50 protein-coding genes and 1 riboswitch (1 of these 51 only partly in view) are annotated in these 57671 nt (G+C 51.9%); of the genes, 24 read left to right on the forward strand and 26 right to left on the reverse strand.

Annotation, left to right across the window (positions count from 1 at the left end; genetic code table 11):
• Nucleotides 1–355: the 3' end of an excinuclease ABC subunit UvrA gene (gene uvrA, locus AC5FXQ_RS18455; RefSeq protein ID WP_493603891.1), read on the forward strand. 2189 nt of this gene lie to the left of the window's left edge; the window shows 355 of its 2544 coding nt (coding positions 2190–2544); the start codon falls outside the window, past its left edge; its stop codon occupies nt 353–355.
• A gap of 15 nt (nt 356–370) precedes the next feature.
• Here the strand turns inward: uvrA and AC5FXQ_RS18460 are convergent, their stop codons facing one another.
• Complete coding sequence (locus AC5FXQ_RS18460; protein ID WP_493603892.1) at nt 371–1129, reverse strand: hypothetical protein; 759 nt, start codon at nt 1127–1129, stop codon at nt 371–373.
• Between the two features lie 213 nt (nt 1130–1342).
• Between AC5FXQ_RS18460 and AC5FXQ_RS18465 the strand changes: the two genes are divergently transcribed.
• Entirely contained in the window at nt 1343–1864 is a 522-nt protein-coding gene (locus tag AC5FXQ_RS18465) for a hypothetical protein (RefSeq protein ID WP_493603893.1), read from the forward strand.
• Between the two features lie 81 nt (nt 1865–1945).
• Here the strand turns inward: AC5FXQ_RS18465 and AC5FXQ_RS18470 are convergent, their stop codons facing one another.
• The 7 genes from AC5FXQ_RS18470 to ggt form a co-directional block, all read right to left on the reverse strand.
• Nucleotides 1946–3262: a RagB/SusD family nutrient uptake outer membrane protein gene (locus AC5FXQ_RS18470; protein WP_493603894.1), complete on the reverse strand. Its 1317-nt coding sequence runs from the start codon at nt 3260–3262 to the stop codon at nt 1946–1948.
• A 27-nt stretch (nt 3263–3289) separates the two neighbouring features.
• The gene (locus AC5FXQ_RS18475) at nt 3290–6301 is read right to left on the reverse strand and encodes a SusC/RagA family TonB-linked outer membrane protein (protein ID WP_493603895.1); all 3012 of its coding nucleotides are present in this window, start codon (nt 6299–6301) and stop codon (nt 3290–3292) included.
• Between the two features lie 52 nt (nt 6302–6353).
• A complete protein-coding gene (locus AC5FXQ_RS18480; RefSeq protein ID WP_493603896.1) occupies nt 6354–7553 on the reverse strand; it encodes an anhydro-N-acetylmuramic acid kinase in 1200 nt (399 codons plus the stop codon).
• A gap of 147 nt (nt 7554–7700) precedes the next feature.
• Nucleotides 7701–8381, reverse strand: coding sequence for an ABC transporter ATP-binding protein (locus AC5FXQ_RS18485; protein WP_493603897.1), 681 nt, complete (start codon nt 8379–8381; stop codon nt 7701–7703).
• A 23-nt stretch (nt 8382–8404) separates the two neighbouring features.
• A complete protein-coding gene (locus AC5FXQ_RS18490; protein ID WP_493603898.1) occupies nt 8405–9664 on the reverse strand; it encodes an ABC transporter permease in 1260 nt (419 codons plus the stop codon).
• A gap of 2 nt (nt 9665–9666) precedes the next feature.
• The gene (locus AC5FXQ_RS18495; protein WP_493603899.1) at nt 9667–10743 is read right to left on the reverse strand and encodes an efflux RND transporter periplasmic adaptor subunit; all 1077 of its coding nucleotides are present in this window, start codon (nt 10741–10743) and stop codon (nt 9667–9669) included.
• Between the two features lie 242 nt (nt 10744–10985).
• Nucleotides 10986–12578, reverse strand: a complete 1593-nt coding sequence (ggt, locus tag AC5FXQ_RS18500; RefSeq protein ID WP_493603949.1) for a gamma-glutamyltransferase — start codon at nt 12576–12578, stop codon at nt 10986–10988.
• A 274-nt stretch (nt 12579–12852) separates the two neighbouring features.
• Here ggt and AC5FXQ_RS18505 point away from each other — a divergent pair, with 274 nt between their 5' ends.
• Both AC5FXQ_RS18505 and AC5FXQ_RS18510 read left to right on the forward strand, forming a co-directional pair.
• Nucleotides 12853–13857, forward strand: a complete 1005-nt coding sequence (locus AC5FXQ_RS18505; protein ID WP_493603900.1) for an amidoligase family protein — start codon at nt 12853–12855, stop codon at nt 13855–13857.
• Complete coding sequence (locus AC5FXQ_RS18510; RefSeq protein ID WP_493603901.1) at nt 13845–14771, forward strand: gamma-glutamyl-gamma-aminobutyrate hydrolase family protein; 927 nt, start codon at nt 13845–13847, stop codon at nt 14769–14771. The genes AC5FXQ_RS18505 and AC5FXQ_RS18510 overlap by 13 nt, the downstream gene beginning before the upstream one ends.
• Before the next feature lie 8 nt (nt 14772–14779).
• Here the strand turns inward: AC5FXQ_RS18510 and yjjX are convergent, their stop codons facing one another.
• Nucleotides 14780–15340, reverse strand: a complete 561-nt coding sequence (gene yjjX, locus AC5FXQ_RS18515) for an inosine/xanthosine triphosphatase (RefSeq protein WP_493603902.1) — start codon at nt 15338–15340, stop codon at nt 14780–14782.
• Nucleotides 15341–15526: 186 nt separating this feature from the next.
• Nucleotides 15527–15630: riboswitch (SAM riboswitch) on the forward strand.
• A gap of 344 nt (nt 15631–15974) precedes the next feature.
• On the opposite strand from yjjX, the gene AC5FXQ_RS18520 reads away from it, so the two are divergent.
• The 6 genes from AC5FXQ_RS18520 to AC5FXQ_RS18545 all read left to right on the forward strand — a co-directional run bounded on the left by AC5FXQ_RS18520 (nt 15975) and on the right by AC5FXQ_RS18545 (nt 23310).
• A complete protein-coding gene (locus AC5FXQ_RS18520) occupies nt 15975–16958 on the forward strand; it encodes an ATP-grasp domain-containing protein (protein ID WP_493603903.1) in 984 nt (327 codons plus the stop codon).
• Between the two features lie 2 nt (nt 16959–16960).
• Nucleotides 16961–17983 (forward strand): LLM class flavin-dependent oxidoreductase, encoded by a 1023-nt coding sequence (locus AC5FXQ_RS18525; RefSeq protein ID WP_493603904.1) that lies wholly within the window; start codon nt 16961–16963, stop codon nt 17981–17983.
• A gap of 221 nt (nt 17984–18204) precedes the next feature.
• On the forward strand, nt 18205–18666 hold the full coding sequence (locus tag AC5FXQ_RS18530) for a DUF2267 domain-containing protein (protein ID WP_493603905.1): 462 nt from the start codon (nt 18205–18207) through the stop codon (nt 18664–18666).
• Between the two features lie 147 nt (nt 18667–18813).
• On the forward strand, nt 18814–19584 hold the full coding sequence (locus tag AC5FXQ_RS18535; protein ID WP_493603906.1) for a glucose 1-dehydrogenase: 771 nt from the start codon (nt 18814–18816) through the stop codon (nt 19582–19584).
• A gap of 112 nt (nt 19585–19696) precedes the next feature.
• On the forward strand, nt 19697–22486 hold the full coding sequence (locus tag AC5FXQ_RS18540; protein ID WP_493603907.1) for a cation-transporting P-type ATPase: 2790 nt from the start codon (nt 19697–19699) through the stop codon (nt 22484–22486).
• Nucleotides 22487–22506: 20 nt separating this feature from the next.
• A complete protein-coding gene (locus tag AC5FXQ_RS18545) occupies nt 22507–23310 on the forward strand; it encodes an alpha/beta hydrolase (protein WP_493603908.1) in 804 nt (267 codons plus the stop codon).
• Nucleotides 23311–23326: 16 nt separating this feature from the next.
• Here AC5FXQ_RS18545 and AC5FXQ_RS18550 read toward each other — a convergent pair whose 3' ends face one another.
• Nucleotides 23327–23818, reverse strand: a complete 492-nt coding sequence (locus AC5FXQ_RS18550; RefSeq protein WP_493603909.1) for a hypothetical protein — start codon at nt 23816–23818, stop codon at nt 23327–23329.
• Between the two features lie 222 nt (nt 23819–24040).
• Here AC5FXQ_RS18550 and AC5FXQ_RS18555 point away from each other — a divergent pair, with 222 nt between their 5' ends.
• The 3 genes from AC5FXQ_RS18555 (at nt 24041) to AC5FXQ_RS18565 (ending at nt 26842) form a co-directional block, all read left to right on the forward strand.
• Nucleotides 24041–25141 (forward strand): AI-2E family transporter, encoded by a 1101-nt coding sequence (locus AC5FXQ_RS18555; RefSeq protein WP_493603910.1) that lies wholly within the window; start codon nt 24041–24043, stop codon nt 25139–25141.
• A gap of 51 nt (nt 25142–25192) precedes the next feature.
• Nucleotides 25193–25654: a tellurite resistance TerB family protein gene (locus tag AC5FXQ_RS18560; protein WP_493603911.1), complete on the forward strand. Its 462-nt coding sequence runs from the start codon at nt 25193–25195 to the stop codon at nt 25652–25654.
• Between the two features lie 69 nt (nt 25655–25723).
• Nucleotides 25724–26842, forward strand: coding sequence for a tetratricopeptide repeat protein (locus AC5FXQ_RS18565; protein ID WP_493603912.1), 1119 nt, complete (start codon nt 25724–25726; stop codon nt 26840–26842).
• 44 nt (nt 26843–26886) lie between these two features.
• Here AC5FXQ_RS18565 and AC5FXQ_RS18570 read toward each other — a convergent pair whose 3' ends face one another.
• From AC5FXQ_RS18570 to AC5FXQ_RS18580, 3 genes are all read right to left on the reverse strand, one after another.
• On the reverse strand, nt 26887–27864 hold the full coding sequence (locus AC5FXQ_RS18570; protein WP_493603913.1) for a GlxA family transcriptional regulator: 978 nt from the start codon (nt 27862–27864) through the stop codon (nt 26887–26889).
• A 176-nt stretch (nt 27865–28040) separates the two neighbouring features.
• Complete coding sequence (gene msrB / locus AC5FXQ_RS18575) at nt 28041–28505, reverse strand: peptide-methionine (R)-S-oxide reductase MsrB (protein WP_493603914.1); 465 nt, start codon at nt 28503–28505, stop codon at nt 28041–28043.
• 49 nt (nt 28506–28554) lie between these two features.
• Nucleotides 28555–28980, reverse strand: a complete 426-nt coding sequence (locus AC5FXQ_RS18580; RefSeq protein ID WP_493603915.1) for a DoxX family protein — start codon at nt 28978–28980, stop codon at nt 28555–28557.
• Between the two features lie 231 nt (nt 28981–29211).
• Here AC5FXQ_RS18580 and AC5FXQ_RS18585 point away from each other — a divergent pair, with 231 nt between their 5' ends.
• Nucleotides 29212–29550 (forward strand): hypothetical protein, encoded by a 339-nt coding sequence (locus tag AC5FXQ_RS18585; RefSeq protein ID WP_493603916.1) that lies wholly within the window; start codon nt 29212–29214, stop codon nt 29548–29550.
• 88 nt (nt 29551–29638) lie between these two features.
• On the opposite strand, the gene dacB is transcribed toward AC5FXQ_RS18585, so the two are convergent.
• The 4 genes from dacB to tcmP form a co-directional block, all read right to left on the reverse strand.
• Nucleotides 29639–31033: a D-alanyl-D-alanine carboxypeptidase/D-alanyl-D-alanine endopeptidase gene (gene dacB, locus AC5FXQ_RS18590; protein ID WP_493603917.1), complete on the reverse strand. Its 1395-nt coding sequence runs from the start codon at nt 31031–31033 to the stop codon at nt 29639–29641.
• A 123-nt stretch (nt 31034–31156) separates the two neighbouring features.
• A complete protein-coding gene (locus AC5FXQ_RS18595; RefSeq protein WP_493603918.1) occupies nt 31157–31900 on the reverse strand; it encodes a hypothetical protein in 744 nt (247 codons plus the stop codon).
• Between the two features lie 135 nt (nt 31901–32035).
• A complete protein-coding gene (locus tag AC5FXQ_RS18600; protein WP_493603919.1) occupies nt 32036–32599 on the reverse strand; it encodes a DUF1543 domain-containing protein in 564 nt (187 codons plus the stop codon).
• 506 nt (nt 32600–33105) lie between these two features.
• Nucleotides 33106–34230, reverse strand: a complete 1125-nt coding sequence (gene tcmP, locus AC5FXQ_RS18605; RefSeq protein ID WP_493603920.1) for a three-Cys-motif partner protein TcmP — start codon at nt 34228–34230, stop codon at nt 33106–33108.
• A gap of 71 nt (nt 34231–34301) precedes the next feature.
• On the opposite strand from tcmP, the gene AC5FXQ_RS18610 reads away from it, so the two are divergent.
• Nucleotides 34302–34736: a hypothetical protein gene (locus tag AC5FXQ_RS18610; RefSeq protein WP_493603921.1), complete on the forward strand. Its 435-nt coding sequence runs from the start codon at nt 34302–34304 to the stop codon at nt 34734–34736.
• 207 nt (nt 34737–34943) lie between these two features.
• On the opposite strand, the gene AC5FXQ_RS18615 is transcribed toward AC5FXQ_RS18610, so the two are convergent.
• From AC5FXQ_RS18615 to AC5FXQ_RS18645, 7 genes are all read right to left on the reverse strand, one after another.
• Nucleotides 34944–35150 carry a hypothetical protein gene (locus AC5FXQ_RS18615; RefSeq protein WP_493603922.1) on the reverse strand — a complete coding sequence of 69 codons (207 nt, stop codon included), beginning with the start codon at nt 35148–35150 and terminating at the stop codon, nt 34944–34946.
• Between the two features lie 86 nt (nt 35151–35236).
• Nucleotides 35237–36046: a DUF4097 family beta strand repeat-containing protein gene (locus AC5FXQ_RS18620; RefSeq protein ID WP_493603923.1), complete on the reverse strand. Its 810-nt coding sequence runs from the start codon at nt 36044–36046 to the stop codon at nt 35237–35239.
• Between the two features lie 44 nt (nt 36047–36090).
• Complete coding sequence (locus AC5FXQ_RS18625; RefSeq protein ID WP_493603924.1) at nt 36091–36960, reverse strand: DUF4097 family beta strand repeat-containing protein; 870 nt, start codon at nt 36958–36960, stop codon at nt 36091–36093.
• Between the two features lie 4 nt (nt 36961–36964).
• A complete protein-coding gene (locus tag AC5FXQ_RS18630; protein WP_493603925.1) occupies nt 36965–37777 on the reverse strand; it encodes a HEAT repeat domain-containing protein in 813 nt (270 codons plus the stop codon).
• Nucleotides 37774–38340, reverse strand: a complete 567-nt coding sequence (locus AC5FXQ_RS18635; RefSeq protein WP_493603926.1) for an RNA polymerase sigma factor — start codon at nt 38338–38340, stop codon at nt 37774–37776. The genes AC5FXQ_RS18630 and AC5FXQ_RS18635 overlap by 4 nt, the downstream gene beginning before the upstream one ends.
• 166 nt (nt 38341–38506) lie before the next feature.
• A complete protein-coding gene (locus tag AC5FXQ_RS18640) occupies nt 38507–40957 on the reverse strand; it encodes a TonB-dependent receptor domain-containing protein (RefSeq protein WP_493603927.1) in 2451 nt (816 codons plus the stop codon).
• Nucleotides 40958–41316: 359 nt separating this feature from the next.
• Nucleotides 41317–43743, reverse strand: coding sequence for an ABC transporter permease (locus tag AC5FXQ_RS18645; protein WP_493603928.1), 2427 nt, complete (start codon nt 43741–43743; stop codon nt 41317–41319).
• Between the two features lie 232 nt (nt 43744–43975).
• On the opposite strand from AC5FXQ_RS18645, the gene AC5FXQ_RS18650 reads away from it, so the two are divergent.
• The 9 genes from AC5FXQ_RS18650 (at nt 43976) to AC5FXQ_RS18690 (ending at nt 56170) form a co-directional block, all read left to right on the forward strand.
• Nucleotides 43976–45334: a sigma-54-dependent transcriptional regulator gene (locus AC5FXQ_RS18650; RefSeq protein ID WP_493603929.1), complete on the forward strand. Its 1359-nt coding sequence runs from the start codon at nt 43976–43978 to the stop codon at nt 45332–45334.
• A complete protein-coding gene (locus AC5FXQ_RS18655) occupies nt 45324–46679 on the forward strand; it encodes a sensor histidine kinase (protein WP_493603930.1) in 1356 nt (451 codons plus the stop codon). The genes AC5FXQ_RS18650 and AC5FXQ_RS18655 overlap by 11 nt, the downstream gene beginning before the upstream one ends.
• Nucleotides 46680–46732: 53 nt before the next feature.
• The gene (locus AC5FXQ_RS18660; protein ID WP_493603931.1) at nt 46733–47368 is read left to right on the forward strand and encodes a phosphatase PAP2 family protein; all 636 of its coding nucleotides are present in this window, start codon (nt 46733–46735) and stop codon (nt 47366–47368) included.
• A 433-nt stretch (nt 47369–47801) separates the two neighbouring features.
• Nucleotides 47802–48434, forward strand: coding sequence for a hypothetical protein (locus AC5FXQ_RS18665; protein WP_493603932.1), 633 nt, complete (start codon nt 47802–47804; stop codon nt 48432–48434).
• Between the two features lie 66 nt (nt 48435–48500).
• Nucleotides 48501–49301, forward strand: a complete 801-nt coding sequence (locus AC5FXQ_RS18670; RefSeq protein ID WP_493603933.1) for a hypothetical protein — start codon at nt 48501–48503, stop codon at nt 49299–49301.
• A 33-nt stretch (nt 49302–49334) separates the two neighbouring features.
• On the forward strand, nt 49335–49856 hold the full coding sequence (locus tag AC5FXQ_RS18675; RefSeq protein WP_493603934.1) for a hypothetical protein: 522 nt from the start codon (nt 49335–49337) through the stop codon (nt 49854–49856).
• Nucleotides 49857–50078: 222 nt separating this feature from the next.
• Nucleotides 50079–50966: a dienelactone hydrolase family protein gene (locus tag AC5FXQ_RS18680; RefSeq protein WP_493603935.1), complete on the forward strand. Its 888-nt coding sequence runs from the start codon at nt 50079–50081 to the stop codon at nt 50964–50966.
• Nucleotides 50967–51001: 35 nt separating this feature from the next.
• On the forward strand, nt 51002–51508 hold the full coding sequence (locus AC5FXQ_RS18685) for a GNAT family N-acetyltransferase (RefSeq protein WP_493603936.1): 507 nt from the start codon (nt 51002–51004) through the stop codon (nt 51506–51508).
• A 207-nt stretch (nt 51509–51715) separates the two neighbouring features.
• Entirely contained in the window at nt 51716–56170 is a 4455-nt protein-coding gene (locus tag AC5FXQ_RS18690) for a DUF7619 domain-containing protein (protein WP_493603937.1), read from the forward strand.
• Between the two features lie 96 nt (nt 56171–56266).
• On the opposite strand, the gene AC5FXQ_RS18695 is transcribed toward AC5FXQ_RS18690, so the two are convergent.
• Entirely contained in the window at nt 56267–56680 is a 414-nt protein-coding gene (locus tag AC5FXQ_RS18695) for a VOC family protein (RefSeq protein ID WP_493603938.1), read from the reverse strand.
• Entirely contained in the window at nt 56681–57610 is a 930-nt protein-coding gene (locus tag AC5FXQ_RS18700; protein ID WP_493603939.1) for a 2-hydroxyacid dehydrogenase, read from the reverse strand.
• Nucleotides 57611–57671 lie beyond the last annotated feature (61 nt).

A 57671-nucleotide genomic window follows, 5' to 3' on the forward strand; every position in this document is an offset into this window, starting at 1 on the left:
GCCCGCCACTGAGCTGTCAGGCGGTGAGGCGCAGCGCATCAAACTGGCCACCGAACTGCAACGTTCCCAGCGCGGCAATACGCTATACATCCTCGACGAACCTACTACCGGGCTGCACCCCGCAGACGTAGACAAGCTCATGACCCAGCTCCATCATCTGGTAGATGCCGGCAATACCGTCATTGTGGTAGAGCATGATATGCGCGTCATGGCTGCCAGCGATTGGGTGATCGATATCGGGCCGGGTGCAGGAGAAGAAGGCGGCAGTATTGTCGCAGCGGGACCTCCAGCTCTTATCGCCAAATCAAAGGAAAGTAAAACAGCGCCTTTTTTGAGGGCGCTGTCAAACAGGTAATCAATCGTGCTTCTTCTATAACGAAAACAGGACATTCGCTTGCAGGATCGACTCGTTTAGTCCCGCTATACCTACCACGTTGCGCCAGTAGCGCCACTCCGAGCCGACGTATACCTTGCCGGGTTTGTCCCAGAAATTGCCCAGGTCCACGTGCAGTTGCGGCTGTGTCAGGAACTGCGTGGTGCCGGGCCCGCGGTCACCGATAAAATCCATGAAGCCCCGGAAGCGGAAGCGGAGCCGCTCTGCAACAGGTATAGGGATGTCCCAGCTGGGTGTGAACTGGTAGGTGCCACTGTACTCACTGCCGTGCTGTTTGTAGTAGTAGGTCTCCAGCTGCAGCAATCCCTGCCCGGGCAAGCGGAACTTAAAAGCCGGCCCCGCCGTGTAGACAAAGAAATCCTCTTCACCGCCAAACAGCACGTTAATACCACCCCCTACCAGCACATCGCTGATCGGGCCGAGGCTGACATTATGCCCGGTCGCACGGCTCAGGCTCAGTTTGGGGTACCACTCCAGGTACAGGTTCGGAGCAGCCAGGCTGGCGTCATTGAACAGGTCGGCAAAACCAAACTGCTCGAAAGCACCCAGATCTCCAAAGTGCTCCAGTGTGATGGTGGCAAGCTGACCGGACTGGTTCAGGCTGCGGCCATAGAGCAGTTGCACATTGGAGCCGCCTTTGTAGTTTACCTGCGCCAACGCCGGGCTGCTGAATACTAGCGCTAGTACAAAAAATATGATTTTACTGCCAAATCTGTTAAGTAGCTTTCTTTTCATTCCTGACTGCGTGATGACTTATTGGAAAATCCCAATGCGATTGCAATTTAGTGTTTACGGTCCGAATAGATAATATTGTAAAAATCGAATGCTGTAATCAGACTATTTTATTCCTACATCACCATAAGTACTTCTCAAATTGATATTTAAGCTATTGGACCGATATTGTATAAATGTCTAAATTTGTAAATTATCATTTTTTTACTTTGTGCGATGGAATACAGATTCGTGCATCATTGGAATTATGCGCTTCGGGAGGATGAGCACCGGATACTGGAATCCGCTATCTCGCTGACCACGCAGCCGCGCGACGAGTCATTCCTGCAGCAAGCCGCAGACTTTATAGCAGCGCACACACAGGTACAGTACGTGCTGATCGGCAGCTTAAGTTTTGATGGCAGGCATGTCGTGACAAACGTATTTCTCAAAAATGGGGAGACGCAGCCTACTATCTCCTACCCCCTGCAATACACTCCTTGTGATTCTGTTATTACCCAGCGCTTCTGCTACTATCCGAACAATGTGCAGCGCTACTTTCCGCGCGACTTGGAACTGCAGGAGTTAAATATCGAGAGCTACCTGGGCAGCATCTTCCTGTCAGAGGACAGTGAGCCGGTTGGACTGATCGCCTTAATGAGTGACAAGCAAATGGAGAATGCCGCCTTTGCCGAACACCTCGTGCTGGTGCTGAGCCCTGCTATTGAGGAGGAGTTGATTCAGCAGCATAAGCTTTAAATACAGACATTAATCAAAAAAAAAACCTCTACTGCTGGAGCAGTAGAGGTTTTTTTTCAGAAACAGGTATAGCGCAATGCTTTAGATAGCAGGATCGTTCGGTGTGTTCGGGTTGTTGCGACGCTCCTGATCCGGATACGGATAGAAATTGCGGTTGCGTTCCGCCAGGTTATCAGGTGGTCCCGGCCGGTCGAAACGGCGGCTGTCTTCCCACTTCTGTCCGCTCAGGTATAGCTCTGCTGACCGCTGCTTGTATACCTCCAGCAGCAGGGCCTCTCTTGTCATCGGACCACTGTAGGCAGGTAAGCCGGCATGCACATTAAAAGGGTCACCTGATGTCTGGGTCCTTACCTGGTTGATCAATGCAAGTGCCTCGTCCAGGGAGCCATTGTTACGCAACAGGGCTTCCGCCTTGATCAGCTTCATCTCGTCTGGCAGGTATACCGGAATGCTGGATGTTTGTGTATTGAAGAAACCTGCCAGTGTCATCACCCGGTCCCCTAACACATCAGCGCCCGGCTCGGTCATATAAAACTCATACCGGTCATCTCCTTCCTCAAACAGTGCATCGGGCAAACCGAATTGATCTCGTGGCCTGAAATAGGCGAGGACAAAGACAGTATTGTAGATCGGGTTCGGGCTCAGCGTGCTGTACACAAACTCAGAACGGACTGTCAAGTCCACTTTATCGGCATTAGAAATGGCTGCTTCATAATTGCCCGCATAAAGGTTATAGCGGGCATTGTAAGCGTAGAGCGTATTACGGAGGTCGAAAGAAGGACCTGTAACCTGCGTCGTAAATTCCTGTGAGATGGGCGTAGCCTCAATCAAGGCGATGCCCTCGTTCAGGTGGGCAATCGCGGCTGCCAATACCTCCGCCCTGGAACTGAATGTTACTCTATCGGTCCGGCTGGTTTCAAGGTTTGCCTGCTCAAAAGCGATAGCCAGGTTACCCAGTGCCATGGCATTGAACAGGTGCGCATGTGCCATCACCCCGCTCAGCGTCCCTCCCGTCAGGGTTGGTATATTGGGAGCGTTCTCAAGTATCTGCTCACTCATCACCATAACACGCTGCATGCGTGACCAAAGTCCCAGTATGTTGCCATTGAATGTTGGCAGGTCAGATCCACCGGCTTCCAGTTCAAGCACGTTGGTAAAAGTGGCCACCCCTTTCATTTCACGCCCCGTCACACCCGTGTAGAGAACGGCGGCTTCCAGCCCTGCCGTGGAATAAAACTGACGCATCCCTACACTAAGGGCGATAATGCCTTCACGGGAGTTAAGTACTTCGATGTCACTGGCAGCGTTGGGGTTGGGTATATCCAGCTCACAACCACTCGACAGCAGCAGGCAACCCGAGAGCAAACCTACTTTTAAGAATGAAGCTATATTTTTCATGTTGTTTTTCATTAGGTTGAAGAAGAATTAGAAGGTAAAGTTGAGTCCCAGTGCATAGGTTCTGGGGATCGGTACCTCCACGAAGTCAAAGCCCCTCACGGCGTTGGTCTGACCAGCGGCATTTATCTCAGGATCATAGCCACTGTAGTCGTCAATCGAGAACAGGTTACGCCCAGCCAGGCTGAGGCGCACATTGTTGCCTCCTAAGAAGGCCGGCTTAAAGCTATAAGCCACTGACACCTCTCTCAATTTGATGAAGGAGCCGTCTTCTATGTAATTCTCAAATATCCCAAACAGCGCAGCAGAGGTTCCTTTTGGCACTTCTCCCCTTAGCTCCGGCTCATAACCGGCCAGTCCGCCATACAGGTCGCGCTCACCCACGCGGCGCGTGAAGTTGAACACATCGAAACCGTAAACCGCATCAAACTGGGTTCGGAATGACAGGCGGTCGCCTACCGATATGTCGTTCACCCACGAGCCTGTCCAGTCGGGGTTAGGGTCACCGATCACTTTAGGAACTGTGGCGCCGATGGGCTGCCCGTTTTCGGGGTTGCGCCCTGCACGCTCAGGCTGTGGCAGACCGGTGGGGGTCAGCAGCAGCGTTCCATCCGGATTTCGGGCGAAATAGGTGCTATAAAAGGAGCCAAGCGGATAACCGTTTACAGCCGCCACCTGCCCGAAACCACCCGGGAATGGCAACACACCACCAGGTATATCATTCACTTCGTTTCGGTTGCGGGAATAGATCAGGGTCGAGGTCCAGCGTACACGCTCTGTCTGAACAGGTGCGCCTGTCAGCATCAGTTCAAAGCCCCTGTTTGTCATCGTGCCAATGTTAGCGTATTGGTTCAGGAAGCCGGAAGAAGGTGTCAAACCAATGAATAGCAGCAGATCTTTCACATCTTTCTTGTAGACTGAAAACTCGAATCCAAGCCTGCCATCTAGAAAACTCATGTCGGCACCGAATTCTATCTCCACTTGACGTTCTGGTTTTATTCCTGCATTACCCAGCTGAGTAGACGGGACAACGCCCGGGAGACCTGGCAGTGAAACTGGATTAAAGTTGGTGTAGCGATCAAAAGCCCTTAAGGCCGTTAAGTTTCCCGCCTGACCGTAGGATGCGCGTAATTTAAAAATAGGAATAATGTCACTGAGTCCCTGCCAAAAGCTTTCGTTAGAAACCAGGTAACTGGCACTCAATTTCGGATAGAACTGCCACCTGTCTTCCGATCCAAATACTGAAGATACATCGTAACGGCCTGCACCTGTCAGGAAAAAACGGTCACCAACGCCAAAAGTCTGCTGCGCGAAAAAACCCATTATATTGATATCTTCTCGACTATCATTCGAAACCACAGTCGCACCACTCGTACTGGTGCGTGCAATTGGGCCTAATTGGGTACCTGTTATAGCTGTTGTGTAATGTTGTTCGGTCTGAACAGTACCTCCTATACCTGTTGTAGATTCCAGCCAATCGGTCAGGAAGGTGCGGTAAGAAATATTCAGGTCATTGTTCAGCAAATAAGAGGTACGGTCGGAACGACGTGAGTAGCCTGCATCGTAAGAGGGGGTGGTGTTACCGACAGGTATAAATCCGGTCGCAATCTGGGTAGAATTGTCGTATCCGATCACATAATTGATATTCAAGCCATTTAATGGCGTAAGGTTCAGCTGAAAGTCACCGATAAAGCGACTAGTGCGCTGTCCAAAATCAAAGCGGTTGATGGCTTCGAGTGGATTAGTACGCCGCAGGATGGCCGTAGGCGCTGTCGAAGGGTAAATGCCATTCACCGGCTCCGGATTGATAAAATTATTGCTGAAGATAAATCCGGTTAGTGCACCATATGTTTCGAGCAAGCCACCGTTTGGAATTTCTTCGCTGTCACTGAGCACATAGTTGGCTCCTAAGGATACCGATACCCAATTATTTATTGTCTGATCTAAGCGCAGACGAGCTCCTCCCCGTTTAAAAGAAGTATTGTCGACAATGCCCTGGTTGCTTAGAAAATTCCCGCTCATGTAGTACTGGGTATTTGCGCTACCTCCTGAAAGCGACACATTATTCTCAGTACCGAAGGCTGTCCTGAAAATCATATCCTGGAAGTCGTACCGCGTAACGGGCTCCTGGGTAAGATCCGAGGCGACGTTGTTGACAAAGCGGAAAGGGTACTGGTTATAATCGAGCGTCTTGCGCACCTTATTTACGCGAAACTGAGTGGAAACCGTAATTTTAGGTGCACCCTCCACACCGCGTTTGGTAAAGATCTGCACCACGCCGTTGCTGGCCCGAGACCCGTAAATAGCAGCTGCAGCTGCTCCTTTGAGTATCTCGATGCGCTCAATGTCATTGGGGTTGATATCTACCAATCGGTTCTGCGCATAACCACCCAGGTCAATGAGTTCAGGCGAACTGTTGTTAATGATCACACCATCCACAATGTAAAGCGGATCACCGGATCCTACGACCGTGCTGGTACCCCGAAGGCGCACACTGATACCACCTGCGGGGTTACCAGAGTTCTGACTGATCTGGGCACCGGCCACTTTACCTGCCAGGGCCTGGTCTATGGAAGTGGCCAGGCTGTTTTCAAGCGAAGCAGCGGAGACAGTCGAGATCGCATTGCCCAGCTGCTTTTTGCTGGTTGCTACTGATGTTCCTGTCACTACTACTTCATCCAAACCCACAATATCCTCCCGAATCTGCACGTCCACCTGCACCGTTTGCTGATCGCCAAGGGTAATGGGGCGCACCTCTGGCCTAAAGCCTATGAACGAGAACGTGAGCTGGTAAGTACCCGGGGGTAGCGCTGCTGACAGGTTGAATACCCCGTTTGCATCAGTGGCCGTGGCGATGTTGTTGTTCTGGAACTTCACCACCACGCCTGGCAGCGGCGACTTGGTACGGGCATCTGTGACAGTGCCTGTAATGGCGTAGCGTGTGCCCTGCCCTATGGCCAGCTGACACGTAGCAGCCAACAGGAGGAAACACAACAGGATAGCCTTTCCGGAGGCCCTCCCAATCTTGTAAACTTTTCTCATAGTGCCTCTTATTTTGTACTGTGTATAATTATGATGTAATGATGTTCAGAATTTACTCCGGCAAACTGATTTTCCCCATCAGCACAGAGGGCACCCGCCTCTTACCCGGACCGAACTGAATAGGCTCTCCCACCAGGCACTCGTTGGCCAGGGTGGCAAATAGCACCGCCTCTTTCGCATCCGGCGATACGCCCAGCTCGGCTGTGTCACGCACAGTGGCACCTGGCAAAAGCGCCTTTATGTTTTGGATAAGAAGCGGGTTATGCATGCCACCGCCGCTCAGGAAAATTTCAAAATCAGCATCACCGAGTGAACGTGTCAGCGCCCCACTAATGGCCACTGCCGAAAACCGGTTCAGGCTCGCCATCACATCTTCCGGGGACAGGTGCTCCGTATCGGATCTGCGCTGTGCCGCTGCCAGGTATGACAGGTTGAACAGTTCGGGTCCGGTCGTTTTAGGAAAGTCCTGCTCAAAGAAGGGATGGTAAAGAAGAGATGCCACCAGTGCCTGGTTATAAGTACCTTTCAGTGCAATGGCGGAGTCGGCGTCGTAGTAGGTGCCAGGAAATTGCTGCTGCACATAGGCGTCCATCAGCGTGTTGCCAGGTCCTACGTCGGTCGAGAAGATACGACTCGTGTCGAGGTCGCCTGGCAGAAACGTGAAGTTGGCTATACCTCCGATGTTGAGCATGATCCGGTTCTGGTCCTGTTCCGAGAAGAGCAGGTAGTCTCCGTACACCGCCAGTGGAGCGCCCTCTCCCCCTGCTGCCACATGCTTCTGCCGGAAGTCGCTTAGGGTGATGATGCCTGTGCCCATTGCGATATGATCGCCATCGCCGATCTGAAGTGTCGCATCTGGCATGCCTTCTACACCATGCAGCGAAGCTGGAGCGTGGTAAATGGTTTGTCCGTGACTGGCAATCACGTCCACCTCAGCAGATTCCAATCCCCATGTCTGCAGGCTTTTGTTGATGAGGTCGGCGTGGAAGCGCCCGATGTAGGCGTTCAGCAGGCAAACCCGCTCCAGGTCAACTTCCCTTTTAGAAAAGACTGCCTTTACTTCCCGCTTAAAAGTTTCATCGTAGGGCATGGTTACAAATTCACGCAGCTTCATGCGGGTTTGAGTACCATTCCCCTCAAACTCACAGAGTGCAATATCGAGGCCGTCCAAGGAAGTACCTGACATAAGGCCAATAATGGTTCTTTTCTCTTTGTCAGCAACTTTGAAAAGCCGCTCCAACATTTTGTTCATAATTAATTTAATCAAAGGGTGTGAACAGCCTAAAGAACCATAGATTCTTCATACGAAATGTATAAGGCTTGGGTAATATATAAGGGAGCGAATTTCAGCATAATCATGCAGAAATTCACAAAGAGGCTATTGCTTTGACCTGTTTTCTTAACTCCGGATAATCCGCCCGTCCTCCATCTCGATGATGCGGTGCGTGTTTTCGGCGAACTCAGGATCGTGAGTCACAATAAGCAGGGTCTGGTTGTGTTCTTCGGTGAGTTCCTTGAAAATATCGAAAACGATGTCGCTGTTACGCTTGTCGAGGTTACCGGTAGGCTCATCGCCCATGATGATGTGCGGGTCGTTGATGAGGGCCCGGGCAATGGCTACCCGCTGCTTTTCCCCTCCCGAAATGCGGTAGGCGGACTGCTTGGCGAGGTGCTCTATACCCAGCATTTTGAGCCGTTCCATGGCGCGGTGCTCCACTTCCTGCTCGCTATACCTGCCCAGTTTCAGTCCAGGCAGCATGACGTTGCGCAGCACCGTGAACTCATTGAGCAGGTAGTGAAACTGGAAAACAAAGCCGATCTTCTCGTTTCGGATACGAGCCAGCTCAGGGTCCGGACGGCCTGACATGAGTTCATTGTCGATGTACAACTCGCCGGTATAGTCGGTATCCATGGTGGAGAGGATGTAGAGTAGCGTGGACTTGCCGCAGCCCGACTTGCCGATCACCGACACAAACTCTCCTTTGTTCACCGTGAAGGTGATATCGCGCAGCACCTGCACCGTCACAGGATCATGAAACGCTTTGTTGATATTCCTTGCTTCGAGTATGACTTCCTGCATGTTTTCAGTTCTGCTTCCTATACCTATTTGCCTCTGATGATCTCAACCGGGTCTACCTTGCTTGCCTTGCGGGCCGGAAAAAAGCCGGCAAAGTATGTTGTGATGAGAGAAAAGGACCCGCCAATGAAATAATAAATCAGGTCGTAATTAACCGGATAAGTGGTGATGGTAGGCAATGCTGAGGTGTTGAAGGGGATGTTATCGATGATCGTGGAGAATATAAACCCAAAAACCAAGCCCATCATGCCGCCAAAGAAACCGATGCTCATGGCGATCACCAGGAAGACCAGGTTCACATCCCGACCAGAAAAGCCAGTGGCTTTCAGTATCGCAATGGAGTCCATCTTCTCGTAGATCATCATGTTGAGGATGTTAAAAATGCCGAAGCCCGCCACAATCAGCAGCGTCACACCCACAGCATAGGATATGAGCGATCGTACATTACTGCCAGTTTCAAACTGGGCATTGGCGGTCTGTATGTCCTCGGCGTCGATCTGAAAAAGCCGGGCGTACTCGCGGGCCACGGCCGGGGCCTGCTCCAGGTCATGCAGCTTCACCTGGATGTCGGTCATGTAGTTGGCAGGCTTGCCCAGCAGCTTTTGAGTCGTAGCGATGGAGGCATAGCTCTGCACCTTGTCGATCTCCTGTATACCTGACTGAAAATAGCCCACCACTTTCAGCGGAAAGCGCTCCCCCTGTGCCGTGGTCACCTGCACCACATCACCTATATCGGCTACCAGTATTTCTGCCAGGCCTTTACCGAGTATGATACTGTTGGCTACGTTTTTTGCGTCAATGGCATTACCGGATGTTACGTATTCCTGAAAATTGAACAGGCGGCTTTCCTCTTCCACATCCACCCCGTTGATCACACCGGTGATATCGATGGTACCTTCGTTGAAAAAGACCTGCGCCGTGAGTTTAGGAGTGGCTCCCAGCACCCGTTCGTCAGCCTTCACGGTCTGCAAAATAGGGCCGCTGTTGTAGATCTCCTGCCGGGTGATGCCTGCTTTTACAGAGCTGATGAAGTTGTAGGAGCTTTTGTACTGGTCGGCTTCATTCACCGGCTGGCTTTCGCTGGGTTTTATCTCGTTGTAGAGGCGTACATGCGGGGTACGGTTCAGGATCAGGCTATCGAGCATGTCGTTAAGACCGTTCATAAAACCAAGCAGCGTCACGAACATGGCTATGCTGAAGGTCACACCCACAGCAGCTACCAGTGTCTGCCGCCATCGGGCCAGCAGCATGGATTTCGCAATGCTGAATATCAGTCTGAAATTCATCGCTAAGGCTTCACGATCACATCTTCTCTGGACAAACCTTCCACTATCTCCACCTTCTGGTAGTCTTTCAAGCCGGTCTTCACCGGCACCCGCTCGTCTTTTTCTCTCAGCACATAGGCACCGTCCACCAGGTAGTCGCGGGGTATGGTGAGGGCATCCTTTTTAGCCTGAATGATGATGTTAGCCTCTGTAGTCAGGTTGGGGTAGAGCGCATCGGGCATGGTCACAAACTCAGCCTCTACGGTAAAGGAACGGGTGCGCTCGTTCATGGCCGGATTGATCTTGGTGATGCGTCCCTCAAACACCTGCCCCCGGTAACTGTCGAGGTTGAGCAGCACCTGCTGCCCGGGCTGAATGCGGGCAATGTCGTATTCATCCACCTGCAGCTCGAGTATAAACTCCTCGGCATCGCCCAGCACCGCTATGGGTACCTGCGGACTCACAAGTTCCCCCTTCTCGCGCAGCATGCTGTATACCTTGCCGTTGGTCTCGCTGCGGACGGTAAAGTCGTTGCGCTGGGTCTGGCTGATCTGAAGGTTCTTCTGTGACTGACGCGCAGCATAATCGAGCTGCCTTTTGAGGTCGTTGTAGCGTAGGCGGGCTGAGCGGTAGGCTGTCTGTGAATTTTTGTAGGCCAGCTCCCGCTGCTCCAGTTCCACACGGGTGCCGATCTGGTTTTCCCAAAGGTTGCGCTGGCGCACGAGCAGCAGGGAGTCGTTGCGCATGCGACTACGGGCCAGTTCGATGTTTTCCTGCAGCTCGGCCAGTTTTTCAGCATTGGCGTTCACACGGGCATATTCGGCGGCTAGACGGGCGTTCTCGGTGTTCAGCCGGGCAGCCTCGCTGCCAATGCGCACCAGCGGCTCACCCTGTCGCACGGTATCGCCCTCAGTCACCAGTATCTCTTCAATAATGCCGCTCACCACCGGGTATACCTGGTACTGGTTGCGGCTCTTCACCACACCCGATGCGTAGACTGACTCTGTAATATCCTCCACCGTGGGCTGGGTGGTTTCCCTATCCCCGCCACAGGAGGCAAGGCAGACTAACAGAAAGACCAGTTGAAAGTACCGTTTCATCGACTTAATTCTTTGTGCGTCATAAACATAGTTTCAGGTGCTTCCAAGCTTAAACGTAACCGCAGCAAGCGCACCTGCAGCCTGTTTTACCGGGCTTATGTTACGCCTCAAATGTAAGGCATTCAGAATATCAAAGCACTCTGATCAGCCTGAATAATGAAAATTATTTTAATATAAATCACTGTCTGATCCACGTCCTGGCTGACTTGCCTGCAGCACCTCCTAGAGTTTGCCAATGCTTCTTAAAAACCGGCAGCCGCATCGTCTCCCCGGGGGTCTGCCCCACCTTCCAGGCGGCCATCCGGGCGCACCAGTATACCTGCCGCTCTGCCAATCCCTCCTGATTTAGGGGCTATCCTGTGCCCTCTCCACCACATCTTTAGTCCGGTGCCAAAGCCCAGGGCGCCCCACTCGCAGAGAATCCAGTCTGGCTTCCACTGGTGGTGAAAGCGGCCGGCGTTTACAGCCCCCTGCATCGGCATGCCATGCACTGTCACGTTGAGGATGATCTGGTACACAGTGGTGATGATAGTGGAGCCGCCCATGCTGCCGATGATCAGGTGGAGTTTGCCGTTTTTTTCGAGTATGGTGGGTGTCATGGAGCTGAGCATACGCTTACCCGGTGCGATGGCATTGGCCTCACCTCCCACCAGGCCGTAACTGTTCGGGTAACCTGGCTTCACACTGAAGTCGTCCATCTCGTTATTGAGCAGAAAACCAGCGCCGGCCACAAACACCTTAGAGCCAAAGCTACTGTTGAGTGTCGTGGTGACCGAAATGGCGTTTCCTTCCGGATCGACGATGGAATAGTGCGTGGTATTCGGACTCTCTGGAGGAGCCGGAGCACCCGCTGCCACTGCATCACTGTCTGTGGCCCTTTGCAGTGACACGCCTTGCATCCGGCTTCTGATATAGGCTGTGTCCAGCAACCCTGCCACCGGCACATCGTAATAGTCGGGGTCACCCAGGTGACGGGCACGGTCAGCGTATACCCTTCGTTCTGCCTCCACCATCAGGTGTGCTGTCTGCGCGGAGTTCCAGCCCCACTCTTGCAGCGGGTAATCCTGGGCGATGGTCAGGAGTTGCAGCAAGGCTATACCTCCACTGGAAGGTGGCGGCATGGAAATCACATGATAGTCGCCAACCTGCCCCGTCAGTGGCTCCCGCCAGACAGATTGGTAAGCAGCCAGATCAGCCTTGGAAATGATGCCGTTGCCCCGCTTCATCTCCTCTGCGATGAGTTCTGCTGTTTCTCCCTCGTAAAAGCCTGCTCTTCCCTGGTCTCGGATCCGCTCTAAGGTATGAGCCAGGTCTTTCAGCCGGAGCGTATCCCCTTCACGCCAGTGGTCTTTGAGCACAAATTCCGGCCGCACGGAGCTGTACTTTATAAAATCCTCCCGTTCATCGTTCAGCTTCTTTGCTTCCTTCCGGGTAAGAGGGAAACCATTAGCGGCCAGCTCCACTGCCGGTTGCACCAGCTCGGCCCAGGGCAGGCTGCCATATTTCTGGTGCACCTGCACCATGCCGTCCACGGTGCCGGGTACGCCCGCTGCCAGGTGCCCTTTAAAACTAAGCTCGGTAATTACATCGCCCTGTGCATCCAGGTACATGTCACGGTGTGCTTTGCCAGGTGCTTTTTCACGGTAATCCAGCGCATCCACGCTCCCATCCCGCTGCCGCAGCACCAGGAAACCTCCACCCCCTATGTTTCCGGCATCAGGGTATACTACAGCCAGGGCAAACTGCACGGCCACTGCCGCATCCACGGCATTGCCGCCTCTGCGCAATATGGCAGCGCCCACCTCAGAAGCCAGCGGATGCGCTGTCACCACCATGGCCTTGTCGGTGACGAGCCCGGTTTCGTCGGTATCCCAGCCACCACAGCCGGAAATGCCAATAATAACGAGAAATAGGGTGATCCTGATGAATGTCAAGCCTGCTCTTTCTTTTTTCAGTGTATGAATCCTAGTCTTTACCCAATTGCAGCGCATCGGGTTTTAAAGCAGGAATGGCTGTAAGCTGTAAGGACCGATTATCCTTAGCTCCAGGAGGCGCATCCGAACCGTATCCCTGTATTGCCGTTTTATTAACTTATCAGGAATCTAAAATATGGTATTCAAACATCCTCCCATACTGCACAATGAAAAAGGAGCGCTACGCACCGTGGGCTTTGAGCTGGAGTATACCAATGTGAGCATAGAAGACTCTGCGAAATTGGTTCGGGAGCTGTATGGGGGGAACGTGCAAAAGGAAAACCGCTTTAAGCAAAAGGTAACCGACACGAGACTAGGCGATTTTACGATTGAATTCGACCTGTCGCTGCTGACGGAGAAGCGCTACAAAAAAGTGTTCGAGACCTTCAATCTGCGCATCGAAGATGTAAAAATCGGGAATGGCACTCTGGAAGACGAGGTAGAGGAAACGCTCCGTAACCTGGTCGGCAAGGTGTTTCCAAACGAGATCGCCTGTCCGCCCATTCCCTGCACGGAGCTCGAGGAAATAGAAAAGCTGCGGGAGGCCCTCTACCAACTTCATGCTGAGGGAACCCAGTCTTTCCCCACCAACGCCTTCGGCACTCACATCAATGTGGAGATTCCCCGTCAGGATGCCGATACGCTGCTTGCCTACCTGCGGGCTTTCCTGCTGCTGTACCCCTGGCTGCTGGAAGAAGGCCGGACTGACCTGGCAAGGCAGATCAGTCCCTTTATCGACCCGTACCCGATTGAGTATGTGATCCTTGTGCTTAACCCGGACTACGCCCCTGATCTGGATGGGTTTATCATAGATTACCACACCTACAACCCGGACCGGAACCGTCCGCTGGACTTGTACCCGCTGCTGGCATACCTCAGAGACGACCTGCTGGCACAGTTTACCAAACTCGGCAAGGTAAAGGCCCGCAATACCTTTCATTACAGACTGCCTAACAGTTCGATCGCACAGCCGGACTGGACGCTGGCACAGGAATGGAACATCTGGGTACGGGTGGAGGAACTGGCAAGCGACCCGGGTATGATAGAACACCTCAGCAAAGAATACCGCTATCTCAAAGCCCACACCCTGCTAGGATTTGAAACCAAATGGATTAAAAGAATAAGGGAATGGCTATCCTGAAATCTAAAAATAAAATACACCGAGGCAGACCGACAATCGGCATTACCGGACCGGACAAGGGAGGCGGGGCCGCCTGGTTTTTCACGGCGCTCTCGGTACTTATTGCCGGGGGCAGGCCCGTGCGCATCACGCCTTCCAGGCCCCGCACCGCTGATGGTCTGCAGGGGCTGATCATTGGAGGCGGGGCAGACGTGGACCCAACTATTTATGAACAAGAGCATGTGATGGACGAGTACCTGCAGCGCACGCTGCAGCACCCGAGGAAAAACATTTTTCAGCGGGTGGGCCGTTTTGTGAGCTGGGTCTACTACCCGGCTGTTTTTCTGCTGCGCAAGCTGCTGAGCCGCAAACTGACCTTCGGACTGGACCGTGCCCGCGACCAACTGGAACTGCAGCTGCTGGACCAGGCCGTACAGAAAGGCCTGCCGGTGATGGGCATCTGCCGGGGAGCGCAGCTGATGAACGTCTACTTCCGGGGCACCCTCTATCAGGACATCAACACGTTTTACCTCGAAGAGCCCAATCCGGCGAGTGTGTTTCCGGTGAAGAAAGTGCACATAAAAGCAGGCAGTAAGTTGGCAGAAGTGCTGGGGACGCAGCGACTGCGCGTAAATGCGCTGCACAACCAGGCGGTGAAAGAACCAGGTCAGTCGGTGGAAATTGTGGCCCGTGAACCCAATAAAGTGGTGCAAGGTATAGAGCAGCCGGAGCAGGCCTTTATGATCGGGGTGCAGTGGCATCCGGAGTACCTGCCGCAGAGTAAATGGCACCGCCGGCTATTTAAAGGACTGGTGCAGCAGGCCAGGCTGGTCAATCAGCAGATCGAGGAGCATGACCTGCAGGCTGCCATGTCACAGCCAGCCCTGGAAGCGGAAAAGCAACTGGAACAGCAGTCTGGTGAAACGCAACCCTAGCTGTGCGGCTACTGCTCCAGCGACTTTTGCAGGTATAGCGCTTCGTTCTTGAAGCGCACCAGCGCCAGTGCGACGGCCTGCTCGTATAGCTGCGCCCTGTCGACCGCATTGTCGGTGAGCAGCCCGATGGCGCCGGATGCCTGCTTTGAGTTGGATTTGTTGAACACCAGATCGTCCGCTGCGCCCAGTTCCATCCCCTGCCCCACCAGGTCGGCTACAATACCCGGCAGGTAAAAAGAAGCGGATCTGGCCTTGCCTATACCTGTGGCCGACCGCACCACCACCCAGGCAAAAGCAGCCAGTTCTTCGTCGTGCGTCTCCACACCGCCTTCTATACCTATCCAGTAATCAGCCTCCGGATGTGCTGCTTGTGCATTGTGCACTCTGTTCAGGGCACCGGTCAGGGTCTCCTGGTCTGTCATGGGTTGATCGGCTACGCCAGAAGGCACCGACACAGGTATAGCCTCGAAGTGCACATCAGGAAACATTTTGCGGAAGCCCCCGAGGGCAGCTTCTACTTTGACGGGGTTGCGTGAAGAAACGACAATGGTTTGCTCAATTTTGCTCATCAGGTATATCAACTTGCTCGGCTACAAAGGAAGTGAAGCCACTGCAGAAGTAAAAACCATTCGGCAGAAATAGGCACAGGTATCACTAAAATCAATGTACCTACACTTTTTTTATCAATAATTTGGAATTGCAAAATTCAGCCCCCAACTTTGCATCCGTAAAGTCATAATACCTACACCGTATTTGATTTATAAAGAAGAAGGGAGAGAACAGGCTCTGTGAACTTCTAGCAACCAGTGAACCACACCAGGTGCTAATTCCTGCCTAAAGCATTTAGGGGATATAAATTTTTAAAAATGAAAATTTCAGCGAACATCCTTACTGGTTCAATTATCAACCGAAGCAATTCCACCTCATTCGGTTCATCATTTTCATTTGCTTTTCATACCTGTTGTTGCTGTTGTTGCTAAACCAGCTGCACAGGCTCCTACTACCTTAAATTTTAGGATTTAACACCTCCCTGGGCAGCACACAGGGATAGCTTCGCTCTATGCACCTGTTGCATGCCGGGCCCTGCTTTGTCATACCCATTTTCCCCGGGCATTACTTCCCTGTGTCTCCACCTATTCCTCACCTTGTCTGAGCAGGGTGCACTGTATCTTTTTGTAAACAATTTTTAATCTATACATACTTATGTCAGCATATTCATCAAACAGACCCATAGCTATTTTCCACGAACACCAGGAGTGGTTCCGTCCGCTGTTCAACGAGCTGGAAGCACGCGGTATACCCTATGAGCGCCAGGATGCGGCGGCCCATACTTATGATCTGGCTTCGCCGGAAGCGAGCTACAGTCTGGTTTTCAACCGCATGAGCCCGTCGGCTTACCTGCGCAACAACGAGCAGGGCATTTTCTATACCCTGAACCTGCTCGCGCACCTCGAGGCAAAAGGCGTGACCGTAATCAACGGCCACAAAGCCTTTCTCTACGAAACATCTAAAGCACTGCAGCTGACTTTGCTGGAAAAGCTGGGTCTGCCTTATCCAAAATCACGTGTGATCAACCACGCCTCACAGGCAGTGAAGGCCGCAGAAGGTCTGCGCTACCCGATTGTAGTGAAGGCCAATATTGGCGGCAGCGGTGCCGGTATTGTGCGTTACGATTCTCCTGAGGAACTGGCACTGGCCGTGACCACCGGTCAGGTACAGCTGGGCATTGACCACACCGCACTGGTGCAGGAGTTTATACCTGCCCGTGGCGGACATATTAACCGAGTAGAGACCTTGGGTGGCAAATACCTGTACGCCATCAAGGTATACACCTCCGGCGAGAGCTTCAACCTCTGCCCTGCCGACATCTGCCAGACCACATCGGGCAAAGAGCTGGTACGCAACGCCTGCGCTATTGATGCACCTAAGAATGGCATGCGCGTGGAAGCCTTCACACCGGAGCAGGAGGTAATCGATGCCATCGAGCGCATTGTGCAGGAGGCAGGTATAGACGTGGGCGGTATTGAATATACCATCGACGACCGCGACGGACAGATCTACTACTACGACGTGAACGCACTGTCGAACTTCGTGGCGGATGCCGTGAACGTGATTGGTTTTAACCCACATGTCCACCTGGTGGATTTCCTGGAGAAAAAGGCACAGCTTAAAAGAGAGGAGGTATAAGCATGCAATTCGGATATTGGTTACCTGTTTTCGGCGGCTGGCTACGCAACGTCGAAAACGAGAACATGGCCCCCAACTGGGACTATGTGAAGAAACTGGCGCAACGCAGCGAGGACTGGGGCTACAGCCTCTCCCTTATTGCAGAGCTATACCTGAACGATATCAAAGGCGAAGAGGCTCCTTCGCTGGAAGCCTGGTCAACGGCGGCGGCACTGGCCGCTGTGACGGAGCAGCTGGAGATCATGGTGGCGGTGCGCCCGACTTTCCACAACCCGGCCATACTGGCCAAACAGGCTGCCAACATTGCCCAGATCAGCGGCGACAGGCTGTCGCTAAACGTGGTGTCGTCGTGGTGGAAGGATGAGGCGAGCAAGTACGGCCTGCAGTTTGAGCAGCACGACGACCGCTACGCCCGCACCAAAGAGTGGCTGGATGTAGTGACCGGCGTATGGGAGCAGGATCACTTCTCTTACCAGGGCAATTACTACCAGGTAGAGGACAATGTGCTGCAGCCCAAGCCTGCCAAAAAGCCCTTCCTCTATGCCGGAGGTGAGTCAGAAGCGGCTAAGACACTTATCAGCCGACAGTGCGATGGCTACGTGATGCACGGCGACTCGCCGGAGCTGATCGGCAAGCGCATCGACGACATGAAACGCCGACGCGAGGCCTGGGGCCTGCCACCGATGAAGTTCGGCGTAGCCGCTTACAGCATCGTGCGCGACTCAGAGCAGGAAGTGAAGAAGGAACTCGACCGCATCACCGAGGTAAAGGAATCTGCTGCTGGTTTCAAGAACATGGAGCAGTGGGTAAACGGCACACAATTGGAGCGGCAGCTCTCGCTGCAGGACTATTCTGTGTCAAACCGAGGTCTCCGCTCCGGCTTGCTGGGCACACCGACCCAGGTACAGGACCGCATTTCGGAATTTGAGGCCGTAGGCGTAGACTTTTTCCTGCTGCAATGCAGTCCGCAGCTCGAGGAGATGGAGCGTTTTTCAGAAACCATCATCCAGCAGGTGGTAGCTTAAACACAGAGCCTACCGCGAAAATCAAAATCTCTAAACTAAACCTAACCTGTATTTCCCTGTCGCTCGCTGAGCGGCAGGGATTTTTTGTTGCTACTCTAAGAGCTTTATATAGGTATAATGCATAGTTCTCCTTCTAAGCGAACATCCTCATTTACTACGCGTTAGCATTTACATAAGCACCCGGCAAATACTATATCACAATCATAAAACTATGTAAAGCTATGGCAAACTATTTTGAAAAATTTGCGCAGGAAGGTAATGAGTACCTCAACCAGCTGGCAGCAGACCTGGGGCACCCGGAAGAAAAAGGACAGACCTACATACTGCTGAGAGCAGTCCTGCACACGATTCGGGACAGAATCGCCATCAGTGAGTCTTTTCATGTGCTGTCGCAGCTGCCTATGTTCCTGAAAGCCATCTACACAGAGCATTGGCAGTACCGGGAACAACCGTTGCAGTTCGAAAGCGTGGAAGAATTTAAAGATGCCGTGAAGCAGGAGCAGGCCAGACACGGAGAGCAGCAGTTTAACTGGTCACAGTCCACAGAAGACCTGATCTCGATAGTGCTGACTTCACTGGGTATCCGCTACCTCACCGAAGGCCAGCTGCAGCATATTGCCACACAGATGCCAGAAGACATAAAGCCGCTGTTTCCGGCAGCGCCCGAGAGCCATCGCGGCTAAAGTGTAACTACTGCGGTATTCAGAGCGATAGGGCTCAACATTGATAACTAACGGTTTTATTAGTGACTGGGGTCATTCTTTTGCTTGTGTCTGATATGGACTTTTGTGTTCAACCTAACAAGATCCAAACTCAAAACTCTGAAAAGAATGGCAGAAGCATCACAAAGACAATTGGCAGGCAAAGTAGCCCTTGTAACCGGCGGTTCCTCCGGCATCGGCAAATCCAGTGCAATCCTTTACGCCCGCGAAGGTGCCAAAGTAATTGTGTCCGATATTCACGAAGAAACGGGCATGCAGGTAGTGAGGGAAATAGAACACCTGGGCGGTGAAGCCAGCTTCGTGCTAGGTGATGTTTCGAAACCGGAAGACTGCGAGCGCATGGTGCAGCAGGCCGTGGCGAAATTTGGGCGGCTGGACATTGCCTTCAATAATGCAGGTATAGGCGGTGAGGCCAACCCGATCGGGGAGATGAGCATTGAAGGCTGGAATAAAGTCATCAACGTAAACCTGAACAGTGTCTTTTACTGCATGCACTTTCAGATCAGGCAAATGCTGCAGAATGGCGGCGGTGCCATCGTAAATAACTCCTCTATTTTAGGGCAGGTGGGCTTTGCCAACTCTGCCGCCTACGTAGCCGCCAAGCACGGTGTGGTGGGGCTAACCAAGAATGGCGGCATCGAGTATGCTGCCAAGGGTATACGCATCAACGCCATCGGGCCTGCCTTCATCAAAACGCCGCTGCTTACCGATGCCGGTATGACGGAAGAGGTGTTGCAGTTTCTGGCAGGCAAGCACCCGATCGGTCGTCTGGGAGAGCCCGAAGAGGTGGCTGAACTGGTGATCTGGCTGAGCTCTGACAAAGCGTCTTTTGTGACAGGATCCTACTATGCCGTGGACGGGGCCTACCTCACCCAGTAATTCCCCGTATGACAACAAAGCGTAAGCATGCTTTTTTTTAATTCAAATACTCACCTTGTATTGGAATTAAATGTGCACCCAGCCTGGAAATACCGTTTCCCCCGCAGGGTGCATGGACACGAACTTCAAACTGACTATGAGTGTAACAGAGCAGAAAAGAGTAAGCAAAAGCCCGCTAAACCCTGACCAGCATCTGGACTGGCACAGCCTTGACGCACAGGAGGCGCTTGAGCTGCTGGGGGTATCACCTAAAAAAGGACTGACAGACGAAGAAGTACAAAAGCGGCAGGAGCAATACGGACGTAATGTGATGACGCCCAAAAAGCAGCAGAGTGCCTTTGTGCGCTTCATGCTGCAGTTCCACCAGCCGCTGATCTACATCCTGCTGGCCGCTACGGTGGTCACCTTCCTGCTGGAGGAGTACATTGACTCGGCTGTGATCTTCGGAGTAGTATTCATCAATGCCATCATCGGTTACATACAGGAATCCAAGGCCCTTGCCGCCATCGATGCACTTTCCCGCAGCATGACCGCCAAGGCACAGGTGATCCGCAATGGCAAAAAACAAAACATCAACGCACAGGAGCTGGTCCCCGGCGACATTGTGCAGGTACAGTCCGGCGACAAGTTTCCGGCCGATGTGCGGCTGGTGCATGTGCGCGACATTAAGGTAGATGAATCGGCACTGACCGGTGAGTCAGTGGCAGTGGAAAAGAACGCAAATTCCGTGGCCGCTGACGATGTGCTGGGCGACCGCTTCTCGATGGGTTTTGCCTCCACGGTTGTGACCTACGGGCAGGCAACCGGTGTGGTGGTGGCCACCGGCGACAAGACCGAAGTGGGCAAGATACAGGAGTCGATTTCGAGTGCGCAAAATCTGGAAACCCCGCTCACCAAAAAGATCAAGGAGTTCAGTCACCTTCTGCTCTGGGTTATTCTGGGGCTTGCCGCAGCAGTGTTTATTGTGGAGACCGCACGCGGAGCTGACTGGGGCAATACCTTTATGGTGGCTGTGGCGCTTGCTGTAGGTGCCATACCGGAAGGCCTGCCAGTAGCTGTTACCATTATGCTGGCGCTGGGTGTTTCCAAAATGGCCAAGCGCCGGGCCATTATCCGCAAACTGGTGGCGGTGGAAACCCTTGGCAGCACCAATGTAATCTGCTCCGACAAGACCGGCACCCTCACCGAAAACCAAATGACCGTGCAGCAGATCATGGCCGGAGACAAGGTATACAGCGTGAGCGGATTGGGCTATCGTCCCGAAGGTCAGGTACAGGAAAACGAACAGCAAGTGGATCTGAACACCAACAAGGCACTCGAGCAACTACTCATAGCGGGCCTGCTTTGCAACGATAGTTCGGTGAAGGAGAAAGAAGGCCAGTGGTCTATTGAAGGTGACCCGACCGAGGGAGCACTGGTGGTGGCCGCGCAGAAAGCCGGATTTGAGCGGGGCGAACTGGAACAAAAAATGCCCCGCAAAGATGCCATCCCCTTTGAGTCGGAGCACCAGTACATGGCCACCCTGCACGAAGGAGAACGGCGCGTCATCTACCTCAAAGGCTCCGTAGAAGCCGTGCTGGAAAGAAGCGAAAGCATGCTGCTGCCAGATGGCGAAACCGGCCGTCTGGATACAGAAGGCATCAACAAGCAAGTAGAGCAAATGGCTGGTGAAGGCCTGCGCGTGCTTGCATTCGGAATGGCTGAGGCAGAAGACCTCAATAGTATAGACCACGACAACATGCGCTCCGGCCTGGTGTTCATTGGTTTGCAGGGCATGATCGACCCGCCGCGCAAGGAAGCCGTGGAGGCTGTGAAGCTTTGTCAGCAGGCAGGTATAGACGTGAAAATGATCACCGGTGACCACGCCGCAACGGCCTCTGCCATCGCCAGCCAGATCGGGCTGGAAGGTACCCGTGAGAATGGCAGGCTCAAAGCCATCACCGGAAAGGAACTGCAGCAGATCGAAGACCGGGAGCTGGAGGAGATAGCCGAAAAAACAGCCGTATTTGCCCGGGTAGCTCCTGACCAGAAGCTGCGACTCGTGAAAGCCCTGCAGGCCCGCGACCATGTGGTAGCCATGACCGGTGACGGCGTGAACGACGGCCCCGCCCTGAAACAGGCGAACATAGGTATAGCCATGGGCATCACCGGAACCGACGTGGCCAAGGACGCTTCGGACATGGTACTTACCGACGACAACTTCTCTTCCATAGAAGGAGCCGTGGAAGAAGGCCGCAGCGTGTTCGACAACCTGACCAAGTTCATTGTCTGGACACTGCCGACCAACCTCGGAGAGGGCCTTGTGATCCTGTTCGCTGTGATACTGGGTACGCAGCTGCCGGTGCAGCCGGTGCAATTGCTCTGGATCAACATGACTACTGCGGTGCTGCTAGGCCTGACACTGGCCTTTGAGCCGAAGGAGCCGGGCATCATGGACCGTCCGCCGCGCCCTACCAACGAGCCGATTCTGACCAAAGACTTGATCATGCGGACCATGCTGGTAGGTACGCTCCTGCTGATCGCCGCCTTTGGCCTATACCTGTACGAGCGCCGCATACTGGGCACGGATGTGGCAGAGGCCCGTACTGTGGCTACGACAGTGTTTGTGGTGCTGGAGTCTTTCTACCTGCTGAGCTGCCGCTCCCTGGTGCGGCCTATGCGTGAAATAGGGTTCTTCAGTAACATGTGGGTGTATTATGGTATCGCGGCGATGTTCTTCTTTCAGGCACTGTTCATTTACCTGCCGATCATGAATACCCTGTTTGGCTCTGCTCCGCTGGATGTGATGCAGTTGCTGCGCATCTTCGGTGCCGGTGTGGTATTGCTGATCATTGTGACCATCGAGAAGACCATCCGTTTTAGCATCAACAAACGAAAAGAAAAAGAGGCGGCCAGTAAATAGGCCGCCGCTATACCTAAGCCTTGAAGACCTTAGTTCGCATTGGGATTGTACTGGTTTCACTATACCTGTTGCTTATGGGCATTTTATCGTTTCAGCAAGAGAACCTGATCTTTTTCCCGGAAAAGCTGCCCGCTGACTACCGCTTCGGGTTCAGGCAGGAATTCGAGGAGCTTACTATACCTGCCAGCGACGGCACCAAACTGCACGGTGTGCTTTTTAAAGTACCTGACCCGAAAGGGCTTGTGTTTTACCTGCACGGAAACGCCGGCTCGGTGGACTCCTGGGGCTGGGTATACGAAACGTATACTGACCTGCATTACGATGTGTTTGTGCTGGACTACCGCGGGTATGGCAAAAGTGAAGGCAGCATCAGCAGTGAAACACAGTTTTATGCAGACGTACAGACGGCTTACGATGTCCTGAAGAACAGGTATAGCGAAGAGCAGATCGTGGTGATTGGCTACTCGATCGGGACAGCCGCTGCGGCTAAACTGGCAGCCGAAAATAAGCCCCGGCTTCTGATCCTGCAGGCTCCTTACTACAGCCTCAGCGACCTGATGCAGAGCCTCTACCCTTTCGTGCCCACCTTTCTGCTCAGGTATAAGTTCGAGACCTTCAGGTTCGTGCAACAGGTCCAGGCCCCTGTCGCCCTCTTCCACGGCATGATAGACGAGATCATCTACCCCGGCTCTTCCGAAAAACTGAAGGCCCACTTAAAACCTACGGACAGGGTCATCTTGCTGGAAGGCCAGGGGCACAACGGTATGAACGAGAACCCGGCTTATAGACGGGAGCTCGCACGTATACTGGCAAAACCGGATTGAGTCAGCAGCTACTACACTAGGGCTTTTCGCCCACTGTCCAGCCTTCTCTCGCCACCGGCTCCCGCTCAGGACCGGAGATGAGCATGTCGGCCACTGCACCTGTAGTGAAAGCATAGATGCCCTTGTGCAGCAAGTCGATCGCCTGCTCGTCCTTTGGCCATGTCCAGGGAGGGGCTCCTACGCCGGTGCCATTTTCAAGGGCTTGGTCATTGAGCAGACGTATGTTCATGAACATAAAGGATCCCACTGGTCCACGGAACCCGTGCTCCGCCATCAGCCCCCGGATCACCCCCATCACAATGCCTTGCCCCCAATGCATGCCCCAGTTAAAACCCAGCCTTTCATCATCGGGTTTGTGCGGCTGCCGGAGCAGCCGTTCCAGCACATGGGCTGGTACATATGAGTTTGGTCGTCTGGTGAAACGCTGCTCGATCTTCTCGGCTAATGTCATGGCTGCTACACCGGCCAGCCCTGCAATTAGTCCGTTTACTACTGCTTTGCCTGTCATACTTGTTGCTTTTTGCCCTGGCATCTGCGTGCCTGGGTTATCCTAAGTTTGTTTTCAGAACGGCTTCCCCACCCCGAAGCATGGGAAAGGGAAATGCCATAATTTTCTACGACTTACCCAGCCCGTAGTTCAGGCACTCACCCGCTCCCGGAAAAATTAATTTTAGCACCTGCCGCTCCGGCAAAACATCACCCCTGCTTTTGCGTTTACCTCTCTTCTAGGATGAATGAAAAAAAGATCAACCTCGGCCGGCTCAACAAAGGTTTATTAGCCATCATACTGGTTTCGGCTATCCTTTACCTGGGTAAGCCCTTTCTTGTTCCTATTGCCATTGCCGCATTCTTTGCCATGCTCCTCTACCCGATGATGCTCCGACTGCAGCGTCGCCGTATGAAGGCGAATTGGGCTGCATTGACTGCCGTCATGATGCTATTAGCGGTACTCACCGGTCTTGGCATCCTGATATACTACCAGGTAAACACCCTGCTATCGGACTTGCCGAGGCTGGAGCAGAAGGTAAAAGAAAGAACCAACCAGCTGCAGTGGGTGCTGTATGAAACCACGGATATCCCGCACCACGAGCAGGAGGAGATCATTGAAGAGAAGAAGCCGGATATAGCGAAGGCAGTCTTTAAAAGTCTGCGTGACTTCCTGGTACAGGGCCTTTCAATTTTTGTATTTCTATTTATCGTGCTCTCCTATACCTTCTTTTTCCTGATCTACCAGCAGCGCATCCGGAACTTCTTTGTCAGGCTGAAGCTGTTTGAGAGTCAGAAGGAGGCCAAGGTGATGCTGGCCAGAACTTCCCGGATCATACATGATTACCTGAAAGGCACCTTCACCGTCATTTCCATTCTGGCTGTGGTATATGCCCTGGGCTTCTGGGCGATCGGGATAGAACATGCCATCCTCTTTGCTCTGCTGACGGCACTCCTGCGCATTGTGCCTTATTTCGGCTCTTTTCTGGGTATAGCCCTGCCTATTGCCTTCACGCTATTGACTAAGGACTCGCTCTGGTACCCGGTGCTGGTGCTGGTGTTTTTCATGATCACGCAGTTGATAGAGGCAAACCTGCTGACGCCCTATATTACCGGCTCCCGCGTGAAGCTCAACCCACTGGCCACGATTCTGGTCATTCTGCTGGGCAGCCTCCTGTGGGGTATACCCGGTATGATCCTGTTTGTGCCGCTTTTTGCCAGCTTGAAAATAATTTTTGACCGGGTGCCGCAGCTGGCTCCCTATGGTTACATCATGGGCAAGGAAGAGGAAGCGCAACCCGCCAATGAGCCTGGGTCAGAGAATGGTGGCAGAGACCTGACATAAAACCATTGCAACACATAGCAAGTACCTACTAATTGAAATATTGAAGAATAGATGGAAGGAGTATTTAACACGACAGGTCGGACCAACGTGCCCGATTCCTATACCTACACCCCACAAAACGAGCAGGAAGCCTGGATCGCCATTATGCACGCCTGCGTAGCCGTGGACGATGATGTAGCAGACGAAGAACTGGATGTGATGGCGCATACCCTGGCCAACAGAAAGCTGTTTGAGGGTCACGACATCATGGCTTACAGCCGATCCGTTTTTTATGCCCACGCCCAGCTTGGCAGCAAGGTACTGATCGACAATTCTGTTGACCTTATAGCCGAAGAAAACCGCCCGACGCTGTTTGCCCATACCATCCAACTGGTGCTGTCAGACTGTGTGGTGACCGAGAGAGAGGAAGAGCTGATACAATACCTTTACTCCGCCCTCGACCTGGACGAGAAGAAAGCGCAGGAAATTGTACGGGTGATTCTGATTCTCAACAAAGACAAACAATGTCCTTGAAACAAGACTAAAAAAGTGCTACTGAATTGACTGCACTTTTCGTTACTTTGCGCACTTTAAATGCAGTGCATGATACGAATTCTACTCAGCTTCCTTCTTTTGTTTCCTGTTTTACAGGTTAATGCCCAGGATCCGGGACCCTCGCCGCTTACGTTAGCAGACCAGCACTTTGACGCCGGTCGCTACCAGGAGGCGGTGGCAGCCTACACGATCGTCATCACCCGCGACAGCTTCACCTTTGAGCCGTTCTACAACCGGGGGCTGGCATACCTGAACCTCAAAAATTACGAAGCTGCTCTAACGGATCTCGACAGGGCCTTGCTCTTGAATGCAGGTAGTAAAGACGGTTTCAGCAACAGGGCGCTGGTGAAGGTGCACCTGAAGGACATGGAAGGCGCTCAGTATGACTATGGCAAAGCAATCCGGCTTGCGCCCCAGGACGCAGACCTCTACTACCAGTGCGCTCTGGCCCTGCTCCTCGATAACAAAACAGCACCCGCCCGACAGCATTTATTGAAGAGCATTGAACTGGCCCCTTCTGCCCCAGCCCACATCGAACTGGGTAAGCTCAGTGATGGTGCCGGAGACTTTGAAGGAGCCAAACGGCACTTTGACAAGGCCATACACCTGGATGCCAGTTCGGCCGAGGCCTACTTTCATAGAGCATTGGCACTGGAACAGCTGGCTCAGCACACGGCTGCAGAAGCAGACTATAGCTCTACAGTTAGACTGGATCCGGCACATGCTGATGCCTATTTTAACAGGGCATTGCTACGTTATATGCGCGAGAACACGTCGGGTGCCATACAGGATCTGACTAAGGTAATCGCCTTAGACAAGAGCCGTTCGGAGGCCTACGCCAACCGCGCCATGGCCTATACCCAAACAGGACAGACGCAGGAAGCCCTGGCAGACTATAACAAGGCAATCAGCCTTAACAGCAGGAACGCCGACCTCTACACAAAACGAGGTGAGCTGAAAATCAAAGTGAAAGACTATGCCGGTGGTGAAAAGGACTTTACGCGTGCCCTGAGTCTGGATGCAAAATCACCTGCCGCATACCTGGGACGCGGCTACTGCTACATGGCCCTGAAGCAAACCGCCAAAGCCTGCACCGACCTAACCAAAGCGCACCAGTTAGGCAACCGCAACGCCATGGAGCTGATGAAATACAATAAGTGCAATTAAGGTATAGCTGACCAGGTATAGCGCTGGCATAAAACCAGCTGTACCTATACTGCCAGCTCCCGGTTATACTTACTGCGGTACTGCAGTGGCGAGAGGCCGGTGATACGCTTAAATGTGGTCCGGAAAGCCTTAGGGTCGGAGTAGCCTACGTTGTACATCACTTCATTCACATTCTCGCGGGAGGTTTCCAGACTCAGCTTAGCCGCTTCGATCTTGACGCGCTGAATGTACTCCACAATGGAGTTGGCAGTGGCTTTTTTGAAGCGGCGCTCCAGGTTACGGCGACTGAGAGCCAGCATATCCGCCAGTTGGTCCACCGTAATCTTTTCCTGGTAGTTCTGCTCGATGTAATCCTGGGCGGCTTTTATCTGCTCGTCGTCGTGCTCTTTCTGGCCCTTGAAAATGATGAAAGGCGATTGGCTGCGGCGCTCGATCTCGATCTGGAAGGCTTTCGACATGAACACAGCTACTTCCCGGCCCACGTACTTTTCGATCAGGTATAGCACAAGGTTCAGGTATGAGAAGGCGCCTCCGCTGGAGTAAATGCCCTGCTCGTCTGTAATGATCTTGTCCTCCACGAGCTGCACATCGGGAAACATTTTGCGAAAATCGTTGGCCGCCATCCAGTGAGTAGCACACTGACGTCCGTTGATAAGGCCGGTGGAGGCAAGCAGAAAAGCACCCACACAAAGACTGGCTACTTCTGCCCCACCCTTATGCTGCTCCACAATCCAGGGTATAAAATCCTGGTTATACTCCAGCGTCTGCGCCAGATCGCCGTCCAGAGCAGGTATGATGATCAGGTCTGTTTTGGAGATCTCGCTTGTCACCTTATCGGTAAACACGGTATAAATTCCGCCTGCCACCGACACCTTGTCGGACAGCCCAACCAGCTGCACATCAAACATGACCGGCCTGCCCATGCTACGCAGGAGCTTGTTCACTTCCGTAAAAACCTGGCGCGGACCTTCCACACTGCCCAGAATAGCACCTTTTGGCACCAGAATAGAAATATGCTTCACCTGTTCAAAATGCTTTTGTAACTGCTTTCATCTTCAAAATGCTTTTGTAACTGCTTTCATCATACCCATGTCACTGCCGCTTGCCTGAAGATCGGTGGCGGCCACCGTCTTAACTTCACCAAGGTATAGAGAATTGCATTTGCAGTCAACCTCTCACACTGTTGTATTTCACTGTTTCAGTGCTGCTCCTCACCACCATCCTCCATCCTCACCATACTCCCTGAGTTGATGCAATAGCGCAAACCACCGGGTTTAGGGCCGTCGTTGAATACATGCCCCAAATGGCCTCCGCACACATTACAGATCGCCTCAATGCGTTGCATATGGTGGCTGTCGTCGAAGGCATAGCGGATAGCACCCCGCCTGGCCGGTTGTGTGAAGCTGGGCCAGCCGGAAATGGCGTGGTACTTTTCTGCAGAGCTGAACAGCACCTGCCCACAGCCCGCGCAGGTATAGACTCCCGGTTCGTAGGAGCGGCAGTAGGCATTGCGGTAGGGCGGCTCTGTTCCTTTCTGGCGGAGCACCTGATACTGTGCAGGAGTCAGGAGCTGCCTCCACTCCTCCTCCGTCTTTTCTACTTTATCGTAAGGTTCCGGATTGCCATATTTGGCGTAGTAGATGATGTCTTTCCAGCGTAGCATGTTCTTTATACGCGGCTATACCTGACCAGTGGAATCCGTTTCTGACCTGTCAGGTATAGCTAGGCTTCCTGTCGGCATCTCGCCTGGTACCTCTGCCCATAGCGGCGTCAATACTCCAGATACCTGCTCCGCGGGCAGCCATATACAGAAACAGAAAGCAGTAGAGCAAGGCCATTTCCCCATTGTTGAGCAGCGGATTCCAGCCTTCGGGTAGGTGAGCCGTGAAATAGGCCACCGCCATCTGACCACTGGCAATAAAAGCAGCCCAGCCAGTCAGGAAACCAAACGCGATCATGAGTCCGGTGACCAGTTCGACTATACCAGCCACACCCATCATCGAAGCCAGCTCAACTGTATTGCCGTCGCCGGGCCAGCCGAAGAGCTTTTGGGTGCCGTGCATGGCAAACATCAGTCCTGCAATAATGCGCAGTATGGCATATAGTTGCGGGCTGTAGGGTCCTAAAAATCTTTCCATAGTTTTTGATTTTTCACCTGCCTTTCTTAGCAGACTGTTAAACAAGTACTTACAAAAGGAGCTAACGTGTTTCGGGGCTTAATGTTAAAATGTACTTGCCTGTCGGCCTGTTGCGTAAAGGCTATAGTACGTATCATGCTCAACCCTTTCGGGGGGCTAGTCCGTACAACTAAGTGACCGAAGCCAAGGCACCCGGTCAATTTATATGTTCTATCTAAAAGAAAACAAACCATGAGCAGCAACAATAGAAATATTTCAGAAGACCCGAATTCAAGAAAAGGTGAAGGCGTAAGCGGACTGGGCAAAGGTAAACAGACCGGCCCTGTGGCAGGAGGCGCTGACAATACCCGCGGCGAGAACAAGCCTAGCCGCGAAGGCAGCAGCGGCGGTGCCAAGCATGGCAAGTCGAACCCGAACGAGCAAAATAGTCCGCAGGGATCCAACGCCAATTCAACCACGACCAGCCGCGGTGCTGACAGCACCGATAAGGAGTTCCGCAACAACCAGCCGAACGCCAGCACGCTGAAAGGCCATAAGAGCAACGAGGGTCTTGGTAACGAGAAAGGATAAGCTAAGCGTGTACTTTAGAAACCGTACTTTAACTAAACAAGAAGCCCCGGAGAGATCCAGGGCTTCTTGTTTTTGAGTTAGCTACACCTTACTTCAGTTCGTCCAGCACCCCATACATTTTCTTCACCAAAGCTGAGGCAGAGCCGTTGTAGTTGTTCACCACGAAAGCAAAAATATACTCCCGCCCGTCCTTCGCTTTATGATAACCAGTAAAGCCTTTCGCACCACGAATGGTACCGCTTTTCATTTTCATGCCGTTGAACGTGGGCAACGAAGCATAGAAACCCGGGTACCAGTTCTGCTGACGGGCATGCTGCAGCAGCCGCACCTGTGCATGGGTGGTCACGCGGTTGAGCGGCGACAGGCCCGAGCCGTCCACCATGGCCAGTTCGGTTTCAGCGACACCCTGCGTCTTCCAGTGCTGCCTGATCTGCTCCAGTCCTTTGCGGGTATCGCTGGTGCCGTTGCTCTTGTAGGCGATGGTCTTCACTAGCGCTTCACCATACAGGTTCACACTCTTGCGGTTGAACCAATACACCACACTATCCAGGGGCGGCGAAGTGACGGTATGAAACAAGGTATAGCCCTGCTGTGGAGAGCCGTTGTGCTGAAGCACGGCTTGGTGCGGCATGCTGATGCCTAGCGTCCGAAGCGTATCGGAAAGCATGCTCACAAACTGATTGGCGCCGGAGGGCAGTGCGCCGGATATCTTAAAGCTGCTCTCGTTGACAGGTATAGTCCCCCGGATGGCAGCCGCACTGGTACCCACCGGGAAGTAGATATAGGCATTGTCGCCTGTTCCTGCTGCGGCAGAGGTCAGCTCGGAGCGCAAGGTATAGCCGTTGAGGTTTGGCACCGTCTTCACGATCGATACCGGATCGCCGATCTGCTTTCCTGATCTCAGGATAACGTCATACTGATTCTCACGCCAGTTGAGCTTGGCAGGACCGGCACCGTAATAGTTGGCAATATCCTGCCACATCCAGCCATCGGGCACCGTTTCTTCGTTCCAGCCTTCATTGCTCACAACTACCTCTCCCACCGATTTTACACCTGTGCGTTGCAGGGCCTGTGTTATCCCTTTCAGCACATTGCCCTCTTTGGTCAGGGACCAGCGCCAGCTCCCGAAGGTCGGGTCGCCGCTTGGCTGTATCAGCAGCGAAGCATTATTACCGCTTTTGCGCAAGGCAAATTTTGTTTCATAGCGGTAGTCTTTGCCCAGCAGTTCGTAAGCGCTGATGCTGGTGATGATCTTCATGGTGGAGGCCGGGGCGAGTCCTAGCTTGCTGTTGCGGTCGAACACAACCTGCCCCGTTTTGGCATCGATGACGTAGAGCGAAGCAATGCCGTTTTGCAATTGAGGGTCGGCTTCAAACTTCTGGAAGGCCGTTGTGAGTTTTGCAGTGGTCGTCTGGGCCAGGGCCAGGGTGTGCGCCAGTGTAAGGGATATCAGGAGGGCGGCTTTTGTAATCGGACGTTTCATAGCCAAAAAATACGCAATTTCAATGGCTATCCCAATAATCTCAAAAATAAAGCAGCCGCATCTCCCTCCGGAAAAGCGGCTGCTCAATATGTATGGCCTGTTTATACCCTGCAGGTAACCGACTTAGTCGTTCCAGTCACGGTAGTTGCGGTCTCTCCTGTCAAAATTCCAGTCATGACCTCCCCGGTTGCTGCGGCGGTTGTCATCAGACCTGCTGTTTCCGCGGTCTTCATTTCTGTAATTTCCGGAGGCGCTGCGCATGCGGTCTTCATCGCGGTTATTGTAGCCGGCAGAGCCGTAGCCAGTGCCGCCAAAGTCGCGGTAGCCACGGTCATAGCCTCTATCGTCGCGGTCACTGTAAGTAGAGCCGGGTCCGGGACGGCTGCCGTAGATGTAACCTGTGCCACGGTAACCAGAGTCGCTGTCGTCGCTCATGCGGCCACTATAGTTGTTACCTCCTGAGCGGCCGTAGTTCTGGCGGCTGTAGTCATCCAGGTGACGGTCATCAAATCCGTGCCGTTCGTCTCCGGAGCGACTTCTGCCAGCATCGCGATAGCGTGGTCCTTCATGTCCCGACATACCGTAGTAGGAATCGCCGTAAGCCGATCCGCCGCCGTAAGTGCTGCCACCTTCGCCGTAGCGTGTGCCCCCGCTGAAGTCGCCGTAAGCGCGTGCATCGGGTGACATACGGCTGCGGCTGTCCCGGCTGTCATAGCCACGGTGCTCGCTGTCATAGTCGCGGCCACTTCCTTCCGGATCGCGTCTGGACAGACTGTTGGTATTGCCGGTACGCGGGTTGCCGTACTGGTCGAAATCAGCGTAATGGTTTTTGCGTCGGTTATCGTTACGATCAAAATCTCTGTTCATAGCTTCATTGTTTTGAGTTGATTATCTCTCTCATAACGCAGCAGCGCAAAGCATGTTTAATCGTAGTTGTTAACAAGCTGGATTTGCAGTGCGCCTTAACAGGACATACAGCGCTCACCGGCTATAACTAAGCTGCTACAGCTTGTGCAGTTGAAAGTAGCCCAGGTGCATGTCATCTTCGGGACCAGTTGCATCTGGGGTAATCGCCAGGCTATACCTTTCTTTGTCTTCAGTAGTCAGGATGTCCTTCACTTCAAACACCTCGTCCACGTCCACGCCAAACTTATCATCGATGTGTGAAGCTGCGCCTTTAAAGCCTGTGTGCTTGTAAAAAGCCGTTTGCTTGGCCTGTTTCACTGCCCCTGCCTGATCGGGTGCCACAGCCAGCATTTTATAGTGGAACTCGTCGAACTCACCAGGCTTATAGCCACCCAGGTTCAGAAAGAAAAGTCCATCGGCGCCATCCGCTGCAGGTATAGTTGTTTTCGGCACCACCTCTACCTGGTAGCCGTTAACCTGCGTCACTTCACGCCAGGCATCGATGTGGATATTGCCTTTCGCCTCCGGCCAAAAAGCCTTGATGGCCGGCACCAGGTCTTTCACCTGTTCGCCAATGGCAAAGAACATATCGTGCTGCTCCGTGTTACGCCCTGCCGGACGACAGCCCAGCATCAGCATGAAGAGTTTAGGGTTTTGCATTAGTGTTTGGTTATGAAATGAGGTTATAGTTATGAAGTATCGGTTGTTTTGATTTAAGCAGCTATTCTACAGGTATAGCTGAATCGGTTCTATTTATGTACACGATTAACCCACCCCTGCCCCTCCCTAGAGGGGATTTTTCTCTAAAGCGTGTTCTAAGGTAGAAGAGCAGTAGTTTTGGTTACACACTACTGGCAGGTATAGCAAAACTAACTTGCACTCCAGCTATGGAACAAATAGCAGTGCCAGGTGCGCCAAATGACTACCCACTGTTTGAGCGTTCAGCGAGTGGGGGTAGGGGCCCTCGATTTGGGGAGTCTTGACTTTTTTGCTTACTTTTTGTGTCAAGACAAAAAGTAAGGCCCGCCCGGCCAGGGCATACCCTGCCCGCCGCATAGGCGAAGCTATGAAACAAGGTAAATTGCTATACCTATACCTGGGCCAGAGGCCCCACCATAGTAGACACGAGCGTGGACGCTCGCGCCATAGCGTGATAGCCCCTCCCCTTATTTATACCCAATAATCGAAGTAAACGAAACCTTCCGCATCGGCTGCCGGGAAACCGGGTTAATCGCCTCTACTACACCTTCAGCCTTCAGCGCCTCAAAGGCTTCTTTGTAATTTCCCCGGATGTAATTCGTGCCGATGTTGTGGTGGCGGTAAATACTGTCAATGGGCAATTCATGGTAATAGCTTCGCTTCTCAGCCAGGTCAGCGATCAGGTTCTTGATCGAGTAGCGGTACTGCTCCTGAAACAGCGACAGCTGGTGCTTGATATTCGCACCGAAAAGCGGTACGCCGTCTTCCTGGTAGTCGCTGTACATGAGCATCAGCTCCTTCATTTTCATGTAAGGCGCATCGTTCTTCGACACAAAAAACAGGTAGTGACTCGTCTGGTTCTTTTTGGGCAGACTGATCTTGAAACGGAACGTCTTGTAATCCTTCTCCCGGAACACATCCTCAAACTGGTCGACCATGAAATCTTCGCGCTGGCCGGCGTCCTGGTAGCGGTCACAAAACTCGCGGATCTTCTGTAAGCGCTCTTTGCTAAATACATCGGCCATGATGCTGTCATCAGCCGCTCCCTGCACAGCTGCCCGTAGTTTGGCCGGCGTGAAAAGCATGAATAAATCGAGTCCCCAGCGGCGCACCGACTGCAACAGCAGTTGCTGCGAAAACTCGTAGCCAAAGGGGTCCAGGTATAGCAAGGTGGGCACATCGTTGCCGAGAAGTTTAGCAAGTGAGGCCAGGCTGGCTTCCTCATGCAGGAGCACGGGCTTGTGCTGCAACTCTTCGTAGTAAGGCAGCTGCTGCAGGTTCTCCTTTAGGCGGGCGGTGACGGTCTTTTTCTCGTCGTTGAAAAAAGTGCGCACCACCTTGTTCAGGTTATACTTATCCGTCGCCCCGAATATGCTGTTGAGTACCCGGACCGGCGTGGCGGGTTTGCCATCCTCGGGCTTCCCGTCGCCCGCGTACAGGTCAATAAAGGCCAGCACCGGGTTAGACTTGTAGCGCTGCCCCTGCAGCTGGGCACTGCACCAGGCCTTGAAGAATTCGTTCAGCAGCTCAGACTTGATCTCGGCGCTGCTGCGTTGCTCTATAAAAAAATCGTTTGTATCGGCAGTAGACATGGAATATAGCCCAATGTTTTATGGAAAGGTAAAGTTAGGGCTTGTTTCAATTATAAGCGTAATTTTGCAGCATGAAACTGACTGGCAACATTCTCAATATAAAAAACAAGCGCGACGACCGCAATGCAGGTATAGCCATCGAGGTGGACAAGATCGAATATGTGACCTACAAGAAGGATGGAAAGTATTATCAGCCTTTCAACATGGAAGTGGAGTTGGAGGAGCCCCTTGTGATCACAGGAGACCAATTGGCCCGTAAGCCGGAGAAACACCTGCAGGAAGGCGAATACGATTTTGATGTGTACGACAAGGAAGACGAAGGCTATGTGCTCAACGAGAACAAGTTTTTGTCGGTGCTGCTGGTGTACGACGAGTTCGAGCAGGAGCATGTGCTATCGTCGGTAGAGTACACAGTCACGCTACCAAACGAAGAGTTTAAAGTACTGAAAGAAGAGCAGCACAAACTCCGGCAGTCCCGCAAAGGATCGGGAAAAAAGAAGAAATAGCCTGCAACTCGCCTGGTATAAAGACAGAAAGACCTGCTTCAAGCATAGCTTAAGGCAGGTCTTTCTTTTTCATGTTCCGTCAAACATGGAAGCAATTCTTCCAAAAGCTTCTACAAGCTTTAATCAGGTTTACGCCTGTCTGAACGATAACATAATGTCTATACCCCATTATACGTAAGTCGGCATAGTAGGTTGATGTCCAAACACTTACTTTTTGTTCATACCCAGGTAAATGCCATAACCGATCAGACCGGCACCCACGGCGAAGAGTACGTACTGCTTTTGTTTGGTGTCAAGGCCATTGTAGGTATCCAGTCCGAACTTGCCGGGGTTCTTCACTACATTTAAGATCTCACCCGGATTGTGCAACAGGTTTTCCAATGGATTTGAGGAGTTTGATGTATTGGTCTTCATAGTCTTTCTTTTTTTCCTTTTGCTTACGGTAATGTGAGCCTAATAGATAGGGAAAATTACAGAAAAGCTATACCTGATGCCGGCGCTTATTTACCGGCTTTTCGAAGGTAGATATTCCCGTTCATGTTCTTGATCATGATCTCAGGCCCGCCCCCATTCACTTTGCCGGTGATAAAGTCGGCGGTGCTTACCCGGTAAAGGCCTTTATCGTTGCGGTTCCCTGTTGGTTGTTGGGCAGCTTCCCGCGTCATGTCGAAATCAGTGTACACCTCTCCCCTGTCGGATCGCAGCTTGGGGTTAAATTTTGAGTTGGCCGGCAGGGTCACATCTACGTTGCCGTTGAGGGTCGAGAACGCCATCGGCGACTTGCCATCCCAGCGCAGGATATTCGCCTTCACCCTGCCGTTTGTTGTGTTGGCAACCGCATTACCTGATACGTTCTCCAGCAAAATGCTGCCATTCACATTAGCGAGCTCCAGGTTTCCGTTCACATTACTCACGACCAGGTCACCATTATTTACAGTTGCAAGCCGCAGGTTAAAGTTCTGGGGTACCTGTATTTCCAGGTTCACTCTCCTGTTCACCGCTTCGGTGCTTACTTTCACCTGGTTATTTTGCTCTGTTACCGTCAGGCCCAAATTGGTGTTAGGTATGCGCTTCAGACCGCCTGCCTCTTCCCGTTCCCGTACCCGGGTCTCGCCTGCACTCGCCTTTATGATCACTTCTTTGCCCTTAGTGCCTGTCACTTTAATGGAGCCTGTCACCAGGCTGACGTCCAGGCTGCCGGTGTCATTGGGTTTTGTAAGCGGAATTGTAATCTCTTCTCCGGTTGTACTCTGAGCAAGTAAAGAGGTGCTCAGCATCAGGAATATCAGAATGATGATGTTGCGTTTCATGGGTTTTTAGGTTGTAGTTGATTTATATGATCAGGCTTGGCAGCTTAGCTTTGTGCCTTCACAATTACTTTTCCGTTAAAGGTCTTCAGATGCAGCACGGCCGCGCCCGCACCTGTTTTATAAGAGGATTCTTTTCCGAGTTTGTAGGTCGTGGTGGCGCCGTTGCTGTTGCTCACTTTCTCTACCCTGGGGGCCAGGTGCTGCAGATCTTCCAGGTCGGTATAGAAGTCGCCGTTGAAAGCACTGAAGTTGATGGTGGCTGAAAGCGACTTACGGTACAGCAGCTCAACGTTGCCGTTCAGCGTTTCCAGCCTCGCCTGCTTTTTTGGGTTTTCACGGTATTTAGCGATCACGCTTCCATTTACTGTTTTGGCATCCACTTCTCCGGAAATATTGTCCAGCAGGATCGCCCCATTGACGTTAGCCGCATGAATATAATTAGCCGAAAGGTCTTTGATCTTCACATCGCCATTGTTGACGGTGGTAAGGGAGATATTCGTGTTCTGCGGTACCTTGATCGTGAAATTGTGCGTGAACCTGTATCCGAGTTCTTTCGTGATGTTCACTCCCCGGTTAGAAGAGCCCGTTCTGTGCGACTGAATGTAAGGCGCTTTCAGGTAGCTGATGATGCTGTCGCCGCTCACTTCAAACTCCAGGCTCAGCTCTTTTGATTTCTCCAGGCCGTCTGCTGTTCTTGGTTTGATGATACGCTCCACTTCGATGAGCACCTTGTCGCTGTTGTGCGTCTCCACATGCACAAAACCATCGATGTTCTCGATCTTAAGCACATTGCCGGGAGACTTGCGGTTGAAGTTCAGCTCTTTCACGATCTTTTCGGTGTGGTGCTGCGCCAGCAGTCCACTGCTGACAGAAAGAAATACCAGCAGCAACACCAGGAATTTAGTGACTTTCATAGTTTTAGATTAAGACGTTTATACTTTCTTTGATTTTATCTTTCACCAGTTCGTTGGTACTTTCATCCTGCAAGAGCTGCTTGAGCTGTGGCACCGCATTTTTCTCCTGCAAAGCCTGCATCAGGTCAGCCAGTGCGATCTGCACCATAGGCGAGTCCTGCTGGTTAATAGACAGGATCAGCCCCGCCCGTACCTCTGGTTTTGCGGTGTGATTTTTAAGCGCCTCCACAGCAGCCAGCCGCACATTCACATTGGGGTCATTGTTGAGGGAGTTAAATAGGGCGTCTATCACCCGGCTGTCGGCGTCTGTCATCTCCTGCGAGATATTCACGGCGCGCAGCCTGTCCACCGCTAGGGGTTGCTCAATCAGCGTCGTAAAGAGCACCTGCTTCATCTGACTCAGTTCCATGGCCAGCATTTTCACATCCGGGTCCTGCTGCTGTTCCTGCTTTGGAGAGAAGGCGAGCCAGGCCACCAAAAAGCCGGCAAAAAAGATAACCAGGGTATAGGCAAACTTCGCCGGGCTCAGAAAGATGTTCAGTTGCTGCCAAAGGTCTCCCCAGGAAAAAGCCGCTCCGCCAGGCCTTACCTTTTGCTTCTCGGCTGCCAGCAGCTGGTTGAATTTGACATCCAGCCCAGGTCCCGGCTCCGGCTCGGGCAGGGTATGGAAAGCATTGTAAGCAGCCTGTGTGGCTTCCAGTTCCACGGCAGGTATAGCGCCCGATGCTACCAGGGCTTCGAACTCCTGCTGTTGCGCTTCGTCCAGGTTACCTGTCAGGTAGTCCAGGATCAGTTCTTCATGTCTCTCGGTGTTCATATGTTTATACCTTTCGCCTGTAATTTTAGAAAGACCTCCCGTAGGTCGTTGATCGCCCGGAACACCCGCACCTTCACATTGGCCTCGGTGCAGTTGTGCAGCTCCGCGATGTCTCTGTATTTCACCCCCTGCAATTTGCTCAGCAGGAGCAGCTCCTTTTTGTCGTGGGGCAGCTGGTCAAGGGCCAGCTCCATTAGCAGCAGATGCTCCTCTTTCTGCTTCGCCTCACCCGGCACGGTCAGGTCCGCCAGCACATCCTGCTTCTCGTCGATGTCTGTGGTAATGCCGGCTTTCTTTGTTTTCCTGATGTGGTCGGCCAGCACGTTGCGGGCCAGGTGAAACAGCCAGGTCACAAACTTGCCATCGCCCCGGAAGGTATGGCGGTACTTGAGCACCCGCTCAAAAACATCCTGCACCAGGTCCTCGCTCAGCTCAGCGTTTCGGGTGAAGCGGAAATAAAAGCCGTACAGGCTTTTGCCATACCGCTTAAAGAGCAGGCTGAGCTTGTCAAGGTCACCAGACTTTACCTTGAGCATCAAAGCATTGTCAGTCAGTAATTCCAAATGAGCAGGTTGTTTTGGTGTTCATGTATAGAAACTCGGGTTTCAGGAAAAGTTACAACATTCTGACGTTTATTTTTCAGGATGGGGAGGGTATGGTAATATGCCTATAAAAAATAAGTGGGGCACAGAATGCCCCATCATAATTCCTAACAAACAATAAAGAATCTTAATTGCCGGTGCGGTTCAGCTCCTCCAGGGTGCTGCGTTTACGCTCTTCCGGCTTATCTCCTTTGCTGAACTTGTAGCGCAGCGTGAAGCCAATGTTGCGCTGCCTGAAATACTGGTTCCAGTCACTGACGTTGCCTTCGCCTACCAGGGCACTGATGATCAGGTCCTGTGTTTTGAAGATGTCATTCGCGTTGATGCTCAGGTCCAGCTTTTCATCCAGAAAGCTTTTCTTCACCCCCACGTTCACCCACCAGCGCGGATCCACCACGTAGAGCGCATACACGCCCGGACCCTGGTATATTCCGTTTACTTCCATTTTTATTTTCTTTGGGAGCATAATGGTGTGGTTCGTCTGCAGCATGTAAAATACCTGATCGTTGATGATCTGTTGCTTGTTTACCACAGCCGAGAACTCGCTGTAAGAAAGCAGCATGGTGTTGTTGCTTTCCCAGTTTTTCATGATCGTGAACGGCACAATGGCAGTCAGACTCAGGTTGCGGGATTTCGGCACGTTGCCCACGTAGTAGATCGTGGTCGATGTCTCAGGTATGATCTCCGGCAGTTCGGCAATCACATCGTAGTTGTGCTGGTAGTTCAGCACCAGGTTGTAAGTCTTTTTGAATACCTGGGTGATGCCGACAGCATGGGTATACTGTGGGCGCAGATTAGGATTGCCCTGCCAGTAGGTATAGGGATCGCGGTAGGCAAAGAACGGGTTCAGCTGCCCATAGTTCGGACGCTGGATACGCCGACTGTAGTTGTAGTTGATCTGATAGTTATCGCTCACTTTCTGCTGCACAAACAAGCTGGGGAACAGGTTCAGGTAGTCCCGCTTGTTTATGTCATTCGTTGTAATCGACTCCCCCCGTGAAGAGGTATGCTCTGCCCGCAAACCGGCCTGCACACTCAACTGCTCACCTAGTTTGGAGTTGAAGTTAACGTAACCGGCATAAATGTTCTCGTCATACACAAAGTGGTTGGTACGCCGCTCATCCAGCTGCAACACATCGCCATTGTTGAAGTAAAAGCGGGAATCATTGTCCGACACCACCCGGCTGGCCTTGGCGCCCAACTCCAGCTTACGGCCATTGGCGATCGGACGCGTAAAGTCCACTTTAGCGGCAATAATATCAAATTCGTTGGGGGTGTCAGTATACAGGAAGTCCTGTGTTGCAGGCGCACTGGTCTCCAGGTTATAGTAGTAATTATAGAAGTTCGCATCTCCCCTGTTCTTTATCTTTACAAAATCCAGGTCTGCTGTGAGCGTCGTGCCCAGTGTATCATACTTGCCCATGTAGTGCAGGTTGGAAGTAAAGTTGGAGAAGCGGTTCTGGTTAAAATTGTCCGCATCGATAAACTGCGTCGGCTGGTTTGGTGCAGGCCCGATATAGGTTTCGGTCAGGAAGTCCGCGTGCAGCTGATTTGTGTTGTAATAACCCATTACGCCCACACTGTGGCGGTCGTCGAAGCTGTAGTCTGTGCCGACCCGAACTGCAGGAGGTCCCTGCACTTCAAAGTTGCCGGTAGCTACCTGGTCGAAATAAGTGGTGCTCTCACCATCCCGGAACACTCTGTTAAAAGTGGCATCACGGCCGCCTACCCGACGCGCCATGTCCAGGTTCAGGAAAGAATTCCAGGGACCGGTTCGGTAGTTGACGTTGCCACCGGTAGAAAAGCCGTACTGCTTGCCATTGTAGTTGGCGCCGGCATAGGTGCTGCCGTTTATACCTTGCTGCGTGTTCTTTTTCAGGTTGATGTTCAGTATACCTGAGGAGCCCTCCGCATCATACTTGGATGATGGATTGGTGATGATCTCGATGTTACGAATGTTCTCGGCTGACATACCCTCGAGCAGGGAGCGCAGGTCACGGGCAGAAAGATAGGTTAGTTTTCCGTCGAGCATGATCGTAACGCCTGCCCGACCGTTGAGTTGTATGTTGCCCTCCTGATCAATGAAAACGCCTGGCGAAGTGGCCAGTACATCATAGGCCGTCCGGCCTGCTGCCAGTGCCGTTCCTTCTATGCTCACTACCATCCGATCCGCTTCCTGGGTGATCGTCGGGCGCAGCCCCTCCACGGTTACTTCCTTTAATTGGGTAGCCGAGGGTACCAGTTTGATGTTGCCAACCGTAGTTTCTGGTTTTGCTGCAGTAACCGCTATCTGGCTGATGAACTTCTTCTGGTAACCCAGAAAGCTGATGGCCAGCTGGTAACTCCCCGGAGGCACACCCATGAAGGCGAAGCGGCCAGTTGCATCGGTGAGTGCGCTCTGCAGTGCCTGTGTAGTGCCCGGCTGCAGCAAGGCGACCGTTGCATACTCAATGGGCTTTCCGGTAAGTGAGTCTGAAAGTGTACCGGTAATTTTACCAGCTTCCTGCGCCCATGCGGCACTTGAAACGGACAGGAAAAGGCATAGCAATCCCATCAAAAAAAGTACGCTTTTTTTCATAGTTTATAGAATTATGATTTTATTTTTTCGCCTTTGTATTAACCGAGTACAACTAAAGACACACATTCCACTACACAGTTGCATCTGCAGCAAATTAAATCTGCTAGTTTGCTGCCTCTCCCCATTATGGAGACGACCGAGTCGCAAAAACCTTACAGGCTTTTGGATTTAAATTTTCAGAAACTGCCAGGGGAAGAGCAGGGTCCGGTTGATGTACACAAAAGGAAACTCCAGTTTAGGAGAAGGTTACAGAATCTTCTCTTATATTTTTTCAGGTAGAAGGTATAAGCAGCGCCTCAGCTTATCCATCCTATAGCATGATGCTACCGGCTGAGGCGCTTCCTGTGTGCAGTGCTAAGTTAATCGAAGCGCAGGTTGGTCACGGGGTTAGCCATGGCCGCTTTCAGTGCCTGATAGCTGATGGTGATGAGCGCTACTGTTGCGGCAGCTATACCTGCCAGCAGGAAGGCCCACACCGGCATATCAATGCGATAGGCAAAGTCCTGTAGCCAGCTGCGCATAGCATACCAGGCCAGCGGGAAAGCGATAAGAGCCGATACGACAATCAGGGCCAAAAACTCTTTGGAGAGCAGGGCGACAATGGTACTGTTGTCAGCACCCAGCACCTTGCGTATACCGATTTCTTTTTTCCTGCGCTCAGCAGCGTAGGCCGCCAGTCCGAGCAGCCCCAGACAGGCTACAAAAATGGCTATACCTGTAAAGATCCAGAGCAGAGTTTTGAGTTTGTCTTCGGCCTTGTACATCTTTTCGAAGTTCTCGTCCATAAAAATATACTCGATCGGGTAGTCAGGCGCAAATTTGTTCCATACCTTCTCCACCTGCTCTATCGCACCTGCAATGTTCTGCGCATCTACTTTCACAGCCACTTTCCAGTTAGCGCCCGGGAAGATCTGCAGCACCGTAGGGTCTACCTTATCGTAGAGGCTCTTGAAATGGAAGTCTTTTACCACACCGATAATCTTTCCTTCCTTCAGTGTATCTTTATCAGCGCTGTTCCACACATTCCACCGAAGCGTCTGGCCCAGCGCCTTCTCAGGTGAACCATAGCCCAGTTCCCGCACTGCTGTCTCATTGATCATGAAGGCATGGTCAGCATCGGTTCTATGTTCTTTGGAGAAAGGCCTTCCGGCCATCACCTGCACGTTCAGGGTATTGATGTAGTCATAGTCGACCATCAGATGCGTCACACCGTGGTGCACCTGCTCCCCGTCCTTGGGCACAATGATTCCGTCGCCCGCCGTGGCATCGCCCGGAAAGCCATAGCCAATGGATACATTCTTAATACCAGGAACATTCCGCAGCTCATTTTTGAAGGTCTCATAATTATCGAACATGTTCTCGCCCCGCATCTGGAAGAACATAATCTGATCCCTGTCAAAACCTAAATCCTTGTTGTGCAGATAAGACACCTGCTGATAAACGACGAAGGCACAGATGATGAGGAAAATAGACAGGGCGAACTGTACCACAATCAGCCCGTGGCGCAGCCACTGTATCCGGCCAACCTTACTGTCTACCACCACGGCACTTTTCAGCACCTTGACTGGCTGAAAACCAGAGAGCACAAGGGACGGGTAAAAACCTGCCAGCAAACCGACCACCAGTGTCAGGGCCAGCAAAAGGAACATTAGCTCGGGATTTGTGAAAATATTGAAGCTCATTTCTTTGCCCGTAAAGGCGTTGAGCGAAGGCAGCAGCAGGGAAGTGAGCGCAGCAGAGAAGATCACGCTGATAAGGGTGAGCAGGAGGGTTTCGCCCAGGAACTGCATCACGAGCTGCCCGCGGCTGGCACCAATGGACTTACGCACACCCACCTCTTTGGCCCGCTGCATCGACTTGGCAGTGGCCAGGTTTACGAAGTTAAAACAGGCAATCAGTAGGATAAACACTGCAATGATACTCAGCGCCTTGACATAGGTAATGTTGCCGCGGATAGCCTGGTCGTGCTTAAAACTGGCTGAATGCAGGTATACCTCATCGAGCGGCTGCAGGACCGGTGTGTAATCATAAGGTTCATTGGTATCAGGATTGCGCTGTTTTGCCACTATCTCCCTGAATTTCGTCTGCAGGAACTGCGGGTTGCCTCCATCCTTCAGCTTAACATAAGTATAAAACTGTTGCCAGTTCCAGCTCTTCATGCGTTCGGCCGGCAGTTGAGCCGCCTCCAGGTTGTGTATAAAGTTCACTGGCAGATGGAACCGCTCTTGTGTGCTGAAAACACCCCGCACGATGTAAGGCTGCTTGTTTACAGATACCTGTTTGCCTACTGGGTTGGTGTCACCAAAAACGCGCTTCGAGAATTCATCTGAGATCACGATGGAAGAAGGATCTGCCAGGGCTTTGTCTGGTGAGCCGTATACAAATGGCAGCTGGAAAATCTCAAAAAAACCTGGGTCGGCAAAAAAACGGCCTTTCTCATAGATGCGCTTCTCTCCTACCTCCACCAGGTTATTGGCATCGAATTGCTGCATGAGAATCCGAACCGCCTGCTCCACCTCCGGGAAATCCTGCTCAAGTGTAGTGGCAAACATCGGCGGCACCGGTGCCACCATCTCACCAGCCTCTTTGGCCGACTTATCGCTATACACACGGTATACCTGCTCCCCTTCCGGCAGGAACTTGTCGTACTGCAGCTCGTCGTACACAAACAGGCCAATGAGCAGGCAGGCTGTAATGCCCAGGGCCAAGCCTGCTATATTGATGAAGGAAAACCCTTTGTGCCGTAGCAAATTCCGGTAAGCGATTTTGATGTAGTTTCTGAACATATGGCGCACGTTTTATTTATTTGGTTTTATGCAGAGTGTATGCCACAAATACATATTACTAATTATCAACAACTTACATCGATATTACTTATCAACCACGTACATTTTCGTGCAGCAGGTGTGCGATTTCGCACGCCCTAATTTAGGCAAAAGTATGTTTCCGCTTCGTAATCAGCTAGTTGTATTAATGGCATAATTATAGTTTCTTTAGCTACTATATCATACCTGCTTTATGCTGTTAAAAAAGGCTTCCATACTGATTGTTGATGATGATGCCGATGTGCTCACGGCTGTCCGTCTGCTGCTCCGGCCACAGGTCAGGGAGATCGTGACAGAAAAGAACCCCGAACAGCTCCCTGCTTTGCTCAAGCAACAGGCATTCGACGTCATCCTGCTGGACATGAACTTTAAGAGTGCCATCCACACCGGCAATGAGGGTTTGTACTGGCTCCAGAAAATAAAGGAGCTGCGGCCGGAAGTGGCAGTCATCATGATCACGGCCTATGGCGACATCGACCTGGCTATCAGGTCCCTGAAAGAAGGCGCATTTGATTTTGTGGTAAAACCCTGGCATAACGAGAAACTGCTGAACACCATTACCAATGCGGTGAGCCAAAAAATAAACGGCAGCAAAGCAGCAGTCTCGGGCGCAAGTGCTCTCTCCAGCGACTTTGAACTGCTGGGCGAGTCGGATGTGATGCAGGATATTAAGCTTAAAATTAGAAAAATAGCCCCTACCGACGCCAACATCCTGATACTCGGCGAAAACGGCACGGGCAAGGAACTGGTAGCCAAAGCCATACACGAGCAGTCTCTTAGGGCCGCTAAGCCTTTCGTAAAAGTAGATGTGGGCGCCCTGACCGATTCGCTCTTCGAGAGTGAGTTGTTCGGTCACAAAAAAGGCGCTTTTACCGACGCCCGTGAAGACCGCGCAGGTCGTTTTGAAACGGCACAGGGCGGTACCATCTTCCTGGATGAGATTGGCAACATTTCGCTGCATCAGCAGTCTAAGTTACTGAGTGTGCTTCAGAACCGCCAGGTGATTCGGGTGGGAGCAAATGAACCGGTGAACATTGACGTGCGCCTGCTCTGCGCCACTAACGTGCCGCTGAGTGAGCTGGCAAACGAGTCCCGCTTTCGGAAGGACCTTATCTACCGCATCAATACGGTGGAGATCCTGATACCGCCGCTTCGCAAGAGAGGCAAGGACATTGTGCTGCTGGCCACACACTTTGCTCAGGTATATGCGCACAAATACATGAAACCAGTGCCAGAGCTCAGCAAGACGGCGCAGGATAAACTGCTGCACTACCACTTCCCCGGCAATGTGCGGGAGCTGCAGTACGCCATCGAAAGGGCGGTTATTATGGCTGACGGGGCGCTCCTGGATGCCGATGATATTCTCTTCTCCCCCATAGAGGCAGCACCAGCAGGCGAAGCCCTGGAGCATGGTACCAACCTGGAAGAACTTGAGAAACTGACGATCAACAAAGTGCTGCAGCTGCACAACGGCAACCTGACCCGAACTGCCAAAGAACTCGGCATTACCAGAACGGCCCTTTACCGGCGCATGAACAAGTATGGGCTTTAAGAACCTGGAATGGGCGCTGATTGCAAGGGTCATGCTACTGCTTATTACCCTGAGCGTCCCGGCTTTTGTCATCGTCAGGGGCTGGTCGGAGGCGCTTGTCTTTTGGCTGCCGGTCTTTATTCTTCAGGTTGTGGATCTGCTCCGCTTTCTGCGCAAAACCCAGACGGAGTTCAACCAGTTTATCGAGTCTGTGCACTACCGCGATTTCTCCCGGCACTTTGATGAGCAGCATGCCTATACCCAGCTGCAGCCGCTTCGCAAAGGCTTTAACGAGATCAACTCCACCTTCAAAACTATCACCCTCGAAAAAGAAACCCAGTACCACAACCTGCAAAAGGTGGTGGAACTGGTGGAAACCGGCATTCTGTCTTACAACATGGAAAACGGGGAGGTGGTGCTTATGAACGAGTCGCTCCGCAAGCTGCTGCATGTGCCTTTCATGAAAACAATCCATTACCTGTCCAAAAGAGACAAGGAACTGTACGAAGCCATACTTGCCCTGGAGCCCGGCCATACCCGCATCGCAACGGCGCATACCACCCATTTTGAGAAGAATACCACGAAAGTGCTGCTCTCCGCCACCGCGCTGCAGAACGAAGGAAACAGGTATAAGCTGGTCGCTTTTCAGAATGTGAACGAAGCCCTGGATGAAACAGAGTCTCAGGCCTGGCAAAAGCTGCTGAACGTGCTCACGCACGAGATCATGAATTCGGTCGCACCCATCTCCTCCCTGGCGGATACCCTGAAAAACCGCCTGCAGGAAACCCAGCCTACAGGTATAACAGCAGAAGATCTGGAGGACCTGGAAGTAGGCATCAGCACGATCAAGCAGCGGAGCGAGGGCTTGCTGCGCTTTGCCGAAACCTACCGCAACCTGAACAAGATCACGAAGCTGAACCTGGACACGGTGTACGTAAAAGACCTCTTCTCCAACCTGCAGCGTTTGATGCTGCCAACCCTGACGCAGAAGGGTATACAGTTGGAAACGAATCTGACTAATCCCTATATTTCGCTGCACGCCGACCCTGCCCTGCTGGACCAGGTGCTGATCAACCTGCTGGTCAATGCCATGGAAGCAGTGAAAACGGTGGAAGCACCCCAAATCACAATGTCAGCCTATACCTCTCCTGACGAGAAAACGGTGATCAAGGTCATGGACAACGGCATCGGGATGTCTCAGGAAGTACAGGAGAAAATCTTTATACCTTTCTTCAGCACACGCAAACAAGGCAGCGGCATCGGACTGAGCCTCTGCAAACAGATCGTGCTGCTGCACCGGGGGACCATACAGGTGCAGTCAGCCCCGGGAGAGGGCACTACTTTTATGCTCCGTTTCGGGCAATGAAATCTGAAAAGCCTCGTATAGGATTCAGAAAACAATAACCCCAAAGCTTACCCATGTTTCTGCTTCCCCATCTGGCACTTCTGCTCATACTCACTACCACCCTCTTCGATACCTTCGCAAACCTGGACCTGGCCACGCTGCAAATGCTGAACGGCAACCGGGCAACAGACCTGGATTACCTGCTGCTCACGTTGACAGTGACCGCCTACGGACTTGGTGCTTTGGTACCGCTTTGCCTATACCTGGCGGGGCATTTCAGGAGGATGGTTTCGCTCAAGCTGAAAGCCTACCAGTATGTATTTGCCATGGGACTGAATATTCTGTTCATAGGCTTGCTGAAGTATACCGTTGATCGCCCACGTCCATTTATAACCCACGACACAATTGAGCAGATCGCGGAGGCCAGCAGTCCCTCCTTCCCTTCCGGCCACACGGCTTTTGCTTTCACAGCGGCCGTTGTGCTGGTGCTGATGTTCCGCAACCCGGCCCTTCGCGGCCTCATACTGACCTGGGCATTGCTTGTCGCATACTCCAGACTAGCCCTGGGCGTGCACTACCCCAGCGACGTGCTCGGATCGATGCTTCTTGGATCAGCCGCTGCTTTCTTCTCCACCTACGCCTTCCGGAAGCACCGCGAGCAGTTCTATACCTTGCTCAGGCGAGGTCGGAATCTGAGGATAGTACGGTAGGTATAGCAGTGCTTTAAAGTGCAACTTGTCAGTCGATAACCGGCCAAGTGCAGCTGTGAAAGTTAAAACATCCGTTTTTTGAAACGTTTAGTTATGTTTATAAACGCTTATATACTATTCCTACATTGGCTGAGCATCATCGAGGTTATTTCCTGACACTAGAAATTGCTTAATCCACTCGGAAAAGAACCTAAAAACCCATCTTAAGCGATTGATTTATATACTTTTACCTTTACAACCATCGACACGCTGGAAAAATTGTGAGTCAGTTGGAGAGTTTCCTTAAAAGCCCTATATTAGTAAAGCGCTATGGAAGACTTTAAGTTATGAAGCAATTGATATGGTATTCCGTACATAGTGCAGATAAGCCGAACAGACTTCCGTTTAGCTACAAGTTGGTTGCAATTAGAATTAATAAAATAAAAACAGATAAGTGAACGAAGCGGTCAGAACAAATTCCTTTAAGGGGAAAGATAAGACCTTACTGATTGATGAAGAGCTTATCCGATTTGATAGTAAAGAAATAGAAAGAAGTAAAGTATCAGGTATAAGATACTGGATTAGCGCAATCGAATTCTATAAGTTTCCTGTAGGTAGAAAATACCACATTGGCCTTAGGACCGAGAATGAACAGATTGATATTATTCTTAAAAGCTACTTCGGGGTTGGAAATGCTTACTTTACAGATTTGTGTAGTAGAATAGTAGATGAAATTTGGGAACCTGTGATTGCCCAAATAATGAATCCAGCTGTGGATTTACTTATTGCAGGTGAAGAAGTACAGTTTGGACACTGTACACTTAGCAAAGATGGTGTGCTTATAACCAAAAACAACACGATCACTAAGAAGCAATCACTGATAAGTTGGGCAGACTTGAATTACCAGAAAAATTATGACCGACTTACTCTAAACAGTAAGAGCGACCACAGGCTATGGACAAATCTATACTTCAGAGAAAGCTGGAATATTGAAATTTTAATGGCTTTATTGGACTGGATAACCATTGAAGATGGATTGCAGGAGATACAGAAGAAAAAGAACAACTTCAACCAACACGGCACATAAGCCAAGCTGCGTCTGCGCCTTGCTCGCTTTATGTACTAACCGTTAACTACAATAAAAAGCAAAGTTTTGAAAAAGCTTATAATCCTACTTGCTATATTTTCAACTTCATGCAGTTCTAGAGTTTACAACCGAGCACCCCTCAAAAGTTATTTAGAATCCGAGACTTTAGGGGTTAACTATCAGGAAGCTTTAGTACGAACGCTGGAAAAGAAAAATATTAAAGATGACACGCTCCATTTTGATTTCACTTACTGGGGTGGCTGGAAAGATTCTAAATTTTACTCCAACAGTGATACCATCTTCATCACAAATAACGGCGTGGAGCAGGAATTTATATACTGGGTCAGTGAAGGAGATACTACAGTGCTGGACATTTACAAGCAGTTCAACCCTGGCACTTATGACGAGGACTATAAAGCTGGAAACAAGGGGAAGGTAAATGTGGTAATTCCCCAAGTGTATGAGCTTGCCAATGTGATGGTGGCACTCATAGACAACGCACAGCGCAACTGGGTAAATAAGGATACGGAGTACTACAAACGTGTTCTAGTATACTTTGCACCTTACAGGAACCACCCAGCCATCAAGGAATTGAATGCTAAACTATCTACAGGCTCTTATCTCAACATCAGGGAAAACAGTGCAGCCTATTCCTTTGACGGGCAAAGGATAGTCAAATCCAGCACATACGCTAGATTTAGGGCAAGAGACCAGTTCAAGAAGCTGTTGCCGTTAATCCAGGACTTTGCCATTGAAAGCAATTTCCTTTCCTTCTACCAGAACGAAAAGCTCTTTTATGATAAGTTGGAGTCGCTCGAGCATGAAAGAGCCCAGGTGAAAGAAGCCTGGGACTGGCTGCAAGGCTAATTCCCCGACAAGGTGGACTCCTATCGAATTATCATGAGCCCCTTGGCAGGTGCCTCCCACAGTATCCGCCTGTTTGAAAACAACGACTTCAAAGAGAATATTATCTTCATGTCTGCCCCTTCTTTGGTAAGCAAAGATTCAGTGAGCCAAGGTGTAGCAGATGCTCTAACTTTGAGAAGGGCGTTCACTGACATGGACCACAACTACGTTAACCCTGCATCTGACAACTATGTTGATGCTATAAATGAAGCAATGGCAGATTTAGGTAAGTGGAACACAAAAGGCAGCTATAAAAGCCCCTACGAAACGTTCAACGAGTATATGACGTGGGCTGTTTTTGGGCTTTATGTTTATGACAGTTTTGGAGAAAGTGACTATGAAAAAGTAATGCTTCAGCCAATAGATTTTATGGAAAACAACAGGGGTTTCGTAAAATTCAGTGCTTTCAACAAGCACCTGTTGGAGCTGTTCCGGAAGTATGATGGCAAGAAGAAGGTGCCTGAGCTATATTCTGAAATGCTGGAGTGGGTGAAAAAGGAGAATTACAGTAGCTAACCCGTAAATATTTCATGCTACGGTCAATTGTCTCGCACACAGAATGTGCAAGCCCGTTACTCTCTTTATCAAAGTCAAAATATTCTGGATCTTAGGCGGCCCATTACGCACTCATTTTCATTACCTTAAAGGATGCTTTGACGCTTTGCAATAACTCTTCAGGTATAGCAAGGCTGCTTCTGAGAGCTAAACCAATCGAAACCACAAAAAAAGCCAGTTCCTATGGACGAGATCAAAAAAGAAGACATCAAACAAGAAGTGTTTGACTTGTACGACGACTATGCCCACGACCGCATCAACCGGCGGGATTTTATGCAGAAGCTCTCGATCTATGCGGTAGGAGGCCTTACGGTGGCTTCACTCGCAAGTTTTCTGATGCCGGATTACAAGAACAAAGTTCAACTGGCAGCTGACGATCCGCGCATTAAATCGGAGTACATTACCTACCAGTCGCCTAAAGGTGGAGGACCAATAAAGGCGCTGCTGTCGATGCCGGCTGATGCAAAGACCAGACTTGGCGGCGTGGTGGTTGTACATGAAAACCGGGGACTGAATCCGCATATCGAGGATGTAGCCCGAAGAGCTGCACTGGCTGGGTTCATCTCCCTTGCACCCGATGCGCTCACGCCCCTCGGAGGCTACCCCGGCACTGATGATGAAGGCCGTACGCTGCAAAGCCAGCGCGACCGCAACGAAATGCTCGAAGACTTTATAGCGGCACACGACTACCTCAAGAACCACAAAAACTGCAACGGCAAAGTCGGTGTGGTAGGCTTCTGCTTCGGCGGCTGGATCTCGAACATGATGGCCGTGCGTATACCTGATCTGGCAGCAGCAGTTCCGTTTTACGGAGGGCAGGCGCCTGTCGAGGATGTGCCACAAATACAGGCTCCCCTCCTGCTGCACTACGCCGAGCACGATACCCGCGTAAACGAAGGCTGGCCGGCTTACGAAGAGGCTTTGAAGAAACACGATAAGGAATACACCGCACACTTTTACCCGGGCACCAACCACGGCTTCCACAACGACACCACGCCCCGCTACGACAAGGCAGCTGCCGAACTCGCCTGGCAGCGTACTGTTGACTTCTTTGAGCAGCACTTGAAATAAAAGCGTGTCATAAAAGCTATACCTGCATCAGCCACATGATCAACTTCAAACTACGCCCCTGGACCATGGACGACCTCGACAGTCTGGTGAAGTATGCTGACAACTTCAACATCGCCCGAAACATGGCGGACATTTTCCCGCATCCCTATACCCGCGAAAAAGGACAGGCATTTCTGGAGATGGCGACAAAGGGAAACCCTCCGCATATCCTGGCGATAGAGGTGGAAGGCGAGGCTGCCGGAGGTATAGGCATACACCCGCAGCAGGACATTTACCGGAAAAACGCGGAGATGGGCTACTGGCTGGCAGAGCCCCACTGGGGCAAAGGCATCGTAACGCAGGCCATCCGCCAAATGGTGGAATACGGCTTTGCCAATTGGGACATCAGCCGCATTTTTGCACGTCCCTTTGGGTATAACATCGCCTCGCAGCGGGCACTTGAGAAAGCGGGTTTTGTGTTGGAAGCAAAATTGGAGAAGACTTTCTATAAGAATGGGAAATACCAGGATGAATTGATTTATGCGGTGAGAAGTCCCGTTTAGGTCTCCGGGTATAACACAGGGTATTCAGCATCAAAAAAGCATAGTCTATTTGAACTTAACAAGCTTTATATTTATGCTTTAATACATACATTTACAAAATAACACCCCCTTTCTTTTCAGCCTATGAAAACAGCTTTACTGTTTTGTTTATTATTTATTTCCTTACCACTCCTGTCCCAGCAAATTGAATATACGCCTAATGTGCTGGTGCGAAAAAAACTCTTCAATCCACAAGATCTGCTCATAAATGAGAATGGAGATATTTATGTAGCTGACAATCAGACGACGCGTGTTTTCGATAATAAAGGCAATTTCAAAAAGGAATTTGCTTTCAGAAACATGAGCGGTGAAGCCCAATACAATGAGGTGAAATCAAGCTTAAGCTTGGCACAGGACAAGCAGGGACACCTTTATATCATGGGCAGGAACAGACTTGTAAGGAAAATCGATAAAGAAGGAAACACATTGCAAACCTTTGGAGGCTTTAATGATGTTGGCACCATGGTGTATTCCAGAGGTATAGCTGTCGACAAGGAAGGCTTTACTTATGTCGTGTTTAGCATGACGGGCCAAATTTACAAATATGACAAGGATGGAAATCTGCTCAAGCAATTGGCCGGAGGCACCAGTGAACGAAGAAGTGAGCCTGGCAATTTTTGGGGAGCAACTCAAATCTATGTAGATCCGACAGGAAATTTGCAAATAGTCGATCAGCATAACGGAAGGGTGCAGGTCCTTACGCCGAACGGCGATTATGTGCGCCAAATAGGGCAAGCAGAAAATCAAGGGGCTCCCATTTTCCCCACTGATGTAACTGTTGACGCCCAAGGGAACACTTATATTGCCGATTCCATTTCTGCTATGATCATAAAGTTCGACAGTCAGGGAAAACAGCTTGCCCGAATAGGTGCCAGAGGTCCTGATGATGGTAAGTTCACAACGGGTAATTTACGAGTTGCCCTTGATCAGGCAGGCTACATCTATGTGATGGATACGCATACCTTAAAATCAAATTGCCGTATCCAAAAATTTGATCCACAGGGCAGGTATGTCGCTACACTGGTGGATAACCGGGCTGAGTCTGAAAACACACTCATTGCCTCTGATCCTATTGGGAATTTTGTCGTGGCCAATACACATACCAGCCTTATCCAAAGATTCAACAGAAACGGGCAATTGGTTCACAGCTTCAGTAGTCGAACGGATGATCAGAGCGTTTATTTCTACGCTATAAAAGACATCAAAACAGATGCCAGCGGGAACATCTATGTGCTGGAGCAAAGCCAGAACGGAGGCATCAAAAAATTTGATGCCACTGGTAAACTATTGCATCGCTATGCTCCCACACATAGTTTAGGTTCAGGCAGAGTGGATGACTTCTCCTTACCTTATTATCCGTATAACTTTGCCTTCGATTCAAAGGGCAATACGTATTTGGCAGACTACAACCACGTTTTCAAGTATGATCCTGAAGGCAAGCATGTTGCTAAGTTCAAATTACCCTACAATACCAGCAGTGACAGTATTGTATATGACGATACACATGGTTTCAATATCAGCAAAGATGATATTCTATTTCTCATCAATAAGTCAGGTGCTAAAAAATTTGATACAAAAGGTGTTTTTATAGGCGATTTCATACCCTCCGATGTAAGCACATTTCCTGGCAATTTCCCGAAGGACATAGATTTTGACCCGGAAAACAATATTTATTTAGCCATTCATGGCTTTCTTAAGAAATATGATCACAAAGGGACACTGTTAAGTACTAGTAACTATCACCCGACCTTTATAAACCAAGGCAGGCAATCAAACTTTTCAGTCAATGGCAATGGATCGAGAATTGCAGTAGCTGCTAATGGCTGTGTCAGTGTTTTTGTTTCTAACAGGGCACCAAGCACTTATAAGCCGGACAAATTCTATATTATAGGATCCGTTTACTCTGATGATTACACGAACTGCTTACAAGATTCTAATGATAAGGGTCTAAGCGGCATTGCATTAATGGCTACTCCCGGTCCTTACTATGGGGTTACAGACGGTAATGGTAGATACGCTATCGAGGTAGACAGCGGCAATTATACCATATCCCAGTTTTTACCTGCAGAAAAAATCGGTCGCAAAATTATACAAACCTGTGTCCCTGAAGAACGGACACAGTATACAACAACGGCTAAAATAACGAACGGACCAGATTTTGGGAATAAGGTCACGGTCTCCCCTTACCTCGTTGTCAGCGTTTCTTCAGACAGGCGCCGGCGCTGCTTTGCGAGTGTTACCAAAATACTGTATTCTAACTCCGGCTTCGCCACCGCCCCCGACGCCAGGGTGTACCTGCAGCTGCCCCGCGAGGTGGAGCTCCTCTCGGCCGACAGGCCCTATACCCGCCTGCAGGACGGCACCTACGAATTCAGGGTGGGCGACCTGGCCGCCGGGCAGTCGGGCACCATCACCGTCGAGGACCTGGTGACCTGCGGCGACGAGTCGGTGCGCGGCCTCACGGTCTGCACCCGCGCCTGGATCACGCCCTCAAACAACAAACCAGCTGAGCCGACTCCAACGGTTACCATCACCGGACGCTGTAACGCATCAACAGGTATGGTCCGCTTTGTGGTGCGCAACACCGGCACGGCTGACATGACAGACCCCGGTCTCTTCCGCAAGTACGCCAATGGAGAGTTGGCCTCCGTGGAGCAGTTCCGCCTGGCCGCCGGCGACAGCCTCGTGCTGTGGGTGCCCTCTCTGGGCTACACCTGGCGCCTGGAGGCAGACCAACCTGATGGCAACGGCGACAACACCACGGCCAGCGTCACCATCGAGGGCTGCCCGGGCACGGAGGCAAGCTCGGTGAGCCGCGGGCAGGTCAACCTCCTTCCCGCCGATGACGAGGAGGCTGAGAAGTCCGCGGAATGCATGCTCATCACCGACTCCTACGACCCCAACGACAAGCTCGTCACGCCCGCGGGCCGCACCGAAGAGTTCTACACCCCCACCAACACGGCCCTCAAGTACAAGATCCGCTTCCAGAACACGGGCACCGACGTGGCCTACCGCGTGGTGGTCGTGGACACCCTTTCCGAGCACCTGGACCTGAGCACCCTGCAGCTGGGGGCCTCCTCCCACCCGAGCCGTGTGGAAGTGAGCGGCAAGGGGCGGCCCGTGCTCACCTGGACCTTCGACAACATCCTGCTGCCCGACTCCACGGCAGACGAACCCGGCAGCCACGGCTACGTCCTCTTCAGCATCAAACCGAAGGCGGACCTGCCGGAGAAGACGCTGGTGGAGAACCTGGCCGACATCTTCTTCGACTTCAACTCCCCTATCCGCACCAACATCACCCGGAACCGGATCTACGACATGCCGCCGGTGATAAACGAGAGTGTGCGGGTGAACCTGGAGGACGTACTGGCCACGCCAGGTATAGCAGGTTTTGAGCCAGCAGCTGGCAAGTTCGGCACAGAGGTGACCATCTCCGGTCAGCGCTTTGCCACAGCCCCTACTGACAACAAGGTATACCTGAACGGCAGGGCGGCCACGGTGGTGAGCGCCTCGGCTACCGAGCTGAAAGTGCTGATGCCGGCGGGCGCCACCACGGGCGCCCTGCAGGTGATCACCCCGGACGGCGGGGCGACCTCCTCTGGTAAGTTCCAGGTGTACCAGCCGCCCGTGCTCACTACATTTAGCCCGGCAGAGGGCATGGTGGGCCAGACGGTGACGCTCTCCGGCGAGCACCTGCAACCAGCGCTGATGGAAGGAGTAAAACTCGGCAACCTCGATTGTGAGATTATCGGGCATAATGGCAACTCAGTCACGGTGCGGGTGCCTGGGAGCGCCGCAACGGGCGCTTTCCGGATCAGCACCAAAGGCGGCGAGGCTGTGAGCGGCTCGGCCTACACCGTGTGGTACGCACCCACGATCACGGCCCTGAACAAAGAAACAGACATTGTGGGGGCGAGCCTGACCATCACGGGTGAGAACTTCTCAAGTGACAAAGCGCGTAACAAAGTTCTTTTCGGGCAGGCACTGGCCCAGGTGCTGGAGGCAAGCCCGCAACAATTAGTCGTGCGGGTGCCGGAAGGGGCCGCCTCTGGCTTCATCTCCCTGGAGACGCCCGGCGGAAAGGCCACAGCCGCCACGGCCTTCGAGGTGATCCCGGCCCCGAAATTCACGGCCGTGCAGCCGGCCAAGGGCGCGGTGGGCACGGTGGTGGAGATCACCGGCGAGCACTTCGGCATCATGGGCCAGCAGGACAGGATTACCTTCAATGGACAGGAAGCGCTGGTGCTGGAAGCCTCCGGCGACAGGTATAAGGTAAGAGTGCCAAGGGGCGCCTCTACCGGCAAGGTGACCATCACCGGCTACGGCGGCCAGGCCCACAGCAGTACAGACTTTGTGGTAGAGGAGCTGACTCCGGCCGAGGCCATCACCGTTTACCCCAACCCGAACAACGGGGAGTTAACCGTGAGCCTGCGCCATGCCGACTTCGACGTGCAGCTGGTCGAGGTGTACGATGCACTGGGCAAGCGCCTGCACCAGACCCGCATCACCGGGCCGAGGCCCGAGGCGGTGGAGATAAACCTGCCGACTGCCAAAGCCGGCCTGTACTTTCTGCAGATTCAGACGGAACAAGGCTTGATCGTCAAGAAGATAACTGTGCTGTAAAAACACCATCTCCACAAAAACAGAGCGGCCGCCTAGTCTTAACTAAGCGGCCGCTCTGTTTTTATTAGGTATAGAACCTATACCTTCCCGGCTTTGCTACGAAGCAAACACCTCCTCTGGATTTTTAAAGGCTTTGAACTCGAGCGGGTTTTTGCTGTGGTCGAGGATGAACATGGTGCGCTGCTCTCCTACCTGGCCTTCGTAGCGGGTATAGGGTTCTACTACGAAAGTAATGTTGTTCTTCTCCAGGCGCTCGCGTACCTGATCGAACTGCTCGTAGCTGAGAAGACAGCCAAAGTGCGGCACCGGCACACTAATGCCGGCTACTTGTCCGCAGTAATCCGGCTCTGGTATGTTGGCGCTCACATGGGCAGAAAGCTGGTGCCCGAAAAAATCAAAATCGATCCAGTGCTCGGTGCTTCTGCCCTCTTTGCAGCCCAAGATACCTACATAAAACTGGCGCGTCGATTCAATGTCCTTCACTTTGAAGGCGTAGTGGAATGGGTTCATTTAATATCCTTTGATTTTTGATACAATATTTATGAGTGACTCCCCGTGGCGCATGCGGTCGTAGTTCTCCAAAATCTGCGACACTGCCGAAGCCGGATTGGTAATACTGGCAATATGTGGCGTGACATGAATCAGTGGATGCTCCCAAAACGGGTGCTCTTCCGGCAGCGGCTCTTCCCGAAACACATCCAGGCTGGCTCCCGACAGATGTCCCTCATCGAGCATTTCGATCAGATCGTCATCCACAACATGCTCTCCACGGGCTACGTTGATCACATATGCTCCCTTTGGAAGCTTACTGAATGTGTCTCTGTTCAGAATATTAGCAGTCTGGCTCGTTAAAGGCAGCAGGCAGATCAGGATGTTGGCGCTCTCCAGAAAAGCATTCAGTTCCTCTGAACCGGCGTAGGCTCCTACCCCTTCCATCAGCTTAGGAGAGCGTGACCAGCCATGTACTTTGAAGCCGAGTTTACTCAGTTGCTGTGCCGTGTGTGTACCAAGCACGCCCATGCCCATCACCCCGATCACGACATCGGCGGTTCGTTTGTAACTGTGCTGTTTCCAGGTATGGCTGCGCTGCGCTTCTTTGTATTGATGCAGGCCACGCACATGGTTCAGCACCTGGGCGGTCACGAAAGTGGCCATGTCCTGCGTCAGGTTTTCGTCTACGATGCGGGTGATCTGCACACCATTCGGCAGTTCAGGGTCACGCAGAATATGGTCGACACCGGCTCCGGTGGAGGCGATGCACTTCAGGTTCGGAAACTTAGCAAAGGCACCCGGCGGATGATTCCAGGCCAGCGCAAACTCAACTTCCGCTGCCGGGCCTGTATCCGGATAAACATGTACATCTAAACCCGGACGGCGCTCCTTCAGGGCATTTTCCCAGCGGCTCGTGTTTCTGCCCTGGCTGAATATAGTGATTGACATAAAATTGCAAGTCTGTTCGGTGATGCGTGGCAAGGTATAGCCGCTCCCCCTGCCTAGGTAC

The sequence above is a fragment of the Pontibacter sp. LHS1 genome (assembly GCF_058932855.1).

What these genes read in the sequence shown, in the direction of transcription:
- AC5FXQ_RS18460 (WP_493603892.1), bottom strand. Translation starts at nt 1,129, where the DNA reads ATGAAAAGAAAGCTACTTAACAGATTTGGCAGTAAAATCATATTTTTT.
- AC5FXQ_RS18465 (WP_493603893.1), top strand. Translation starts at nt 1,343, where the DNA reads ATGGAATACAGATTCGTGCATCATTGGAATTATGCGCTTCGGGAGGAT.
- AC5FXQ_RS18470 (WP_493603894.1), bottom strand. Translation starts at nt 3,262, where the DNA reads ATGAAAAATATAGCTTCATTCTTAAAAGTAGGTTTGCTCTCGGGTTGC.
- AC5FXQ_RS18475 (WP_493603895.1), bottom strand. Translation starts at nt 6,301, where the DNA reads ATGAGAAAAGTTTACAAGATTGGGAGGGCCTCCGGAAAGGCTATCCTG.
- AC5FXQ_RS18480 (WP_493603896.1), bottom strand. Translation starts at nt 7,553, where the DNA reads ATGAACAAAATGTTGGAGCGGCTTTTCAAAGTTGCTGACAAAGAGAAA.
- AC5FXQ_RS18485 (WP_493603897.1), bottom strand. Translation starts at nt 8,381, where the DNA reads ATGCAGGAAGTCATACTCGAAGCAAGGAATATCAACAAAGCGTTTCAT.
- AC5FXQ_RS18490 (WP_493603898.1), bottom strand. Translation starts at nt 9,664, where the DNA reads ATGAATTTCAGACTGATATTCAGCATTGCGAAATCCATGCTGCTGGCC.
- AC5FXQ_RS18495 (WP_493603899.1), bottom strand. Translation starts at nt 10,743, where the DNA reads ATGAAACGGTACTTTCAACTGGTCTTTCTGTTAGTCTGCCTTGCCTCC.
- ggt (WP_493603949.1), bottom strand. Translation starts at nt 12,578, where the DNA reads ATGGTGGTGACAGCGCATCCGCTGGCTTCTGAGGTGGGCGCTGCCATA.
- AC5FXQ_RS18505 (WP_493603900.1), top strand. Translation starts at nt 12,853, where the DNA reads ATGGTATTCAAACATCCTCCCATACTGCACAATGAAAAAGGAGCGCTA.
- AC5FXQ_RS18510 (WP_493603901.1), top strand. Translation starts at nt 13,845, where the DNA reads ATGGCTATCCTGAAATCTAAAAATAAAATACACCGAGGCAGACCGACA.
- yjjX (WP_493603902.1), bottom strand. Translation starts at nt 15,340, where the DNA reads ATGAGCAAAATTGAGCAAACCATTGTCGTTTCTTCACGCAACCCCGTC.
- AC5FXQ_RS18520 (WP_493603903.1), top strand. Translation starts at nt 15,975, where the DNA reads ATGTCAGCATATTCATCAAACAGACCCATAGCTATTTTCCACGAACAC.
- AC5FXQ_RS18525 (WP_493603904.1), top strand. Translation starts at nt 16,961, where the DNA reads ATGCAATTCGGATATTGGTTACCTGTTTTCGGCGGCTGGCTACGCAAC.
- AC5FXQ_RS18530 (WP_493603905.1), top strand. Translation starts at nt 18,205, where the DNA reads ATGGCAAACTATTTTGAAAAATTTGCGCAGGAAGGTAATGAGTACCTC.
- AC5FXQ_RS18535 (WP_493603906.1), top strand. Translation starts at nt 18,814, where the DNA reads ATGGCAGAAGCATCACAAAGACAATTGGCAGGCAAAGTAGCCCTTGTA.
- AC5FXQ_RS18540 (WP_493603907.1), top strand. Translation starts at nt 19,697, where the DNA reads ATGGACACGAACTTCAAACTGACTATGAGTGTAACAGAGCAGAAAAGA.
- AC5FXQ_RS18550 (WP_493603909.1), bottom strand. Translation starts at nt 23,818, where the DNA reads ATGACAGGCAAAGCAGTAGTAAACGGACTAATTGCAGGGCTGGCCGGT.
- AC5FXQ_RS18555 (WP_493603910.1), top strand. Translation starts at nt 24,041, where the DNA reads ATGAATGAAAAAAAGATCAACCTCGGCCGGCTCAACAAAGGTTTATTA.
- AC5FXQ_RS18560 (WP_493603911.1), top strand. Translation starts at nt 25,193, where the DNA reads ATGGAAGGAGTATTTAACACGACAGGTCGGACCAACGTGCCCGATTCC.
- AC5FXQ_RS18565 (WP_493603912.1), top strand. Translation starts at nt 25,724, where the DNA reads ATGATACGAATTCTACTCAGCTTCCTTCTTTTGTTTCCTGTTTTACAG.
- msrB (WP_493603914.1), bottom strand. Translation starts at nt 28,505, where the DNA reads ATGCTACGCTGGAAAGACATCATCTACTACGCCAAATATGGCAATCCG.
- AC5FXQ_RS18580 (WP_493603915.1), bottom strand. Translation starts at nt 28,980, where the DNA reads ATGGAAAGATTTTTAGGACCCTACAGCCCGCAACTATATGCCATACTG.
- AC5FXQ_RS18585 (WP_493603916.1), top strand. Translation starts at nt 29,212, where the DNA reads ATGAGCAGCAACAATAGAAATATTTCAGAAGACCCGAATTCAAGAAAA.
- dacB (WP_493603917.1), bottom strand. Translation starts at nt 31,033, where the DNA reads ATGAAACGTCCGATTACAAAAGCCGCCCTCCTGATATCCCTTACACTG.
- AC5FXQ_RS18595 (WP_493603918.1), bottom strand. Translation starts at nt 31,900, where the DNA reads ATGAACAGAGATTTTGATCGTAACGATAACCGACGCAAAAACCATTAC.
- AC5FXQ_RS18600 (WP_493603919.1), bottom strand. Translation starts at nt 32,599, where the DNA reads ATGCAAAACCCTAAACTCTTCATGCTGATGCTGGGCTGTCGTCCGGCA.
- tcmP (WP_493603920.1), bottom strand. Translation starts at nt 34,230, where the DNA reads ATGTCTACTGCCGATACAAACGATTTTTTTATAGAGCAACGCAGCAGC.
- AC5FXQ_RS18610 (WP_493603921.1), top strand. Translation starts at nt 34,302, where the DNA reads ATGAAACTGACTGGCAACATTCTCAATATAAAAAACAAGCGCGACGAC.
- AC5FXQ_RS18615 (WP_493603922.1), bottom strand. Translation starts at nt 35,150, where the DNA reads ATGAAGACCAATACATCAAACTCCTCAAATCCATTGGAAAACCTGTTG.
- AC5FXQ_RS18620 (WP_493603923.1), bottom strand. Translation starts at nt 36,046, where the DNA reads ATGAAACGCAACATCATCATTCTGATATTCCTGATGCTGAGCACCTCT.
- AC5FXQ_RS18625 (WP_493603924.1), bottom strand. Translation starts at nt 36,960, where the DNA reads ATGAAAGTCACTAAATTCCTGGTGTTGCTGCTGGTATTTCTTTCTGTC.
- AC5FXQ_RS18630 (WP_493603925.1), bottom strand. Translation starts at nt 37,777, where the DNA reads ATGAACACCGAGAGACATGAAGAACTGATCCTGGACTACCTGACAGGT.
- AC5FXQ_RS18640 (WP_493603927.1), bottom strand. Translation starts at nt 40,957, where the DNA reads ATGAAAAAAAGCGTACTTTTTTTGATGGGATTGCTATGCCTTTTCCTG.
- AC5FXQ_RS18645 (WP_493603928.1), bottom strand. Translation starts at nt 43,743, where the DNA reads ATGTTCAGAAACTACATCAAAATCGCTTACCGGAATTTGCTACGGCAC.
- AC5FXQ_RS18650 (WP_493603929.1), top strand. Translation starts at nt 43,976, where the DNA reads ATGCTGTTAAAAAAGGCTTCCATACTGATTGTTGATGATGATGCCGAT.
- AC5FXQ_RS18655 (WP_493603930.1), top strand. Translation starts at nt 45,324, where the DNA reads ATGGGCTTTAAGAACCTGGAATGGGCGCTGATTGCAAGGGTCATGCTA.
- AC5FXQ_RS18660 (WP_493603931.1), top strand. Translation starts at nt 46,733, where the DNA reads ATGTTTCTGCTTCCCCATCTGGCACTTCTGCTCATACTCACTACCACC.
- AC5FXQ_RS18675 (WP_493603934.1), top strand. Translation starts at nt 49,335, where the DNA reads ATGAGCCCCTTGGCAGGTGCCTCCCACAGTATCCGCCTGTTTGAAAAC.
- AC5FXQ_RS18680 (WP_493603935.1), top strand. Translation starts at nt 50,079, where the DNA reads ATGGACGAGATCAAAAAAGAAGACATCAAACAAGAAGTGTTTGACTTG.
- AC5FXQ_RS18685 (WP_493603936.1), top strand. Translation starts at nt 51,002, where the DNA reads ATGATCAACTTCAAACTACGCCCCTGGACCATGGACGACCTCGACAGT.
- AC5FXQ_RS18695 (WP_493603938.1), bottom strand. Translation starts at nt 56,680, where the DNA reads ATGAACCCATTCCACTACGCCTTCAAAGTGAAGGACATTGAATCGACG.
- AC5FXQ_RS18700 (WP_493603939.1), bottom strand. Translation starts at nt 57,610, where the DNA reads ATGTCAATCACTATATTCAGCCAGGGCAGAAACACGAGCCGCTGGGAA.